Raw genomic sequence first — 46,116 nt, forward strand, 5'->3', positions numbered from 1 at the left:
TAGGAGATGAGGTCGGGCCCTGCCAGCAGGGGCTCTCCCCCGTGCAGGATGACCTCGACCTCGGCCAGCTCGTGGGCGAGCGCGTGCTCGGCGACGCGCCTCGCCGTGCAGTCGACGATCGCCTTCGACATGCGCCGCGGCTGGGCCTTCCAGGACTGGTCGGCCATCTCGTAGACGTAGCAGTGGCGGCAGGCCAGATCACACCTGCTGTGGATCTTCAGGATGAACTGCCGGAAAGCCGCCGGCCGCCACCCCGAGTCCAGCAATCCTCCGACATCGAGCGTCGCCGGGAACACGCTTCGGGGCGAGGGGATTATGGGATGCAGTTTCTCAGGCAAACGCGGCACACCTCTCTTGCGCCATTCCCTATCTGGCATGAGTTTGCCCCAATAGTCAAGTTTCAGCCCCGCGAATACCTACCCTTCCCCGACATGATCACTGGTTTTCCCCTCGGCCTGGAACGGCGACCGGCCATCATCTATCGTGTAAACATCTTTCGGGCGTCACATAACGTGGTCTCAGCAGGGGGCTGATCAGCGATGCACGAGTGGCCGTCAACTCTCGATATCGGAGGGCTGATGGCCGGTGGCTGGCGGCCGACTCCGTTCCGGCAGTTCATCCTGAAGATCCACAGCAGGTGCGATCTCGCCTGTAAATATTGCTACATGTACGAAATGGCCGACTCTTCGTGGCAGGCGCGACCGAAACAAATGTCTCGGGAGACCTTCGCCGCCACGGCCGCGAGAATCGCCCAGCACGCCCACCGCCACGACCTGGCCGACATAGAGCTCATCCTGCACGGGGGAGAGCCCCTGCTCGCCGGCCGCGAGGCGATCCGCGAGCTCGTCACGCTGGTCCGTTCGGCGGTCGGCCCCGCCACCAGGACCACGGTCGGCCTGCAGACGAACGCCACCCTGCTCGACCTCCCCTACCTCCGGCTCTTCGACGAGCTGGGCGTCCGGGTCGGGGTGAGTCTCGACGGCGACGAGACGATGCACGACCGCGGCCGCCGCCGCGCCAACGGCCAGGGGAGCCACGCCGACGTCCTGCGCGCCCTCCGCCTGCTGGGCTCGCCCGCCTTCAGGCACCTCTTCAGCGGGCTGCTGTGCACCATCGACCTCAGGAACGACCCGGTCGGGGCCTACGAGGCGCTCCTCGCCTTCGACCCGCCGGCCGTCGACTTCCTGCTCCCGCACGGCAACTGGTCGGCACCCCCTCCCGGCCGGACCCCCGGCGCCGAGGCGACACCGTACGCCGACTGGCTGATCCCGGTCTTCGACCGCTGGTACGCCGCGCCGCGGCGGCCCACCTGGATCCGGACGTTCAACGAGATCATCCACGTGCTGCTCGGCGGCTCGTCGTCGAGCGAGCAGATAGGCCTGTCCCCCGCGACGATGGTCGTCGTGGAGACCGACGGCGGCATCGAGCAGTCGGACGCCCTGAAGTCGGCCTACCGGGGAGCGCCGGAGACCGGGCTGCACGTGGCACGCGACTCCTTCGACGACGCCCTGCTCCTGCCCTCGATCGCCGCCCGCCAGATCGGCGAGCTGGCCCTCTCCCCGACCTGCCGGGCCTGCCCGGTCTCCCGGGTCTGCGGAGGAGGCCACTACGCCCACCGCTACCGCTCCGGCCACGGTTTCGCCAATCCCTCCGTCTACTCCCCCGACCTCCTCCGTCTCATCGGACACATCAAGGGAACGGTCGAAGCCGACCTTTCGGCCCGATCGAAACGGCAGAGAAAGGGCACGATGAACCTGCGTGAGCACCGGATCGCGGCCGGGACGTTCTCGGAACTCGCCGGCGGCGGCGGGGGCACCACCGCGGTCGCCGAACTCTCCGCCGCACAGCACAGCAAGCACGTCCTCCTCGTACGCGGGGTACTGGAGACCGCGCGGGCGAGCGGCCATCCCGACGCCGCCGCCACCCGCCGCGCCTACGACCTGCTCGCCACCGTCCAGCGCCGCCATCCCGGCGCCGTCGACGCCGTCCTTCGCCACCCGTCGGTGGGCGCCTGGGCGCGCCGGACGGTCAAGATGCTCGCCGCCGGCGACGGCGATGCGGCTCCGGGACAGCTGGCGGCGCTCGCCGCCGCCGCCGCGATCCGTTCGGGCACCGCCTGCGAGATCGACGTACCGGCGGTGGAGGGGGTGGTCACGTTGCCGTCACTGGGCCAGGCGATCCTGTCGCCGACCGTCTCGGCGGCCACGGTCGAGTGCGCCGCGGACGACACCGAGATCACGGCGGACGGGGTCATCGTCCGCATCCCCCGCGATCCCCGCCAGGACGCCCCGGGATGGAGGGGGCTGCGTTCGCTGTCGAGCGAGGCGGGCGGCATGTCGCTCCGCCTGGTCATCGACGACCTCGACCCCTACCGGATGCCGGGGACGGGCAACATCGGCGGGCGCCTCACCGAGGCCGAGGCCGCGCGGTGGCAGTCGACGCTGCACGAGGCCTGGGATCTGCTGGTGCGCCACCACCGGATCGTGGCCGAGGAGGTGGCCACGGCGATCACGGTCCTCACACCGCTGGTCGCGCCCGCCAGGGGCCAGTCGAGCTCGTCCTCGCGGGAGACCTTCGGCTGCGTGGCCCTGTCGACGCCGCCGGACGCGTCCTCGCTCGCGGTCACGTTGACGCACGAGACACAGCACGCGAAACTCTCGGCCCTGCTCGACCTGGTTCCCCTGACCCTTCCCGACGACGGCTCCCGCCACTACGCCCCCTGGCGCGAGGACCCCCGCCCCGTGCCGGGGCTGCTCCAGGGCGCGTACGCCTTCCTGGGCGTGGCCGGTTTCTGGATGCGCCAGCGCGCCCAGGAGTCGGGGCAGGCGGCCCTGCGCGCGCACACGGAGTTCTTCCAGTGGCGCGAGGCCTCGCGCCTCGTCACCGGCACCCTGCTCGGCAGCGGGCGGCTGACCCCCGCCGGAGAGAGTTTCACGGCCGGGATGGCGCGGCGCCTCGACGGCTGGTCGCGGGAGAGCGTGCCGGCCCGCGCCCGGGCCATGAGCCGTGAACGCTCGGACGACCACTACGCGCGCTGGCTCCGGCGCAACGGCTAGAGGGCGGGCGGGTCGAAGTCGAAGTCGAGCCGCTCCCCCCTCAGCGCCACCGTCGTGTCGGGATGCTCGTCGCCCAGCACCCTCCGGTAGCGCTCGAAGGTGTCGGCCTCCAGTGTCTCCGCCTCCGCCAAGGCACCCCGCGCCCGCAGGTCGACGACCAGGTTGTTCGCACAGGCGAGGGTGAGCGGGTGGTCGACGCCCAGCAGCTCCCGCAGCTGCGCCAGGGTCTCCTGGCCCAGCTGCCCGGCCTGGGAGGTGTCTCCCCTGGCGGCGAGGTCGCTGGCGAGGTTGATCGCGCAGGTGAGCGAGTAGTGGTGCTCGCGCCCCAGCGTGCGGTCGAAGCCCTCCAGGCATCTCAGGTCGAGCTCGGTCGCCTCCTCGACGTCCCCGTTGACCCGCAGCAGCAGGGCCAGATTCATGTCGCAGCCGAAGGTGAAGGGGTGCTCGTCCCCGTATCTTCCGGGGTAGCGGGCCGCGGTGTCGCGCAGCAGCTCCAGCGCCTCGTCGATCTCCCCTCTGGTGCGCTGCGCGTTGGCCAGGCACAGGGCGGCCGCGAGCGTGTCGGGGTGGTCGCGACCGAAGATGCGCTCCTCCAGCTCGAACGTCCGCTGGGCGATCTCGAACGCCTCGTCGATCAGCCCCGCCCTGCGCTTGGCGATGGACAGGTCCTTGGCCGCGCGCAGGGTCCTGGGGTGGTCGGCTCCGAGCTCCTGGACGCTGAAGTCGTAGGCGTCCTCGCCGATGTCGCAGGCCTCCGAGTATTCGCCCCTGAGCCGCACGATGCGGGCCAGGCCGTTCCACGAGGTGAGGATGGACTGCTGGCTCGACTTGGAATCGCCGGAGCGTTGCAGCGTGTAGGCGCTCTGCTGCAGCTCGCTCGCCTTCTGGTAGTCGCCGAGCAGCATGTAGTCGAGCGCGAGGTTGTTCATGGTCCGCAGCGTCCGGCGGTGTCTCGGGCCGAACACCAGCCGGTGCTGACGCAGCGACTCCTCGTCGTGTTTCAGGGCGGCTCCGAAGTCGCCCCGCATCCTCAGGTCGCCACCGTGGCTGTTGGTGAGCAGCAGGGTCTCCTCGTGGTCGGGCCCGAGGACCGTCCGCATGTGCGCCAGGGTCCTGCGGTTGAGCTCGAAGGAGGCTCGGTAGTCGCCGAGCTCGCGCAGGACGATCCCGAAGTGCCGCTGCGCGGAGAGCACGTGCTGGTCCTCGTCGCCGCTGTCGGCCCGCCAGGTCTTGATCAGGCGCTCGACGAGATCCGTGGCCGACTGGTAGCCCCCCGACGAGTAGAGGTAGCGCACGACGTCGAGGGCGAAGCGGCGGATGCGGGGATCCCGGCTGACCTGGACCTCCGCGGGTGCCACGTGGCTGAGCAGCTCCGCGTAGCGCGGCCACAGGAGGTTGTCGTCGGGGAGGCCCGGCACCGCCGCCGCCAGCAGCAGGTGCACCTCGTGGCGGAAGGAGGCGTGCTCCTCCTCGTTCAGCTCGTCACGCAGGAGCGCCTGGACCAGCCGGTGCACCTGGATGGTCCGGTTGTCGGAGTCGATCCTGGCGAGGGCGTAGCGCCCCAGCTCCTTGATGCCCTTGCTCAGCAGGATCGGGTTGTCGAGGAGCGGGCCGAGGCGCGACCCGGGCGAGAAGTCGTCGGGAAGCACCCCGAACACGTCGCGGGGGATGGGATCCGGCCCGAAGAAGGCGCAGCAGCGCAGGAGCTCCACGGCCTCGGGCAGCTTCGCCTTGAGCTGGGACACCGACAGCGACCAGGCCGCGGTCATGGACAGCGGGTAGTCGGGCGCCTTGTTGGCCCCGAGCAGCTGAGCCGTCTGCTCCCGCAGCAGCCGGAGATACTGCTCGACGGACATGCCGGTCTCCGTCTGCAGGGCACCGGCCTGCTCCAGGGCCAGCGGCAGGTCGCCGAGCTGGTCGGCCAGCCGGTTCCTGTCGTCGAGGCTGGTCGAGCTGGGCACCCGCTTGCTGAGGAACTCGATGCTCTCCGCCCGGGTGAAGACGTCGACGGGCAGGGTGTCGACCACGCTCTGCCAGGCGTGGTTCCGGGAGGTGATCAGGACGTGCCCGGGACCGCGCGGGACGATCCCGTTGATGTCCTCCGGCTGCTCGGCGTTGTCGAAGACGAGCAGCCAGCGGGAGTAGGGCTCGCCTCGGCGCAGCGCGTCCAGCACGGCCGCGGACGCGTCCTCCACGCCCATCGCTGAGGAGGAGGGCACCCCCAGGTGCGGGGCGAGCGCGGCCAGCGAGGAGCGCACCAGCATCGGCTGGTCGGCGGGAATCCACCAGACCAGGTCGTACTCGTGCCGGAAGCGGTAGGCGTACTCGATCGCGACATGGGTCTTGCCGACGCCGCCGAACCCGTGGAGGGCGTGCGGCACCACCGCGGTGACCTCGGAGGTGACCCCGGTGTGCAGCTTGTCGAGAAGATCTTCCCTGCCGGTGAAGTTCTTGTTCTGCTGGGGGACCTTGCCCCAGATCTGGGGCTGGCGTCCCGTTGCCCGGGAAGACCCCGACGACTGTGAAATGGGCACGCGACCGCCTCCACTCACCCGATTTGGGATCAGCCTAGACGCCCGGTCCTCGTAAGCGCATAAACGAAGGGGTCAGAGTCTTATGACTACGTCCCAAAGGACATCATTGTCACGCCCTAAAAGGATTATTATCCGTAAACCCTACCGCCCCGTCTTCCAAATTATCTTCCGAAGCGCTCATCTGACCATCGGAAGAGTGTAACGATGGGCCAGGGTGGGGACACAGGAAGAGCCGGGAACGCGGGGGTGCGAAGGAGTCCGCATGAGCGATGAAGCCGTCATAGCCGACGCCGATTTCAGCAAAGGCCTGATCGATCTCACGGAGATGAACCTGGCCGATCTTGACGCGATCGGCGATTCCGTGCTCGGCCTCGCGCTGCGGGAAATAGTCGAGGACGAGGACACCGGCCCGGTGGCCGGATTCGACTCGTTCATATCAAAACCTTTGTGACAACCCACCGATGTGCGACATTGGAGTGCGAGACTCACGCTCTTTGTCGACAAACATGGTGGAGCCGTGGACGACACCGACTGGGAACGTTTGATCGACCAGCTCGGCAGGGGTGACTGCGCCCCTTTCCTCGGAGCGGGTGCCTGCGCCGGCACCCTTCCCACCGGCACCGCCCTCAGCAACCAGTACGCCCTCCGCTACGGCTACCCGTTCTCCGACGCGGGCGACCTGGCCCGCGTGATGCAGTACGGCGAGGCCGTGCTGCGCGATCCGGTCGACCTCAAGGAGACCGTCTGCGGCCACCTGCGCTCGCACGGGCGGCCTCCCGCGAGTGATCCCGGCGAACCACACCGGCTGCTGGCCGGCTTCCCGGTGACGACGTTTCTCACGACGAACTACGACGACTTCCTGGCCGAGGCGTTGCGGGCGGAGGGCAAGGAGCCTCACGTCGCCCTCTCCCCCTGGTGGGACACCGACCCCACCGCGACCCCCCTCCTGCCGGAGCCGACGGTGCAGCGGCCCGTCGTCTACCATCTCCACGGAAGCTGGACGGAACCCGCGTCGCTGGTGCTGACCGAGGCCGACTATCTGACGTACCTTGTCAACATGGTGGACGCCGTCGCGACCGACGGGCGGCACCCGCTGCCGACCCCGATCCTGCGGGCGATGACCACCCGGCCGCTGCTCTTCATCGGCTACAGCCTGCAGGACTGGACGTTTCGGGTGCTGTTTCACGGCCTGGTGCGCAACACGCCCCGCAGCAACAAGCGGCGGCACGTGAGCGTGCAGCTCATGCCCGAGGTCAGCGGGTCGGCGGGCGATACCGAGAGCGCCGAGAGCGCCGAGAGCAAGGCCAGACGCTACATCACCCACTATCTCGACCGCTGGAACATCTCGATCTTCTTGGGGACCGCCTCGGAGTTCTGCGCGGAGCTCCGGCGGAGAATGGGACGGAAGCCATGACGACGGCGACTCGCGGCGGCGACGGGACCATCCGGCCGTACGTGGGACTGCGCCCCTACGACCGGAGCGAGCACGCGCTGTTCTTCGGGCGGGAGCGCGAGGCACGCGACATCGCCACGATCTGGCAGGCCACGGGCCTCACCGTGCTGTTCGGGGCCTCGGGGGTCGGCAAGACGTCCCTTCTCCACGCGGGCGTCCTGCCGCGTGTCGAGCCCGAGCGCGCCGACGTCCTGCCCATCGCCCGCGTGTCGCCGCGCGGCATCACCTCGCTGCGCCCGAAGGTGCCCGGTAACCCCTACGTGCTGGCGCTGCTGTCGGCCTGGGCGCCGGACCGGCCGCTGCCGGCGCTGGCCGGGCTGACGGTCTCGGACTTCCTGGCGGAACGCCCGGAGCGCACCGACAGGTACGGCGACCCGGTGCCCGTCCTGGTGGCCGTCGACCAGGCGGAGGAACTGTTCGGCGGCCCGCTCGACCGCGAGGAGGAACGCCACGGGCTCCTGCGCCAGCTCGCCAGGGCGGTGGAGGAGCACGACGGCCTCCACCTGCTGCTGTCGCTGCGCGAGGAGTATCTGGCCTCCGTCCTGCCGCACGAGCGCCCGCTGGGCCGGGGGTCGCGGGCGCGGTTCCAGCTGCTGCCGCTCACCCGGGCCGCGGCGCTCGACGCCACCACGAGGCCGCTTGAGCGCACCGGCCGGTTCTTCGCCCCCGGTGCCGCGGAACGGCTCGTCGACGACCTGCGCACCGTCCCGATCTCCAACGACGAGGGGCAGACGACCACGCTGACGCTGAACACGGTCGAACCGGTCCAGCTGCAGGTCGTCTGCTCCGCGCTGTGGGAGTCGCTGCCCTCCGGCCTCCGGGAGATCAGCGTGGAGCACGTGAACCTGCACGTGAACGTCGACCGCTTCCTGACCGGCTTCTGCGACCGGATGCTCACCCGCGTCTCGGCCGAGTCCGGTGTCACCTCGAGCGAGATCCGCTCCTGGTTGCGCAAGGCCTTCGTCACCGAGCACGGGACGCGCAACACCGTCTACGAGGGCCTCCACGAGACGGCCGGCATGCCGAACGCCGTCGCCAAGGCCCTGGAGGACTGTCATCTCCTGCGGGGCGAGCACCGGCTGGGGATCCGCTGGTACGAGTTGCAGCACGACCGTCTGATCGGCTCGGTGCGCCAGTCGCGGCACCCGGCGGCCTATCTCGACGACGCGAGGCTGGCCCTGGCCAGGCACGGCTGGGAGACGGCCCGCGGGCTCGCGGAGGAGGCGGTCCGCGCCTCGGGGACCGGCGAGACGTGGGTGCGCGCCGAGGCCCTGCTGATCCTGGGAGAGGTGGCGGCAGCGGCGGGAGGCGAGACGGAGAGCGCGCGGACCCGGTTCGAGGAGGCGGCCGACATGTTCGCGACGCTCCAGCGGTTCAACGGGGTGGCCTCCGCGCTGACCGGGGAGGGAAGGCTCTGGCTGTCGCGGGGACAGTACGACATGGCGGTCGAGCGGCTGCGCGCCGCGCTCTCCTGGGTTCCCAACGACCTGCCCGCGCACCTTGCGCTCGGGCAGGCCCTCTGGCACCTGGGACAGCCGCGCGCCGCGCTCGCCCTTCTCAACGGGGCCGTGGCGCTCGCGGACGAACCTCCCGCCGAGGCGCTCGCGCTGCGCGGCGAGATCCTGGCCGACCTCGGGAAGCCCGCCGAGGCCCTGCGCGACCTGGACCGCGTACGCCGCCACCAGAGGCCCGCCACGATCGCCGCCAGGGCGCTGGCCCTCGCCCTGGAGCAGCGGTTCGACGCCGCCCAGCAGGAGATCCTCGACGCGCTCGCCGACGAGTCCGACAGCGGTCCCGTCCTGGTGCGGGCCGCGCGCGTCCACGCCCTGCTGGGACGGGCCGCGACGTCGGAGGGGCTCGCCTCGCGGGCGCTCGGCGCGGTCACTCCTGGGCTTCCACCACATCTCCGGAGGCAGGCCGAGGAGCTCCTGCGGAAAACGGCGTGACGTCGTCCCGTCTCGCCGCCTCCCACATGTGGTCGAACTGGTTCACCCAGTAGGTGTACCAGCGCTCGTCACTGCCACGGGTCAGCTCCAGGTGCATGCGCGAGGAGGTCGACGCGTTGTGAAAACCGTGAATCTCCACGATGACGCGGCCCCTGGGAGTTTCCGGATCGACAAGCACGAGACTGAATCCGGGGCTGTAGGAAAGCAGGCGGTATTCGAACTCGCCCGCCGTTTTCCAGCCGCTCATCAGCCGGAGGCGTTCCATCGTGCTGTCCAGCGCGGAGGGAAGGCGCTGGACGGGAAACTCGACCGAATCGTCAAGCTGCTTCGCGGCCTGCCGGACCGCCGCCTTCTCCAGGGAGTCGAGAATGACGATCCTGACGTTTCCCTTCTCCCGCGCGAGCACCGTGTTGCGTATGAGCTCGCAGGTCTGCGCCGACAGCAGGTTGACCGCGGACGGCGCGAACACGCGCACGTCACGTGCTTGGGAGAGCAGCGAGGAGAGCGGCACCTCGTCGTACACGGAGCGGTCGTGGAGAAGACCGGTGGGCGATTCCGCGGACTCCGCGGGCAGGGTGAGCCGGTAGAGAAGCAACCCGACTCCGGAGAACAGGACGGCCCACCTGAGGTCGACGTCCAGCTTGTCGCCGAAGATTGAGAGAAAGGCGAAAGCGAAGACGACGGCTGTGAGAGCGTACGCGTCGATATGCTGCCGAGCCTTGAAATCCCTGCCGATTCTTTGTAGCCAACGCACACCGACCCCCAGCTCTTGGGCGCTGTCGAGAACAGCTATGCCCATTGTCCGGGGCGGGGATCTCGTGATGCTCGATGTCGTGAATTCCGGTCGGCCGGGCCCTTACGTTGGGGAAAGGCCCGGCATCCGTAATCCCGGTTACCGGCTGGACCGGTGGCGAGCTGGACCGGCGGCGGGACCGCTGGCCCGCTGGAGCGACGGCCGGGCTGGAGCGACGGCCCGCTAGACGGTGGCCGACTGGCGGCGGCGCTGCCAGAGGGTGTCGACGGCCAGGGCTCCGCCGCCGCTGAAGGCGACGGCCAGGGTGCCGGCGGCGAGGGCGAGGACGAACTCGTAGCCGCCCTCTCTCACCGAGAAGCCGTTGGCGAGATGCACGAAGACGATGGCGCCGAGCATGACGAGCGTGAGCAGGAAGCCGAACAGGGGCAGGGCCGCGCCCAGGATGAACGCGATGCCGCCGACGACCTCGATGACGGCGACCGCCGGTGCGGCGACGGCCGCGAGCGGGATCCCCGAAGCCTCGAAGGACGCGGTGGTCTGGGCCAATCCCATCGTCAGGAACTTCTGCGCGCCGTGAAACACGAAGATCACGCCGAGGGCGATTCGAGCCAGTAACAGGGCGTAAGACCGTGTTTGGTCAAGCATGTTGACTCCTCCTGTCATTCGAATTTGTACAAAATCATAACCGTTAGTTCAAATTTAAACAAGTAGTAGAATGTTCCGGTGAGCGACACGAGATGGCTCAGTGAGAGCGAGATGGCCGCGTGGATGGCCTATGTGGCCGCGACGCACCTCCTGGAGCGCCGTGTCGAGGACCAGCTGAAAGCCGACTCCGGCCTTACCCATGCCCAGTACGAGATCCTGGCGAAACTCTCCCAGCAGCCCGGGAGACAGATGCGGATGACCGAGCTGGCCAACCGGCTGATCGTCTCGAAGAGCGGTCTCACCTACCAGATCGGGCAGCTGGAGCGGATGGGACTCGTCACGCGGATGGCCTGCCCGTCGGACGAGCGAGGCGTGCTGGCCGTGCTCACCGACGAGGGCCTGCGCTGCCTGGAGCGGACCGCGCCGGGGCACGTGGCCGTGGTGCGCGCCTTCCTGATCGACCGGCTCACCTCCGAAGAGGTCGAGACCATGCGGCAGATCATGACGAAGGCCACCACGGCCATGGAGGCGGCACCGGCGGGCCCCCTCCGGCCGGGCAAAAGCCCAGGGTAACGCGCGGGACGGACCCGCAGGACAGGTTCTCCCTTTCGGCCACGGGGACGCGGGGAAGGCGGAAGAATCCGGTACGGCTCGCGCGGGGGGCATACCGCGCGAGCCGTACCGCATCATGGCCGCACCTCCGGGTCAGGCGGCGGTGCAGCTGACCGAGGAGGGCGCACCGTTGCTCCCCGACCAGTTGCCGGTGAACCCGAAGGACGCCGAGGCGCCCGGGGAGAGGCTGCCGTTGTGGGACACGTTCCGCACCGTGACACCCGCGCCGCTCTGGGTGTGCTGCCCGTTCCAGAGCTGGGTGATGCTCTGGTTACCGGGGAAGGACCAGCTCACCGTCCAGCCCGCGATGGCCGCGGCGCCGCTGCTCCTCACGGTCACCTCGGCCTGGAAGCCGCCCTGCCAGGAGCTGACCAGCTTGTAGGCGGCCGTGCAGGCCCTGCCGACGGTCGGCGTGACGGTCGGGGTGGGGGTGGGGGTCGGCGTCACGGTGGGGGTCGGGGTGGGCGTGGGATTCGGGGTGACGGGCGGGGCCGCCATGGCCAGGTCGTAGGCGCGCTGCGGGACGAACTGCCCGGCTCCGGCGATGCAGCCGTCGGCCTCGCCGGGCAGCTTGATCCAGAGGAAGGCGTCGATCATCGAGTCGCCGGTGGCGTTGGTGCTCGGCGTGCCGATCGCCCGGCCTGCCGGGTCACACCACTCGCTGCCCTGCGGGCCGTTGCCGTTGCGGCTGGTGTCGATCACCGCGCGGAGCCGGGAGACACCGGTGGCGGAGATGATGTTCTTGGCGTACGCGATCTCGGTGGAGCTCCACCGGTAGTTGGAGACGTTGAGGGAGATGCCGTCCGCGCTGTTCGCCACGTCCGCGGCCCTCAGGCGGGCCGCGGCCTCCGACGGCGACAGCCATCCCGAGTGCCCGATGTCGAAGTAGACCTTGGCCGAGGACGAGGCGGCCCTCAGCTTCTTGCCCGCGTACGCCATGGAGGCGTTGGTCTCCTGCTGCTGGGAGGAGTTCATGCAGTTGGTCATGATCGGGAGCACGTCGGGCTCCAGGATGATCGACGCCGGGCGTCCCTGGAGGCCGGCGGCCAGCTCGTCGATCCACTGCCGGTAGACCGTGTGGTTGGGCGCGCCGCCCGTGCTGGCGCCGCTGCAGTCGCGGTTGGGGGTGTTGTAGACGACGAGGATGGGGATCTTGCCCGCCCCCGCCGCCGCCCCGACGAACGCCGACACCTGGCCGCGTACGGCGGAGGTGTTGGTGGTGGTGAACCACCGGGCCTGTGGCACGGCGGCGATCCGGTCGCGGATGACCGGTGCCCTGGAGTCCCCGGGGTTGGCCGCGACCCACTTGGCGGCGCTGGTCTCCGGATCGACGTAGAACGGGGAGTCGGCGGCGGACGCGCCGGAGGCGACGGCGACTGCGGCACCTGACACGATCACCAGGGCCGCGCAGAGCGTGGCCAGGATCGATCTTCTTGGCATGGAACGGCTCCTTCGAGGGAGGCATGGGAGCGCTCCCACCATAGGTGGAGCGTCTCTCCCGCACGTAGCCTCCGCCCATGCCCTCTCACATCGCGACACGCTGACCTGTGCGAACACCGCCCACGCCCGATGAAAGTTTCAGCACTTCAGGCCCCGTTCCGTCGATCGGCGAGGCGGTGACGGCCGGGGGCCGGGGCGGGCACGGGCGCGTCTTCCACCCGTCCCCGCACACCCACACAGCCCGCCCCCGCCCGCCTCGCCCGTTCCCGCACACCCCGAACCCCCGCCCCCGCCGATCCCCACGCGTCCCCCACGAAATTTCTTCGGAAAGTCCTCTCGCGGGATGTCGAGAACGTACGTGCGACTCCGACCTCCCTGTGCAAGCCCAAGAAAACAACTGAAAGCGCCCGCCGGGACGACCCCAGAACGCCCGCCGGCGCCGACGATCACCCTTCGGAACACGCACCACGAGGAGCCCGCCATGCGGAAGATCATCCACTGGGTCCACACGTCGATCGACGGCCACATCGAGGGGCCGGAGGGTGAGTTCGACTGACCGGTCATGGGACCGGAGCTGTCCGCCTACTCCTTCGAGCTGAACAAGCGGGTCGACACCTTCCTCTACGGGCGCGTGGTGTGGGAGATGATGTCCGGCTACTGGCCGCACGTGGAGTCGATGTCGGACGACGAGCACGACCTCGCGTTCGCCCCCATCTGGCGGGAGACCCCCAAAATCGTCTTCTCCAGGACCCTGAGGCAGGCCGACCGGGACACCCGCGTGATCGGCGAGAACCTCGCCGAGGAGGTCACCGCGCTGAAGCGGCTACCCGGCAAGGATCTTCTGCTGTCAGGCGGTTCGAACCTCGCGGCCACTCTCACGGAACTCGGCCTGATCGACGAGTACCACATCGTCGTCCACCCGGTCGTCCTCGGCGGCGGCAAGCAACTGTTCCCGACGTCCAAGGACCGCATCGGCATGCGGCTCACCGAGACGCGGACCTTCGACTCCCGGACCGTGCTCCTTCACTACCGAAGCGCCGAACAGGGTGAGTGACGGCGGCGGCCCGGCCGAAGCCACCCCGCGGCTCGCGGTCCCCGGGGCTGCCGTCTTCCAGCCCGCACCCTGAAGGCCAGCGGTCCCCGAGCCTGCGGGCTTCCAGCCCATGACCATGACCTGGAAGCTCGCAGCCCTCCAGTCTTGCCATCCCCGGCCCATGACCTGAAAGCCCGCAGTCCCCGGGGCTGCCGTCTTTCCTGCCCATGGCCTGAGGACCTGCGGTCTGAAACCCTGGTCTCCTATGGCCCGGGCATCTGAGATCCCCCCTCACCCTCGCGGCGCCCCTGATCGGCCGCGCGCCGGATTCACTCCGCCTCCCGCGAGCTCCGCGGGCCCTGCGGGCCGGCTCCGGGCCCGGCGGTGCCCCGAACGACCACGACGGTGAGGGTTCCCACGGGAGTACGGGCCGCCCTCGACAGGGCGCGAGGCACGCTCACAAGGACGCGGGCGAAGGTGTGGACGTGGTTCGCGCGCGGGCTCCCCGCGCCCGGAGGGCAATGGCCGTCGGTGGACCGTTCACGCGTCGCCGACGTGCTTCTCGCGCTGGGCGTGTGGGCGGTGTACGTCGCCCTAGGCGTCCTCCAGGAAAGGTTCTCCACGCGAGGGCTGCCCGTCCTGATGTTCGTGTTCTTCACCATCTCGTCGGCGGCGTTGCTGTGGCGGCGGAGCAGGCCCGTCGCCGTCGTGGCCGTCACCGTGGTCTGCGACTGCGTGATCGTCGTGTCGACGGGCTGGCAGGGATACGGCCTGCAGGCGATGCTGGCCCTGTACGCGGCGGGCAGGCACGGCATGGCCCGGCGCGCCTGGATCGCGGCCGTGGCTGCCGGGTGATCCCTCCGGCCTCGTCTCCACGCTGGTACGGCACCTGCGCGCCCACCCCGATCCGGAGCTGCGGCTCTCGTCCCTCGCGCACCTGACGAACAACGTCCACCTGCCGATGATCGGCCGCGAGGCGAGCGCGGCCGTCGCCGCCTACCTGGACGGCGACCCGCTCCCGCTGCGCCGCCTCGTGCGGGTGATCGACGGAGCACCGAACCAGCCGCTGCGCGCGGCGGAACTGGCGGGCCTGCTCACCTACGTGTGCGCCGACACCACCTTCCCGTTCGAGCGCACCGCCCCGGCGGACGAGCGGCGGCGCCAGATGGACCGTTACTACGACAGGGAACGCCCGTTCCGGCCGTTCGCCGTCACCGACCTGACCGGACCGCCTCCGCAACGATCGATCCTCGGTATGCAGGACGTCTGCGCCGACTGGCCGGCTCCCCGCGTCAGCCCGCCCGTGCCACCGGGCGCGGAACACCCCCGGGTACCGGTCCTGGCCCTGGGAGGGGACTTCGACTCGACCACCCCGGCGGAGGCGGCCGCGGTGACCCGGCGCTTCCCGGACTCCACCTTCTCCCGGGTACGCTTCGCCGGCCACAATCTCACCACGGGCGCCCAGGTGAACGAGTGCGTCCGCCGCGCGATGCGCGCCTTCCTCAGCGACCCGGACGCCTTCGGCGGCAGGCCCCGCTGCGACGACGCGAACTACCGCGCACTCGGCTCCTTCCCCGAGACCGTGGCGCGGGTACCCGCGGCACGCGGCACCGGCCTGGCCGCGAGCGAACGACGAATCCTCGCGGCCGCCTTCGCCACCGTCGCCGACGCGACCGCCAGGCGCAACCCCCTCGGGTCCCCGCCCTGGCTGCCGGCCACGCAGGCGGGCTTGCGCGGCGGCCTGCTGACGTACGACGACAAGGCCGCCACCATCCGCCTGCGGGACGTCCGCTTCGTCGGCGACCTCACCGTGAGCGGTGAGGTCCACCTGGGCGGCGAGGCCACGGCCCGGCTGACCGTCGCCGGCGGCGACGGCGGGCCCCGCGCGCTGGAACTGGCGTGGAAGCCGTTCCTGGCCGAGGACGACACCGCCGTCTCCGGCACCTTCGCGGGAAGCGGCTTCACCGCGACGGTCCCCTCGCACTGACACCTCGGCCGGGCGTCCTCGTACGACCGCGAGACCCGCCGCGACCGGTACCCGCGGGACGGGAGGCAAGGGAGCCCCTTGCCTCCCACCGGCCGTCTCAGACGGCCGGATCACCCATCGGGATCGTCGCGGCCGCAGCGACCACCGCTACAGCACGCGTGGCCCGTGATCTCCTGACCGTCGGGGCCGGTGACGATCTCGAAGACGAACTCGGGTCCCTTGTCCTTGCGAGTGGTGTCATCGTTCACGATGTTTCTCCCTCCATGAGCGCCTGCCGGGGCAGGGCAAGGTGGCGACCCGATGCGGGCCGGTTTCCCCGCGGTCCGGCACACCGGGTGCGCCGGGTGCGGAGGATCGGTGGCGACGCCCACGAGCGCCGGTCCCCGGTCGCGGGGGCGGGGCCCCGGTCGCGGGGAGACGGGAGCCGGACGGGCGATCGTCCATCGTGACCGGCACCCCCCGGTTGAGGTGACCGCCTGCCGCGAATCCCGCGAAGGTGTGTGGACCCTCCCGGCGGGCGGCGCGTGAACGTCAGGATCGCGGCCACACCAGACCGGCCAGCGCCAGCTTGGCGAGCGTTTCCGCGGCGCGGGCGCGATCACCGCCCGCCTCGGCGATCACCTGGTCGGCGTCGCGGGTGCCGTCACAGCGGGCCAGCAGCGCCGCGGTGCCGTCGTCGATCCGGTAGACCCGTACGACGGGCGCCCGCCACAGACGCTGCAACAGCACCCGCGTCCGTACGGCGGGCAGCTCACCGATCGGCGGCCCCGCGGTGACGTCGTGGGTGTACGTCCCGACCCGGGCGGCGGCCGAGAGCCGGAGCGCTCCGGCCACCGGCCGGTCGCCGGAGCCCGCGGAGCCCGCCGCGGTGGCGGCGTCGCGGGCGGCCAGCGCCGCGTCCCGGTCGTGGACCAGCTTGGCGTGCGCCAGCTCGTAACGGGCGTAGGCGGCCAGCCGCGGTGGCGCGTGGACCGCCAGCCAGGCCGCCAGCCGTTCGGACTCCCATATCCCGAACGGCCGTCCCGCCGGCCGCGGGCGGCCCACGACGCCGCGGGCGAACTCCTCCCACAGGGCGCGGTGGGCACCGAGGAGCTCGGCGGCCGTGTCCGGCAGGCAGGTGGCGATCGCCGACCGCAGCTTGCCCATCACGCCGGTGCGCGTCACCCGGTAGCCGGCGGGCGCGGCACCGCTCAGCATGGCCAGTTCCGCGTCGCTCAGCTCGTACCGGCACTGCAGCCCGACGGGGTCCTCGCGCAGCAGCGCGGACTCCTTTTCGCAGGTCAGCATCGCCGCGAGGGCGTCCTGCACGCCCATCACGCACCTCCCGCGGGCTGTGCCGCCACTCGCCGACCGGCCGGACCCCCGGCGACTCGGGAGCGCAGCACGGTTCGCGCGCGGTCGACCTCGGCCAGCAGGTCGCCGAAGTCGTCGGGGAAGTTCTGGTCGCGTTCGACCAGCGTGGCGTTGACGCGCGTGCGCGACACCAGCTCCGCCAGCAGGTCCCACACCCGGGCCGGGATCGCAGCACCGTGACTGTCGAGGGACATCTGATCCCCGTCCCCGTCGACGCCGCCGGCCAGATGCACCTGGACGACCCGTTCGACCGGGATGGTGTCGAGGAACTCCAGCGGGTCGAAGCCGTGGTTGCGCGCGTTGATGTCGAGATTGGCCAGATCCAGCAGCAGGCCGCACTCGCAGTGCTCCATCACCTCGGTGATGAACTGCGCCTCGGTCAGCGGTGTGGCCATGTCCACGTAGTAGGTGATGTTCTCCAGCAGGAACGGCCTGCCGACCGCCTCCTGCACCCGCCGCGCCCTGCGCCCCAGCCGCCGGGCGACCTCCCGGGTCCGCGGCAGCGGCACCAGCAGCCCCACGTCGACCCTGTCGGTGCGGGTGAAGCACAGGTGGTCGCTGAACCACGGCGCGTCGATGTCCGCCACCAGTTCGGCCAGCGCCCGCACGTACGCCGCGTTCGGCTCCCGCTCCGAGCCGATGGACAGCTCCACCCCGTGCGGCACGATCGGGAACCGGCGGGCCAGCTCCCGCAGGCGCTCGCACTCGTCGGCCGGGGCGAACAGATAGCGCTCGGTGATGACTTCCAGCCAGTCGATCCGGTCGGCGTGCGCCTCGATCGCCTCGGCCAGCTCCACGCGATGTCCCAGGCCGGACCCCAGTACGGGCAACCCTGTCAGCATGCGGTTCTCCCATCACCTCACAGTGATGTTCACGAGCACTTCACGGCCGCTGTACCCCGCAACGTGCCCGACGGGATCCGCAGCCACGCCGGGCCGCCGCGTCAAACTTCCGCAAAGCGGCGGCTCGGCCGTACCGCGCACGTGGTGGCCTCGCCGGAGGCGAACGGCCGGAACCCGATCGGCGTCCACCGGACCTCGCGGGTGCCCTCACCGGCCTCTGAACGTGATCCGGTTCGACGGACGTCCGAGGTCAGGGGCCCATCCGGCGGAGTGCCCCTTCCGCGACCGTCGCCGGACCGGGCGTGCCGGTGGGCCCAACCGAATCCCCCATATCGGACGCAAGATCTTGATCATTTCTCCCCGGGACATCCCGCGAGCGTTATGATCTTGGTTCGGGTCGTCCCCGCTCATCGGCTGGGCCGATTCTCCATGCTGACGGGGGCGATGAAGCGCGCCCTGTGACCGGACGGGGATATCCGCCATGAGGCGCACACTGATCGCGTTGGGCGTCGGCCTGGGCCTGCTGGGCTCCACCGTCGTCTCCGTCCCGGCCCAGGCCGCGGGCTCGGTGAAGGTCCTCCTGGCCTCCACCGTGCCGGTCGCCCAGCAGGTCGCGGCGTTCTGGCTCGCCGACGATGCCGCCAACCTGAGGAACGCCACACCCTACGCCGTACGGACCGTGCTCCAGGGGGAGCGCCTGTCCACCCCCGTCGTCCCGGACGGCCCGCCCTTCCAGATCCCGCCGATACCGCTCGAGGAGGAGCGGCCGTCCTCGACCTCGGGCAAGGTGTTCTTCGTCGGCGCCGACGGTCAGCCGCACTGGTGTACGGGCACCTCCATGCAGTCGAAGTACCGCAACATCGTCGCCACGGCCGGTCACTGCGTGCGCGACACCCAACGCGAGGGCGCCACACTCGACAAGTGGGCCTTCGTCCCCGGCTACTCCGAGGGCACGACCCCGTGGGGGCTGTACGTCGGAAAGCTGGCCTTCGTCCATCACGACTTCGACGTGTACGCGGGCCACGACCGCGACTTCGCCTTCGTGAACGTGTACGGCGGCGTGGTCTCCTCCTCCACCGGCGTGCTGACCAACACCGGGAAGCTGGCGGAAAACGTCGGCGGGCAGGGCATCGCCTTCAACCAGGCGACGACCCCCTCGGCCGACGTCCTCGGCTACCCGGCCGGCCCCCACCCCGACGGAACCCGGCCCTACACGGGCCAGACCCTCGAATCGTCCACCGGCCCCACGTTCGCCGTGACGCTCCCCGACGCCCCCACCGGCCGGCTCATCGGGGTCGAGTCCCCGTTCACCGGTGAAGGCGCCATCGGCTCCTCCTGGCTGTACGACTACAGCGGCGACAGCCGCACCGGCCACCTCAACGGCATCACGATCGGCGTCTCCGACACCGACGGCGACAACCGCTACGACACCGGCGTCTCCCCGTACTTCGACAACGAGGTGAGAGCGGTCTACATGAGCGCCCTCAGCATGTGGACCGGGTCCATCGCACAGCCGGCCGCCGCCGTCGCCTCGCGGCCGGGCGGGACCGGCCTCTCAAGCCACCCGTGACAACGACAACGACGACCGCGTGAGCGGTGGGAGCCACCACGTTTGATCGCGGATGAGGCCGGGCCTCACCGCGGTCGACGGGCACCGGAGCCACCTTCGCCTCGCGGCCGGACGGAACCCGACCCTCACCGAAAGATCACCGGGCGATGGCCACATCACCAGACGGCCTTCGACGAGGACGGGACGTCAGCGGGTCAGAGGCCGGAAAGCCCCAGCTCGCGCGCGATCAGCATCCGCTGCACCTCGCTCGTGCCCTCGCCGATCTCCAGGATCTTGGCGTCGCGGTAGAAGCGGCCGACCGGGTACTCGTTCATGAACCCGTAGCCGCCGAAGATCTGGGTGGCGTCGCGGGCGTTGTCCATGGCGGCGTCGCCGGCGACGAGCTTGGCGATGGCGGCCTCCTTCTTGAACGGCTCGCCCGCGAGCATCTTCTCGGCCGCGTGGTGGTAGGCCAGGCGGGCGGTGTGGGTGCGGACCTCCATGTCGGCGATCTTGAACTGGATGGCCTGGTAGTGGCCGATGGGGTGGCCGAACGCCCGGCGCTCGCGGACGTAGCGCAGCGACTCGTCCACGCAGCCCTGGGCCAGGCCGGTGGACAGGGCGGCGATGGCGACGCGGCCCTCGTCGAGGGTCTGCAGGAACTGCGCGTAGCCGCGCCCGCGCTCGCCGAGCAGGTTCCCCGCCGGGACGCGGCAGCCGTCGAAGGAGAGCTCGCGGGTGTCGGAGCAGTTCCAGCCCACCTTGGAGTACTTCTTCGAGACGGTGAGGCCGGGGGTGCCGGACGGCACCAGGATCGTGGAGATCTCCTTCTTGCCCCCGGCCAGTTCGCCGGTGATCGCGGCCACGCCGATGACGCCGGTGATGTCGGTGCCGGAGTTGGTGATGAACGCCTTCGTACCGTTGATCACCCATTCGCCGCCGTCCAGCACGGCGGTGGTCCGCATGCCGCCGGGCACGTCGGAGCCGCCACCGGGCTCGGTGAGACCGAAGGCGCCGAGCATCTCGCCCGACGTCAGCCGGGGCAGCCACTCGGCGCGCTGCTCGGGCGTGCCGAACCGGTAGATCGGCATCGCGCCCAGCGACACCGCCGCCTCGACGGTGATCGACACGCTGGAGTCGACCCTGGCCAGCTCCTCCAGGGCCAGGCAGAGCGCGAAGTAGTCGCCGCCCATGCCGCCGTGCTCCTCGGGGATCGGCAGCCCGAACAGGCCCATCGCCCCCATCTGCCGCACGATGTCGTAGGGGAACTGCTCGCGCTCGTAGAGGTCCCCGATCACCGGGGCCACCACGTCGCGGGCGAACGCCTCGACGGTCTTGCGAAGCTCCTCGTACTCCTCGGTCAGCTTGGGCATGTCACTCCTCGACGTTCTCTGCGGTGGTGCGGGACGGGTTCTCGCCCAGGGCCTGGACGACCCGCGACGGGCTGGGGCGGCCGAGCCTCGCGGCCAGCCAGGTGCTGGTCTCCACCAGCGAGGGAAGGTCCAGCCCGGTCTCGACGCCGAGGCCGTGCAGCATCCAGACCAGGTCCTCGGTGGCGAGGTTGCCGGTGGCGCTCTCGGCGTACGGGCAGCCGCCGATGCCTCCGGTGGAGGCGTCGACGACGGTCACGCCCTCGCGCAGGGCGGTGAGGGTGTTGGCCAGGGCCTGGCCGTAGGTGTCGTGGAAGTGCACCGCGAGCCGGGAGGGGCCGCCGAAGGCCTCGATCAGCGCGGCGACGTGACCGGGGGTGCCGACCCCGACGGTGTCGCCGAGCGACAGCTCGAAGCAGCCCAGGTCGAGGAGCCTGCGCCCGACGGAGACGACCTGGCCGACCGGCGTCGGGCCCTCCCACGGGTCGCCGAAGCACATCGAGACGTACGCCCTGACCTTCAGGCCGTGATCCAGCGCCCGCGCGACGACCGGCTCGAACATCTCGAACTGCGACTCCAGCGTCCGGTTGAGGTTCTTGGCCGCGAAGGTCTCGGTGGCGCTGGCGAAGATCGCGATCTCCTCGACGCCGTGTTCGAGGGCGCGGTCGAGGCCGCGCTCGTTGGGGACGAGCACCGGGTAGCGCACGCCGGGCACCCGTTCCATGACCGCCAGCAGCTCCGAGGCGTCGGCCAGCTGGGGCACCCACCTGGGGTGCACGAAGCTGGTGGTCTCGATCACGCGGTGCCCCGCGGCGGCCAGCCGGGCGATGAACTCGGCCTTGACCTCGACGGGAATCACCGCGGCCTCGTTCTGCAGCCCGTCGCGCGGCCCGACCTCGTAGATCGTGACCCGCTCGGGCAGCCCCGCCGCCCCGACCCGCTGTGGCTCGCGCATCATGCCCCCCTCACCGGCTCGCGCCTCACGCTCCCCGCGACCCCCACGGCCGCCGGTGTCTCGACCTCGGCGACCCATCCGGCCGTGACCTCGCCGTCGCCGTGGGTCACGGCCCATCTGATGGCTCGCGTCGCGATCTCCCCGCGATCCCGTACGGCCCGCGCGACCGGCGTGGTGCCCGTCACGGCTCCTCCCCGCGGACCACGGCCAGCACGGCGTCCATGGCGACCGCCTGGCCCGCCCGGACCCGCAGCTCGGTGACGACCCCGCCGACCGGCGCGGTCACGGTGTGCTCCATCTTCATCGCCTCCACGATGAGCAGCGGCTGCCCTTCGGCGACCCGCTCCCCCTGCCCGGCCTTCACCACGAGGACGGTGCCCGGCATCGGGCTGCGGACCAGCCCGTCCCCCGGGCCGCCCGCGCCGGTCCGGTCACCGGGGTCGCCCAGGTGCCTGCGGGTGAGCGCCCAGGCGTCGCCGTCGCGGCCGAGCCAGACGGTGTCGCCGTCCCTGGCGAGGGCGTAGCGCCTCGCGGTCTCGCCGAGGGTGACGAGCAGGTCGTCGCCCTCGTCGGCCAGCCGCGCCCGCACGACTTCGGCGCCGGCCTTCGTGCCGGTGTCTGTGCCGGTGTCTGTGCCAGTGCCGGTGTCTGTGCCGGGGAGGTGGACCTCGGCGCCCGAGGCGGGCAGGCCGCGGACCCTGAGCTCGGAGACGCCGTCGCGGGTCTCCAGCCGGTAGACGGTCCAGGCCGCCTCGCCCAGCCGCCAGCCGTCGGGGACGTCCCACGGGTCGGCCGGCCCCGAGGGGACGTGCTCGCGGTGCAGGACCAGGGCGGCGGCGGCCAGGACGTCGGCGGGAACGCCGTCGCGGGAGACCAGCTCGCCGAGGTGGCGCTCGACGAGGCCGGTATCGAGGTCTCCGGCGAGCACGGCGGGATGGCCGATCAGTGCCCTCAGAAAGGCGATGTTGGTGGGCACCCCGAGCACGGCCGTGGCCGCGAGCGCGCCATCCAACCGCCGCAGGGCGGACGCCCTGTCGGGCCCCCAGGCGATGACCTTCGACAGCATCGGGTCGTAGTCGCTGCCGACCAGACCCCCGGCCATCAGGCCGGAGTCGACCCGCACCCCCGGCGGCTCGCGCAACGCGAGGACCCAGCCGCCGGTCGGCAGGAAGCCACGGGAGGGATCCTCTGCGTAGACGCGGGCCTCGACGGCGTGGCCGTCGAGGCGCACCTCGTCCTGGGTGAGCGGGAGGGGCTCGCCGGCGGCGACCCTGAGCTGGAGCTCGACCAGGTCCAGGCCGGTGACCAGCTCGGTGACGGGGTGCTCGACCTGCAGGCGGGTGTTCATCTCCATGAAGTAGTAGTCGCCGGTCGCGCCCTGGACGATGAACTCGACCGTCCCGGCGCCGGTGTAGCCGACGGACCTGGCGGCCTCGACCGCCGCCGCGCCCATGGCGGCCCTGGTCGCGGCGTCGAGGAGCGGGGACGGCGCCTCCTCGACGATCTTCTGGTGGCGGCGCTGGAGGCTGCACTCGCGCTCGCCCAGGTGGATGACGCCGCCGTACGCGTCGGCCATCACCTGGATCTCGATGTGCCGGGGGTTCTCCACGAACCGCTCGATCAGCAGGGTCGCGTCGCCGAACGCGGCGGCGGCCGTGCGGCGGGCGGAGGCCAAAGCCTCCGGCAGCTCCGCCGCGGAGCGCACGAGCACCATGCCCTTGCCCCCGCCGCCCGCCGAGGGCTTGATCAGCGCGGGGAAGCCGACCCGCGCGGCCGCCTCGGCCAGGTCGTCACCGGGCTCGGCGCCGCCGGGGACGACGGGCACGCCGGCCGCCGAGACGGTGGCCTTGGCGCGGATCTTGTCGCCCATGGCCTCCACGGCCTCCGGCGGCGGGCCGACGAAGACGAGCCCGGCCTCCGCGCAGCGCCGGGCGAAGGCCGCGTTCTCGGCGAGGAAGCCGTATCCGGGGTGCACCGCCTGGGCGCCGGTCGCCTCGGCGGCGGCGAGGATGCCGTCGGCGTCGAGGTAGCCGCCGGGAAGCCGCACCGCGACGTCGGCCTCGCGGACGTGCCGCGCCCCGGCGTCGGCGTCGCTGTGGACGGCGACGGAGCGGACGCCCAGCCTCCTGAGGGTGCGGGTGATCCGCAGGGCGATCTCACCCCGGTTGGCGACGAGGACGGTGTCGAACATCCGGCCTCGGCGAGGCGGCGACGCGTGCGGCGAGTGGTCTGAGGGGGTCGAGTGGGTCATGGGTGCGGTCACATCCGGAAGACGCCGTAGCCGACGGGTTCGAGGGGGGCGTTGGCCGAGGCGGACAGGGCCAGGCCCAGGACGGTACGGGTGTCGAGGGGGTCGATGACCCCGTCGTCCCAGAGGCGGGCGGTGGAGTAGTAGGGGTTGCCCTGCTCCTCGTACTGCGCGCGGATGGCGTCGGGGTCTGCGTCGCCCACGGTGGACAGGACGTTGGCGGCCTGCTCGCCGCCCATCACCGAGATGCGGGATCCCGGCCACATCCACAGGAACCGGGGCGAGTAGGCGCGCCCGGCCATCGCGTAGTTGCCGGCCCCGAACGAGCCGCCGACGACCACGGTGAACTTGGGCACCCGGGCGCAGGCGACGGCGGTGACCATCTTCGCGCCGTGCTTGGCGATGCCGCCCGCCTCGTACGCCCTGCCGACCATGAACCCGCTGATGTTCTGCAGGAACACCAGCGGGGTGTTGCGCCGGTCGCACAGCTCGATGAAGTGGGCGCCCTTGAGCGCCGACTCGCCGAACAGGATGCCGTTGTTGGCGACGATCCCGACGGGGTGGCCGTGGATGCGAGCGAAACCGGTGACGAGCGTGGAGCCGTACTCGGCCTTGAACTCGCCGAACCTGCTGCCGTCGACGATCCGGGCGATGATCTCGCGGACGTCGTACGGCGTGCGGGTGTCGGCGGGGACGATGCCGTACAGGTCGCGGGGGTCGTGCGCGGGCTCCTCCGAGGGGGCGCGCTCCCAGGGGGAGGGCGTGCGCGGCGCGAGGGTGGAGACGATGTCGCGGACGATCCGCAGCGCGTGGCGGTCGTCGTCGGCGAGGTGGTCGGTGACGCCGCTGACGCGGGCGTGCAGGTCGCCGCCGCCCAGCTCCTCGGCGGTGACCTCCTCGCCGGTGGCGGCCTTCACCAGCGGCGGGCCGCCGAGGAAGATCGTGCCCTGGTCGCGGACGATCACCGCCTCGTCGCTCATCGCCGGGACGTACGCGCCGCCCGCCGTGCAGGAGCCGAGGACCGCGGCGATCTGCGGGATGCCCCGCGCCGACATGGTCGCCTGGTTGTAGAAGATCCGGCCGAAGTGCTCGCGGTCGGGGAAGACCTCGTCCTGCCTGGGCAGGAACGCGCCCCCCGAGTCGACGAGGTAGACGCACGGCAGGTTGTTGTGGAGGGCGACCTCCTGGGCCCGCAGGTGCTTCTTGACGGTGATCGGGTAGTAGGTCCCGCCCTTGACCGTGGCGTCGTTGGCGACGACCACGCACTCGCGCCCGGAGACGCGGCCCACCCCGGTGATGATCCCGGCGGCGGGGGCCGCGTCACCGTACATCCCTCCCGCTGCAAGCTGGGAGAGCTCCAGGAAGCGCGAGCCGGGGTCGAGCAGGGAGTCGACGCGGTCGCGGGGCAGCAGCTTGCCCCGGGAGACGTGCCGGGCACGCGACCTCTCCGGGCCGCCCAGCCCCGCCACGGCGACGCGCTCCCTGAGATCGGCGACCAGGCGCTCGTTGACCTCGGCGTTGCGCTTGAAACCCTCGCCATCCGGGTCGCAGGCGCTCCGCAGCACCGGCCAGCCACTCATCCGAGCCTCCCCGTCCGGTATATCCGGCATATCCGGTATATCCAGCACGCCCGGTCCGTCTGGCCTCGTCGCCGCCGGTCACCGGTTGTCATTTCACCGCAGATGTTAGTCATTATTAACGTTACCGTCTACCATACGAGAGGTGACGACTGCTCAGCCTCCCACCCGCAACCGGGGCTCACGACGCGCGGAGATCCTGGACGCCGCGGCGGAGCTGTTCGCGGCACGCGGCTTCCACGGCGTCTCGATCGAGGACATCGGCGGCGCGGTCGGCACCTCGGGCCCGGCCCTCTACCGGCACTTCAGCGGCAAGGAGGCCCTGCTCACAGAGATGCTGCTGGACGTCAGCGAGCGCCTGCACACCTCGGGTGCACGGCGCGTGACCGAGGCCGCCGACGCGGAGCAGGCGCTGGACGCCCTGCTCGCCTGCCAGATCGAGTTCGCGCTCAGCCACCCGGCGCTGATCACCGTGCACGACAGGGAGCTCGGCAACGTCCCCGAGCCCGCGCGGCGGCGGATCCGCAGGCTGCAGCGGCTGTACGTCGAGGAGTGGGTCACCGTGCTGAGCGAGCTCTACCCGGGACGCCCCCAGGCCGGGCTGCGCGCCGCGACGCACGCCGTCTTCGGGCTGCTCAACTCCACCCCGCACAGCGCGGGCGAACTGCCGCCCGCGGCGATGGCCGAGTTGCTGCGCGGCATGGCCCGTGCGGCGCTGGCCGCCGCCCAACGTTAGGGATCGCTAACTTCTGGCGAAGAGTTCCCCGCGCGCGGACGGGCTCCACGCCTGCGAGGGGGTCACCATGACCGTGCACGGCGCCTCGCGCAGCATCACCTGGCAGACCGGGCCGATGGCCGGGTCCACCGGGTCGCGGTACTCCCGGTCGGCGAGCACCAGCAGGTCCGAGCGGTCGGCCGCGTGGCGGAGCACCTCGACGTGAGGCCGCGTCTCGATCATGGTCTCCACCTCGACCGGCGGATACTTCTCCTCCCACACCGCGACGTTGGTGTTGAAACGGATGGACGCCAACCTGATGTCGCCGGTGTCCTCGGAACAGAGGCAGATGATCAGCAACGCCGCCCTGCGCAGCCTCGCCTCCTCGAAGGCGACGCCCAGCTCCAGCGAGTCGAGGGTGGCGTCCTCCACCGCGATCGCCACGCGGCCGATACGCGGGTGGCCGGGCCGCCTGACGACGGCCACCGGGCAGTGGGCGTGCGCGGCGACCTCGACGGTCGAGCCGAGCCGCAGCTCGTCGGGACCGCCGATGCCCCGCGGACCGATCGCGATCAGCTCCGCGGTGTTCGACAGGCCCACCAGGGCGGCGGCCGGAGTCCCCTCCACCAGCTGCCCGCGCACCGATACCTTGGGCGCCAGCTCCTGCGCCATCGTCAGCCCGCTCTCAAGGACGCGCCTGCCCATCCGGCGTACGACCTCGGTGGTCTCGGGGGCGAGGGAGAGCCGGGGATAGGGCCACTGCCAGGCGTGGCAGACGAGCAGCGGAAGGAATCTCAGGCGGGCGTCCTCCACGGCCCATCGCAGGGCCAGCCGGCTCTCCGCCGAGCCGTCGTATCCGACGACCACCGGTCGTCCGTCGTCCTGTACCCGCATTGCGGCTCCTCTCCCGCGTCACTCCTTTCCATCCTTCTCCGATCCGCCCGTTAAAAAGGGCGCGCTTTCACAAGACTCATCTTGTTTTGCGGCTCGTATCGGCAAAGATGCCTTCTCCCGCCCGGGGGCGGCGGGAGGGCGCTCAGGAATCGGCCGGAGCCGGGAGGGGGTCCGCGCGGGCCGCACGGGCCCGCCGGAGTGGTACGGCGGCCGGTTACCGGAACGGTCGGCGACACGATCACCGGCACCGTTACCGGATCACCGGCACTGTTACCGGGTGACCGGCACCTTTACCGGATCACCGGCGCTGTTGCCGGGTTGACGGCACGTCATCGGCGCGAAGTGATCATGCGCATCGGCCGGTCACAGGCACGGACTGGCCACGGTCACGACACCGACCGGCGAGCAGACCGCTCCCGCCCAGGCGGCGACGGCCGACGCGACCACGAGCGGCGTACCCGGCGCGGCGAAGACCACCGGCCCCGGCGCGACCTGGACCGGAGGGACGACCGCGGGCGGGACGGCCGCGGGCGGCACGACGTCGACCGGCGGGGTGGTACCGGGCGGGATGGCGCCGGGCGGGGTGGTGCCCGGCGGGATGGCGCCGGGCGGAGTCGTGCCGGGCGGGGTGGTACCCGGCGGAATGGCGCCAGGCGGGGTGGTACCAGGCGGGGTGGCGCCGGGCGGAGTCGTGCCCGGCGGGGTGCTGCCGGGCGGGGTGCTGCCGGGCGGGGTGGTACCAGGCGGGGTGGCGCCGGGCGGCAGCGGGTTGTCGGGCGGCGGCGGGGTTCCGGGCACCGCGGCCTCGGTGGTCGGGGGGGTCCACTGCGCCGGAGGGGGCGGAGGCGGCGTCGCGACCGAGGGTGACAGTGCGGACACCGGCGCGGTGACGGACGGCGCCGCATCCGGGAACGGCACGGCGGCGTGCGCCGCGGCCGGCAGCATGGCGACCGCCCCCACCGCCCCGGTGAGAATCAGTTTTCCAAGCATGTGCGTCTCCACTGATGTGATGGACGTGAACTCCGAAGATGCTGGCAGCCGCCGTACCCGCCGATGGCAAAGACACTCTCCACGGGAAGTCCGCAGGAGGAACGGCTTGTGGCAACAGGAATGCGGGATACTCGCGGACCGGAACATGGGCCCCTGAAACGAATGCGCTCAGCCCGTTCGGGGCTTCCGCCTCTTCGGCTGGTTCGCCCCGGCTTGGGAGTTCCGGCTTGGGAGTTCCCGCCGGGAGTTCCCGCGGGAGTTCCGGCTGGGAGTGTCGGCTCATTGATCTGACGGGCTGGTAAAAACGGATCCGACAAGCCGTCACGAATACCTGTTAAACACGATCGGTCCGCCATCCGGTGCGCATCAAAGATGTCAAGGTTGAGGACGGCATCCGTCGATGGGGGACATAATCGGGCTGTGGCGCGCGACACTGTTGAGACCCATTTCACCGAGGCCGTGACCGCCCTTTCCCCGGGGGCGCCGCGCGATCCCGGCCTGCCCGTGCGGGAGGGCACCACCCTGACGGGGGCGCGCTGCCGCGAGCTGTTCGAGTTCCAGCTCGGCAGCAGGCTGCTCGACGTCACCGCCCGCTGGCTGCGCGAGCAGGGCCAGGGCTTCTACACGATCGGCTCGGCCGGACACGAGGGCAACGCCGCGGTCGCCGCCGCGTTGCGCGTCACCGACCCGGCCCTCCTGCACTACCGGTCCGGCGCCTTCTATCTGACCCGGTCGGCGATGGCGGGGCGGCTGCCCGAGGAGGGGCTGCGCGACGTGCTGCTCGGCCTGACCGCCTCGGTCGAGGAGCCGATCGCGGGCGGGCGGCACAAGGTCTTCGGCCACCCCGGCCTGGCGGTGATCCCGCAGACCTCCACGATCTCCAGCCACCTGCCCCGCGCGGTGGGTGTGGCCTTCGCCATCGAGCGCGCCCGCCAGCTCGGCCTGCCGGGGCCGTGGCCCGCCGACGCGATCGCGACGTGCAGCTTCGGCGACGCCTCAACGAACCACGCCAGCGCCCTGTCGGGCATCAACACGGCCGCCTACGGCTCCTACCAGAAGCTGCCGGTGCCGATCCTGTTCGTCTGCGAGGACAACGGCCTGGGCATCAGCGTGCGCACCCCCGACGGCTGGGTCAAGGCCGCCCGCCACCCGCTGATGAGATATTTCGAGGCCGACGGCTGTGACCTGGCCGACGTCCACGACATGGCGCTGGCCGCCGCCGACCATGTCCGCACGCACCGCGCCCCCGCCCTGCTGCGTATCGGCACCGTCCGGCTGATGGGCCACGCGGGCTCGGACGTGGAGCTGTCCTACCGGACCAAGCGGGAGATCGACGCCGACCTGGCGCGCGACCCGCTCGTGGCGACCGCCAGGCTGCTCGTCGAGGCCGGCCTGACCACCCCCGACGAGCTGCTGCTGCGGTACGAGACGACGCGCGAGCACCTGTTCAAGATGGCGATGGAGAGCTCGCGGCGGCCCCGGCTGGTCTCCGCCCTCGACATCATGGAGCCGCTGGCCCCGCGCACCCCCGTGGCTGTCGCCGCAGCCAGCACCGGGGTCTCGGCCCCGGACGCCAGGGCGAGGGCCTTCGCCGGCAGGCTCCCCGAGCAGGAGGGCCCGCTGACCTTCTCCCAGTCCGTCAACCGCACGCTGGCCGACTCCCTGGCCGCCCACCCCGACGTGCTGGTCTTCGGCGAGGACGTGGCGCGCAAGGGCGGCGTCTACGGCGTCACGCGCGGCCTGCAGAAGCGCTTCGGCCCCGGCCGGGTGTTCGACACCCATCTCGACGAACAGGCCGTGCTCGGCCTGGCGCTCGGTTCCGGGGTCTCCGGCCTGCTGCCGGTGCCCGAGATCCAGTATCTGGCGTACCTGCACAACGCCCTGGACCAGATCCGGGGCGAGGCGGCGACGCTCCAGTTCTTCTCCCAGGGGGCGTTTCGCAACCCGATGGTGGTGCGCGTCGCCTCCTACGCCTACCAGAAGGGCTTCGGCGGCCACTTCCACAACGACAACTCCGTCGCCGCGCTGCGCGACATCCCGGGCCTGGTCGTGGCCTCCCCCGCCCGGCCCGACGACGCCGCCTCGATGCTGCGCACCTGCCTGGCCGCTGCCCGCGTCGACGGCAGCGTCTGCGTCTTCCTTGAGCCCATCGCCCTGTACAACACCCGCGACATGTTCGAGGAGGGCGACAACGGCTGGCTCGCCCCGTACGCCCCCCCGGCCCGGTGGGCGGAGACGCACATCCCGATCGGGCGGGCCCGCAGTTACGGCGACGGCCGCGACCTGACCATCGTGACCTTCGGCAACGGCCTGCGGATGAGCCTGCGCGCCGCGGTGAGGCTCACCGCCGAGGGGCACGGCTGCCGGGTCCTGGACCTGCGCTGGCTCTCCCCCCTCCCGGTCGAGGATCTGATGCGGGCCGCCGAGCTGACCGGCAAGGTGCTGATCGCCGACGAGACCCGCCGCACCGGGGGCGTCTCGGAGAGCATCGTCGCCGAGCTGCTCGACGCGGGCTTCACCGGCAGGGTCGCGCGGGTGACCTCCTCCGACAGCTTCATCCCGCTGGGCGAGGCGGCCAGGCACGTGCTGCTGTCGGAGGACGAGATCGAGGCGGCCGCCCGCAAGCTGCTCGGCTGACCCGTCACCCCGTCCGGAATCCCGGAATCAGTCCCACCGCGACATCGGAACGTGTTCAATTGATCGCACGTCGTCACGGGCCGTGGCCCCGGCCCGCCGACGGTCCGACCCTCCGTTTCCCCCGAGCAGGAGGTAACATGCCCGACGTGGCGACCAGGAGCACCGGTCAGCGCGTGGTGGAGCTGGAGGCCTGGGCCTTCAGGACAGGCGCGGACCTGGCGGACATCAAGGAGACCCTGTACGACCTCCCCAAGATCATCCGCGAGGAGGTCATGACCTACACCGCGCCGATGTTCGAAGAGATCATGAACAGGATGGCCACCAAGGAGGATCTCCTCGCGCTCTCCACCAAGGTCGACGGCCTGGAAACCAAGGTGGACGGCCTCGATGCCAAGGTCGACGGCCTGGAGACCAAGGTGGACAACCTCGACGCCAAGGTCGACGGCCTTGAGGTGAAGATGGACACCCGGATGGAGTCCTTCGAAGACCGGATGAAGTCCATGGAAGGCCGGATGGAGTCCTTCGAAGGCCGTATGGACTCCATGGAGGGCAAGCTGGATCTGATTCTGGCCAAGCTCGGCTGAGTCCCGTCGGCGGGCCCCGGGGCCGGTGGTCCGGGGCTCACGGCCGGGGTACGGCCGGGGTTCGGGGGTGACGCGGTTCAGAGCCAGTCGCGGCGTTTGAACACCAGATAGAGGGTGAGGCAGACGCCCGCCATGAGCAGGACCGCGAAGGGATAGCCCCACTTCCAGTGAATCTCGGGCATCACGTCGAAGTTCATGCCGTAGATGGTGCCGACGAGCGTGGGGGCGAACAGGATCGCGGCCCAGGCGGAGATCCGCTTGACCTCCTCGTTCTGGGCGTTGCTCGCCTCGGTGAGGTTGGTCATGTGCTCGTTCTGAGCCTGGGCGACCATGGTGGAGTTGACCACGAGGATGTCGTGGAGCATCTGGCGGAAGCCGCCGACCCGCTCGGCGACGGTGATCGCATGGTCGGCCACATCCCGCAGGTATCTCTGCAGCTCCTGGTCCAGCCCGTATTTGGTGGCCCCCGCGATGAAACCCTCGATCATGCCCAGGAGCGGCTGGGTGGCCCGCTGGAACTCGATCACCTCGCGCGACAGCTCGTAGATGCGGCGGGAGACCCCGGGCTCGTTGCCGAAGACCTGGACCTCGATCTCGTCGATGTCGTTCTGCAGGCCGGCGACCACGGGGGCGTAGCCGTCCACGACCGCGTCGAGGATGGCGTAGAGCACCGCCTGCGGTCCCTGGCCGAGCAACTCGGGGTCGTGCTGCATGCGGCGGCGGACCTGGGACAGGTCGGGCGCCTCGCTGTGCCGTACGGTGATCACGAAGTTCTGGCCGACGAAGACGTGCAGCTCGCCGAAGTCGACCTCCTCGACGTCGTCGAGATAGCGGGCCGGGCGGAGCACCACGAACAGGGTGTCGCCGTAGCGGTCGGCCTTGGGCCGCTGGTGGGCGACGATGGCGTCCTCGACCGCCAGCTCGTGCAGGTCGAACTCCTCGGCGACGTTGAGGATGACGCCGTCCTCGGGCCGGTAGAAGCCGATCCAGGCCATGCTGTCCGGGGTGTTCTTCAGGCGTTCGAAGGCCTCGGGCAGCGACGCGGGGGTGGCGGCGCGGCGGCCGTTGACGTAGATCGCGTTGTCGATGACGCGCGAGCGGGGCGGGAGCGGCCGCCCGTCGCCCGCGGACCGGGGGTCCATCGACCGCTCGGGAGACTCCTGACCGGTGCCGGGACGCCCGCGCATCAGGCTCCGCAGGCCCCGCATTCGCCGGTCGGTCACGCGTCTCTCCTCATCGGGCGCTCATGAACTCCTGCAGGGACCGCATCGCGGTGGTGCGGATCTTCGCTCTGAGCATCGGGGTCCAGCCGAGGAAGATCCCGACAGGCCGCCCCATGGCCATCTTGGACCAGCGCCTGAGGTCGAAGTCGTCGTGGTGACGGATGATCAGGCCGTCCTCGAAGCGGAAGAGGGCGTCGACCTCGTTGACGACCTTCCTGCCCGTCTTGCCGAAGGTGTAACGGCCGGTCCAGTGGGCCGTGCCCTCGTGCGGGCGGGCGGTGATGTCACGGACGGCCACGTCGAGGTCGGTGCTGCGGCCCAGCAGCATCCGCCACATGCCCATGACCCTGTCGCGTCCTTCGAGGTCCTGGAAGACGGGGTCGCCGAAGCTGACGTCGGGGTGGTAGCAGAGCTCCATCGCGTCGGCGTCGCGCCGTGCGAAGGCTTCGTAGAACGTCTTGATGAGCTCGGCGTTCCGATCGTTCACGAGTTTCTCCCGGTCATCAATGTCCTGCCGACCGAGTGTAGTGCGCGGAAAGACCGAGAAAATTGTCCGCGTTGTTCCAGCACACCGCGCGAAGCCAGTCGTCGCCGAGCCCGAGCCGCTCGAGCGCGTGGAGCTGGTGGGCGTACGGGTGGGGGATGTTCGGGAAGTCGCTGCCGAGCAGGACCTTTCCGGCAAGACCGAGGTCGCGCAGGCGCGGCAGGAGACGTCCCGGAAACGGCATGCCGCGCTCGGCGAAGTCGGTGAAGGTCATCGTGGTGTCGAGCCACACGTTCGGGAAGGTCTCGGCCAGTTCGAAGAACTCGTCGTACTCCGGCATGCCGAGGTGCGCGACGATCATCGGCAGGGCCGGGTGGCGCTCCAGCACCCCGCCGATCGGCACCGGCCCCGTGCAGCGGCCGGGCAGCGGGATCGAGCTGGCGTGCACGACGACGGGCACGCCCCGCTCGGCCAGCAGCCCCCACACGTCGTCGATCTCCTTGAGCCGGGGGTCGAAGTCGCCGACCTGGAGGTGGACCTTGAAGATCCGCGCCCCTCGGCCGAGCGCGTCCCGGACGTAGCCGAGGACTCCAGGCTCGGGGTAGAAGGTGGCCGAGGGAAGACACCCGGGGGTACGGCCGGCGAAGTCGAGCGTCCAGTCGTTGAGGCTCTCGGCCATGGCCGGCCGGTGCGCGTAGGCCAGGGCGGAGAAGACCTTCACCCCGAGCGCCCGCAGCCTGGCGACCCGTTCCGCGGGAGGCAGCCGGTAGTTGATCGGCCACCCTTTCCCCATCAAGGGGCCACCGTGCTCGAAATGGTGCCAGACTCGGCGTTCCATCCGCTCTGGCAGGAAGTGGACGTGCACGTCCGCCAGACCGGGCAGGCCCAGCCCTCGCCACCAGGCGGGGACATCGGCGTCCATGAGTTCCGGAATCATGTTCGGCACGGTTCCGACTTTATCGCCAGCACACCGGCAGACGTGGGACGCTTTGCTCTCACGCCGCGAAGGAGAAACGAGCGTTGTCCGACCTCTGGGTGACCCTGACCACGACCCGTTCCGGGCCGCCCCTGTGGGTCGTGCTGCTGTCCGCCCTGGTCGCGCTGGGCGTGGTCTCGTGGTCCACTTCCTGGCAGCTGTCGCGAGGGCTGATCACCATCGCCCACGAGGGCGGGCACGCGCTGGTGGCGCTGCTCACCCGGCGCAAGCTGGAGGGCATCCGGCTGCACTCCGACACCTCGGGCGTGACCCTGACGAGGGGCAAGCCCCGGGGGTTCGGCATGATCCTGACCGCCGCCGCCGGATACGTCGCCCCGTCCCTGCTGGGACTGGGCGGGGCGTGGCTGACCGCCTCCGGCTACGTGGCGGTGCTGATCACGATGGTGATCGGGCTGCTGTTCTGCATGCTGCTGCTGATCCGCAACCTGTTCGGCGTGGTGAGCCTGCTGGCCACCGGGGGCGCGATCTTCGCCTTCACCTGGTACGCGGCGCCCGACATGGACGCGGTCCTGGCCTACCTGGCCGTGTGGTTCCTGCTGCTGGGCGGCATACGGCCGATCGTGGAGCTCCAGCGCAAGCGGCGCCGCCACCAGGCGCCCGACTCCGACGCCGACCAGCTCGCCAGGCTGACCTTCCTGCCGGGCGGGTTCTGGGTGTTCCTTTTCCTGGTGGTGGCGGGCGCGTGCCTGGTGGCCGGGGCCTACCTGCTGCTGCCTTCGGCGCTCGGGCTCATCTGAGAAAACCCCGGGGCCATCGCACCGAGCCCTGTCGCCGGGCCCCGGCCACGTCGGCGACGCCACCGTCATTTCCGGTCCCGCGACCGCCGCCGTCGGCGGCGGGAGGCGCCGCGACGAGATGCCGCGATTCGCGGACGGGGTATTAGGCAGGCTATATCACCATATTCCATGCTGATTTTACGACACCCTTACCCCTTCCACATCACACCGCGGAGCCGCACTTCTTGATTGACATTTATCGATTTTTTTGCGTTTATTAGCGGGAATATTATTTCTCCTGCGAGAGGCGCTCCATGCCCCACCCCGCTTACCTCGTCGTAACGGCAGGGGCGGGCATCCTGCTGACCTCGCTGGGCGCGACACTCGTCCTCGTCCTGCGGATCAGGCGGCTCCACGCCGAGCGGGAGAAGGCGCTCACCAGGGCGTACGAGGGGTTCGCCCGCGACATGCACGACATCGTGGGGCACTGGCTCTGGCTGGCGGCCATCAAGGGGGAGCTGGCCCACCGCAGGGCGAAAGGCGACGCGCGCCTGCGCGAGGATCTGGAAGAGGCGCTGCAGGCGGTGCGGCAGGCCGCGCACGCCGTGCGGAACGTGTCGCAGGCCTGCCGCCGGCTGTCGTTCTCCGGCGAGGCCGCGCGAGCCAGAACCCTGCTGGAGGGCTTCGGGGCCTACTGCTCGCTCCGGGTGGACGTGGACGACCTCCCCGAGCTCGTGAGCGCCACGCTGGGCACCGTGCTCCGCGAGGGTGTGACCAACATGCTGCGGCACAGCCGGGTGAAGCGGTGCGCGATCGAGCTGGTCGAGCACGACGGCCGGCTGCGCCTGACCGTGGTCAACGACGGGGCTCCCCGGCAGGAGACGCCCTCCACCGGCAAGGCGGCCGGCAACGGCGTGAACAATCTGGTCCACCGCGTGGGCGAGCTGGGCGGCACGGTGCGGGTGGCCGGCGGCACGGACGGGTGGTTCACCCTGATAGCCGAGGTTCCTGCTAATTTTTCCGAATAATCTTCACGTCCAACACGAAAGCGCAGGCAGCGCACACCTTCACGGTCGGCGCTGTGAGTTTCGCATATACGAGTGGTTGAGTTTGTAACTAGTGGTTTCTCGGGTTATCCGTAATTCTCTCTTCTGGAAGACAGCAGGGGAGAATGCCGTGGATGACCAGTATGAGCTTTATTGCCTGGCGGACCCGCTTTTTTATGACACCCTTGACGGCCGCCGAGGCGATCACCCCGATTTCGCACTCGCTGCCCGGGATGTCCCGGACGGCTGGCAACACCAGGCGACCGACACCTGGATGCACTACGCGCCGCTCGCCGGCCGCACCCCCGCCCAGGGTTGGAAGATCCACGTCTCCGCCCGCGCCGAGGACGCCGACCGCGCCATAGAGGCGGTCTGGGACTACTGCGTCCCCCGCGACATCGCGTTCAAGTTCCTGCGCAGCCTGCCGGTCATGACGATGCTGAACTCCAAGGCAGCCCCCCGCGGCGCCAGCGGGAAGCTCGTGACGATCTACCCGGTGGACGAGGCGCAGCTGGAGCTCACGCTCAAGGAGCTCGACGAGCTGCTCAGGGGCGTCGAGGGGCCGTACATCCTCAGCGACCTGCGCTACGGCCAGGGCCCGCTCTTCGTGCGGTACGGCGGCTTCGCCGGGCGGCGCTGCCTGGCCGGCAACGGCGAGCTGGTGCTGGCCATCGAGGACGGCGAGGGCCGGCTGGTCCCCGACGTGCGGGAACCCGCCTTCGGCGCGCCGCCCTGGGTGACGCTGCCCGCCTTCCTCGAACCCCACGTGGCCGCCCGCAACGCGATCACCACCGAGGGACTGCCGTACCGGGTCGAGAGCGTCATGCAGTTCTCCAACGGCGGCGGCGTCTACCTCGGAGAGGACCTGCGCACCGGGGAGCGGGTCGTGCTGAAGGAGGCCCGCCCGCACGCCGGCCTGGACGCCGCCGGCCGGGACGCGGTGGCGCGGCTGGCACACGAGCGCGACATGCTGGAGCGCCTGTCCGGGCTGGACGCGGTGCCCGCGCTGATCGACTACTTCACGCTCGGCGGGCACCACTTCCTGGTCGAGGAGTTCGTCGACGGCAACCCGCTCCAGCGGCAGCTCGTGCACAAATACCCGCTGACCAGGGCGACCTGCGACGACGAGGCCATCGCCGAGTACACCGCCTGGGTGCTCGACACGCTCCCCAAGGTGCGCCGGGCGGTGGAGTCCCTGCACGAGCGCGGGGTGGTCTTCGGCGACCTGCACCCGAACAACATCCTCGTGACGGCGGACGGCCGCCTGGCCCTGATCGACTACGAGGTGGCGACCCTCACCGAGGACCGCGGCCGCGCGGCGCTCGCCCACCCGGCGTTCGGCGCGCCGGCCGACCGGCAGGGCGTCGACGTCGACCTTTACGCCCTCGCCTGCCTCTGCCTCGGGCTGTTCGCCCCCCAGCTCACGATCATGCTGCCGCTCGACCGCGCCAAGGTGACCGACCTGGCCAGGCTCATCGGCGAGACCTTCCCCGTGCCGCGCGAGGTGCTCGACGAGGCGGTCCTGACCGTCACGGGCCCCGGCCCCGCGGCGGCCACACCGTACCCGAGGCCGGGACTCGACAGCTGGCCCCGGCTCAGGGAGGCGATGACCCGGGCCATCCTGGCGAGCGCCACCCCCGAGCGCGAAGACCGGCTCTTCCCCGGCGACGTCGCCCAGTTCCAGCCCGGCGGGGGCGTCAACCTCGCGTACGGCGCGGCGGGCGTCCTCTACGCGCTGGCCGAGACCGGGGCCGAACGCCATCCCGAGTACGAGGACTGGCTGCGCGCGAAGGCGCTGGCCCCTGACCCGGGGACGGGGATCGGGTTCTACGACGGCCTGCACGGCGTGGCCTACGTCCTCGACCTCCTCGGGCACCGCCAGGACGCGATCGACACCGCCGACCTGTGCCTGCGCCAGAAGTGGGAGTCGCTGGAGCTCGGGCTGTTCAGCGGCCTGGCCGGCATGGGCCTGAACCTTCTCCACCTGGGCGAGACCACCCGCGAGGGGGTGTTCACCGAGGTGGCCCTGCAGATCACCGGCATCTGCTCCGACAGGCTGGGCGGGCCCGAGGACGTACCTGAGGTCAGCGGCGGCAGCCACCCCCGGGCCGGGCTGATGTACGGCTCCTCCGGGCCCGCTCTTCTCTTCCTGCACGCCTACGAGCGCACCGGCGACGCGTCGCTGCTCGACAGGGCGGCCGTGGCGCTCCGGCAGGACCTGCGGCGCTGCGTCACCGGCGAGGACGGAACCCTCCAGGTCGACCAGGGCTGGCGCACGCTGCCCTACCTGGACGAGGGGTCGGTGGGCATCGCCCTGGTCCTCGCCCGCTACCTGGCCCACCGCGAGGACGAGGACTTCCGCACCGCGCTCGACGGCTGCCGGCGCGTCACCCGGGGACGCTACTTCGTGCAGTCCGGCCTGTTCACCGGCCGGAGCGGCATGATCGGCGCCCTGGGCTGGGGGCTGGCACCCGGGCGCGCGCCCCGCGCCGACCACACAGACCTGGCCGAGCAGCTGCGCGGGCTGGACTGGCACGCGCTGCCCCACGGCGGCGGGCTGGCCTTCCCCGGCAACCAGCTGCTCAGGCTCTCCATGGACTTCGCGACCGGTACGGCCGGAGTCCTGTTCGCGATGAGCGCCGCGCTGGACGACCGGCCGGTGTTCCTCCCCTTCATCGAGCCGCCCGGCGGCACGAACGCCCCGTCAGGGGTGTCCGCGCACGGATCCGCTGGGCGGTTTGGCCCCCACGGCACATCGAAATCGAAGGAGGTGTAACGACATGGTTCTTCTCGACCTGCAGTCCCTTGAGGCCCCCACCGGCGGCCACGGCGGCGGCGGTGGCAGCACCCTCACGGTCCTGGGCTGCAATTCCGGCAGGCCCAGCAACCTGAGCGTCGTCCTCTGCCACTAGGCACCCGCGTTCCCGATATCGGTTCGGTTCCCACCAGAAGTGAGGCAATCCCATGGTCCTTCTCGACCTGCAGTCCCTGGAGACCCCCAACGGCGGCGGCCACGGCGGCGGCGGCGGCGGTAGCACGCTGACGGTCCTGGGCTGCCAGTCCGGCAAGCCCAGCAACCTGAGCCTCCTGCTCTGCCACTAGTGAGACCCGTGCCCGGGACGGCCAACGACGGCGGCCGTCCCGGGCACTCCCGTCCCCGGGAGAGTCCGGGAAACCTCGGGAGCCCCCGGGAGACCCCGAGAGATCAAGGAAGTCCGTGAAATCGAGGAAGCCGGGGAACGGGGAAGTGCCGGAAGTTCGAGAAGCGCGGGAAGTTCGGGAAGGGGCCGACGTGCGGGCAGCGGACCGGCTGGTGGCCGACACCGTACGGCGTAGCGGACCCTGGCTGGCCGTCCTCGCGGTCACCTCTGTCCTGGGCGCGTTCGCACAGCTCGCGCTCCCGCTCGTACTGGGCAGGACGGTCGACGAGCTCGTGGCCAGCACGGCCGGCGGCACCGGCGCGATGACCTGGCTCGGCGCCTGCACCGCCGCCGTGGTCCTGACCGTGCTCTGCGACACCCTCGGCGTCTGGGCCTCGGGATCGAGCGGCGCGCGGTCCTCGGCCTGGCTCAGGAACCGGGTGGTACGGAACGTGCTCGGCGTCGGGCCGGTGATCACCCGCCGGTTCCCCGAGGGAGACCTGGTCACCCGGATGGGCCTGAACACCGAGGAGATCGGGCGCGCCCCCGAGTCGATCGTCACCGGGGCCGCGCTGGTCATCCCCACCGCGGGCGGCGTCGTGGCCCTCACCTTCATCGACCCCCTGCTGACCGTGACGCTGGTCGCGGGGCTGGTCCTCATCGCACTCGTCCTGCGGGCCTTCCTCACCGTGAGCACCTCGATAGCGGGCGACTACCAGGCGGCGCAGAGCGACATCGCCGCCCGCCTGGTGGACGCCCTCGCCGGGGCCCGTACGATCGCCGCGGCCGGCACCGCCGACCAGGAGCGGGCGCGAGTGCTTACCGCCCTGCCCCGGCTGCGCGGGCACGCCATGGACATGTGGCGGGCCAACGCGCGGGCCGGCGTGCAGGCGGGAGCGGTGGTCCCGCTGCTGGAGGTGGCCGTGCTCGGGGTGGGCGGGCTGCGTCTGGCCGCCGGGGACCTCACCGCCGGAGAGCTGTACGCCGCCGCCCGCTACGTCGTGCTCGGCGCCGGTCTCGGCTCGGCGCTGGGTTATGTCAGCCGCCTGGCCAGGGCGCGGGCCGCCGCGGCCAGGGTGGAGGAGCTGGTCTCCGAGAGCCCGCGAGCCTACGGTACGCGCCCGCTGCCCGCCGGTCCCGGCACGCTCGAGTTTCGCGGCGTCGACGCGGACGGCCTGCGCGACGTCGATCTCGTCATCCCCGGCGGGCAGGCGGTGGCCGTGGTCGGCCGCTCGGGCGCGGGCAAGTCCCTGCTCGCCGCGGTCGCCGGACGGCTGGTGGATCCGCGCCACGGCACGGTCCTCCTCGACGGCGTCCCGCTGCCCGACCTCTCCCGCGAGGCGTTGCGCCATGCCGTCGGGTACGCCTTCGAACGCCCGGCGCTGCTCGGCGACACCGTCGGCGCCGCCGTCGCCCTGGGCCTCGACGCTCCCGCCGTCGCCTCCGGCACCGGCCGCCACGGCGCCTCCGGCCGCGGCCGTCGCGGCACCCGTACCGGTCCTCGTGCCGGCACGGGGTCCGGCACCGGGTCCGGCACCGGGTCCGGTCACCACGACGGCGACGGCCGGGTGGGTGGGTGGAGTGAGTTCGTGCGGGCGGCGGCGCGGGCGGCCCGCGCCGACACCTTCGTCAGGCGGCTTCCCCTGGGGTACGACACCCCGCTGGAGGAGGCGCCCATGTCCGGCGGGGAGCGGCAGCGGCTCGGCCTGGCCCGCGCCTTCGCGCAGGGATGGCGGTTGCTCATCCTGGACGACGCCACCTCCAGCCTGGACACCGTCACCGAACGCCAGGTCGCCCGCGCGCTCTCCAGGGAACTGGGTGACCGTACGCGCCTGATCGTGACCCACAGGGTGGCGACCGCGGCGGCGGCCGACCGGGTCGTCTGGCTGGACGACGGCCGGGTGCGCGCGTGCGGCGGTCACCGCGCGCTCTGGGCCGACCCCGCCTACCGCGCCGTCTTCCAAGCGGACACGTCTTTCCAGGCGGGTCCGTCTCTCCGGACCGACGTGTCCTCTCGGGCGGGCACGTCTTCTCGGGCAGGCACGTCTTCACAGACGGGCACGTCTTTCCAAGCGGGCACGTCGTGAACCCCCCGGACGGGCACGCCGTCAACAGACCCCTCAGGCGGGCGCTCAGGAGGGACCCGTACCAGCTGTTCAGGCTCGCGGGCTGGTCCATCGCGGAGACGGCGCCCTCGCTGGTCATCGGCCTGGCCATCGCGCGGGCGATCGACGACGGCTTCGGCGCGGGACGTCCCGCGACCGGGTTCGCCTGGCTGGCCCTGCTCGGCGGCGCGTGGCTGCTGGCCGCGGTCGGCGCGCGGCAGGTGGTGATGGCCGTCGCCTCGGTCGTGGAGCCGTTCCGCGAGGAGTTGCTCGCGCACGTCGTCGACGACGCGCTGCGCCACTCGGTCATGTCCGGGCGAGGGCCGGGGGCGGGGGCGGTGGCCCGCTCCAACCTCCAGGTCGAGCTGGCCCGCGACGCCTTCGCCTCGGTCATCACGGTGGTCAGGTCGTTCGCGTTCACCGTGGTGAGCGTCGTCCTCGGGCTGGCGACGCTCGTGCCCGAGGTGCTCGCGCTGGTGCTGCCCCCCTTCGTCGCGGGCCTTGTCATCTTCCTGCTGTCGCTGCGCGCTCTGGCCAGGCGGCAGCGGGACTTCATCCTGGCCGACGAGCACACCGCCGGGTCGCTGGCCGCCATGGTGGGCGGGCTGCGCGACATCACCGCCTGCCGGGCCGAGGAGCGGGTGGCGGACGACGTCGGCCTGCGGGTGGCGGAGCAGGCCCGCGCGGCCCGGTCGCTGGCGCGGGTGACCGCGCTGCGTACGCTGTCGCTGGCGGTGGGCGGCTGGCTGCCGGTCCTGCTGGTACTGGCCGGGACCCCCTGGCTGATAGGTGAGGGCGCGGGTGCCGGGGTGATCCTGGGCGCCCTGGCCTACGTCACGCAGTCGCTGACGCCCGCGCTCGGCAACCTCGTGGAGGGGCTGGGCATCAACGGGGTCCGGCTGCGGGTCGCGCTGGGCCGGCTCCTGCGCGACGGCGACCCGCCCGTGCGGGCGCGCGGTCGGCTCACCGCGCGGGACGGGAACGGGGGTGCCGAGCTGCGCGGCGTGACGTTCGCGTACGGCCCGCACGCCGAACCGGTGATCAACGACCTGGACCTGGTGGTCCCCGAGGGGGACCACATCGCCGTCGTGGGCCCCAGCGGCATCGGCAAGTCCACGCTCGCCGCGCTGCTGACCGGTGTGCTCCCGCCCGGGTCGGGCCAGGTCCTGGTGTGCGGGGTGCCCGCCGACCGGCTCGACCCCGCCGACCGGGTACTGATCCCGCAGGAGGCGTACGTCTTCCGCGGCTCCCTGCTGGAGAACCTGACCTACCTGGCCGAGGCCTCGCGGGAGGCGGTGGACGACGCCGTGGCCGCGGTCGGCCTGACGGACCTGGTGACGCGGCTGGGCGACTACTCCGCCGAGGTCCACTCGGGGCTGCTGTCGCCCGCCGAACGGCAGCTGGTCGCCCTGGCCCGCGCCTACCTCGCCCCGGCCCGGCTGGTGATCCTCGACGAGGCGACGTGCCACCTGGACCCGGCGGCCGAGGCCCGCGCCGAGGAGGCGTTCGCCCGCCGGGGCGGCACGCTCCTCGTCATCGCCCACCGGCTGACCTCCGCCCTGCGGGCCCGGCGGATCCTCGTCATGGACGGCACCAGCGTCCGGCTGGGCACGCACGAGGAGATGCTCGCCGCCTCCCCGTTGTACGCGGACCTGGCCGGACAGTGGAACCCGTCGAGCGCACAGGAACTGGTGCCTTGATCTCCTCGCCGTTTTCGCCGTCCTCGCCGTGTCTCCCGCCCGGGGCCGAAGCCCGGGGTCCTCACACCGGAGGAATCCGATGATCTACCCTCCCGCCGAGCGGCGACCGGTCGTCGACCACCTTCACGGCCACGCGGTGCCCGACCCGTACCGGTGGCTGGAGGATCCGGACAGCCCCGAGACGCGGGACTGGACGGCCGCCCAGAAGAAGCTCTGGCGCGAACACGTCGGTACGCTGCCCGGCCGCCACCGGTGGCACTCGCGGGTGGCCGCGCTGACCGGGGCCGGGACGGTCGGCACGCCGATGTGGCGCGGCGGGAGCAGGTTCTTCCTGCGCCGCACGGCCCCGCAGGAGCACGCGGTCCTCTACCGCACCGGTCCCGACGGGGTGGAGGAGGCGCTGATCGATCCGATGGAGCTCGACCCGAGCGGGCTGACCACGCTCGACCGCTGGCAGCCCGACCTGGACGGCAGGCTGGTGGCGTACCAGCTGTCCAGGAGCGGGGACGAGCGGTCGGAACTGCGGGTCATGGACGTCGCCACCCGCCGGGTGGTCGACGGCCCGATCGACCGCTGCAGGTACGCGCCCGTGGCGTGGCTGCCCGACGGGAAGGCGTTCTTCTACGTCCGCTCCCGCCAGGTCCGCCTGCACCGGCTCGGCACCCCCGCCGAGGACGACGCCGTGATCATGGGTGAGGAGCGCTCGTACGGTCTGGGGATCAGCTACAACGGGCGCTGGCTGACGGTCTCGGCGATGGCGGACGGCGGCAACGACCTCTGGCTGGCCGACCTGTCGTCCTCCTCCCCCGAGCGCCCCGACCTGCGGGTGATCCAGCGAGGGGTGGGCGCGGTGACGGCGCCCGCCGTCGGCCGCGACGGGCGCCTGTACCTGCTCACCACCCTGGACGCGCCCCGGGGACGGCTGTGCGTGGCCGACCCGGCGCGGCCGGGCCCCGAGCACTGGGTCGACCTGGTCGAGGAGGATCCGGAGGCGGTGATCGGCGAGTTCGCGATCGCCGGGCAGGTGCTCCTCGTCGGCTGGACCCGGCACGCGGTCAGCGAGATCAGCGTCCACGACCTGGCGACCGGCGGGCGGCGCGGGCTGGTACCGCTGCCCGGACTCGGCTCCGCCGGGGGGATGACCACCCGTCCCGAGGGCGGCCACGAGGTCTGGTTCACCTACACCGACAGCGTCACGCCCCTGGGAGTGCACCACTACGACACGCGCACCGGACGGACGTCGCTGTGGAGCGCCGCGCCCGGCGCCGTGGAGGTGCCCGAGCTGGAAGCCCGCCAGGTGGTCTGCGTCTCCGCGGACGGCACCCCGGTGCGGATGGTCGTGCTGGCCCGCCCCGGCTCGGGCCCCAGGCCCACGATCCTGTACGGCTACGGCGGGTTCGGGCTCTCGCTCACGCCGTCGTACTCCAGCTACATCCTGCCCTGGGTCGAGGCGGGCGGGGTCTTCGCCCTCGCCCAGCTGCGCGGCGGCGGCGAGGAGGGCGCGGCCTGGCACCGCGACGGCATGCTGGAGCGCAAGCAGAACGTCTTCGACGACTTCACGGCGGCGGCCGGGAAACTCGTCTCGGACGGCTGGACCACCCCCGCGCAGCTGGGCGCGTGCGGCGAGTCGAACGGCGGGCTGCTGGTGGGCGCCGCGCTGACGCAGCACCCCGAGCTGTTCGCCGCCGCCGTCTGCTCGGCGCCGTTGCTCGACATGGTCAGGTACGAGCGCTCGGGACTGGGCCCCGCGTGGCGTTCCGAGTACGGTTCGGCCGACGACCCCGAGCAGCTGGGCTGGCTGCTGGGCTACTCCCCCTACCACCGGGTCACCGACGGCGTCGACTACCCGGCCACGCTGCTGACCACGTTCGGCGGCGACTCCCGCGTCGACCCCATGCACGCGCGCAAGATGTGCGCGGCGCTGCAGGCGGCGACGTCGGGCTCGCGGCCGATCCTGCTGCGCCACGAGGGCGACGTCGGCCACGGCTCCCGCTCGACGGGCCGCGCCGTCGGCCTGGCGGCCGACATGCTCGCCTTCCTGGCCGCCCATACCGGCCTGAAGGCCGGTACGTGAAGGTCAGGCCGGGAGGCGTCCGGTCCGGTCGACATGGGGACGAGGCCACCGGACCGGCCGGCTGTCACCGGAGTTCATAGACCAGTGACGTTTCCCTGGGACCGTCCCGGTCCCGGACATGGACCCACAGGCGGGTGGTGCCGGGTGCCGGGGCGAGGTCCAGAATGCGGGCGGACGGCCCGCTTCGCGGAAGAACGGACCTGGTCCACGTGCCGTCGCGCAGGTTGAGCAGGTAGGGCCTCCCCTCGGCGGGGTTCGCGGCGATCCACACACCGCCCACGGGGTCGGCGCGCACGGCGGTCAGCGCCGTCCGGTGGCCCACGTTCACTTTCACCTGGTTCCACGCCGTGCCGTTCCAGTGAAGGACGACCGGGCGAGCACCGTCCGCCCAGCCGGGGCCGACCGCCCACACGTCGTTCCTCGCCCTCGCCGCCAGGCCGCTCAGCCGGGCGAGGAAGGGACGACCGTGGCAGGCGGGCCGGACCAGAGCCGGCGTGCACGGTAGCGGGACCGCCTTCCAGCGCCTGCCGTCCCAGTGCAGTGTCCTGGGCAGGCTCCCGTGATCCACCACCCACACGTCGTCGGGACCGGCCACCGCCACCGAGGTCAGGTCCGTCGCCTCCGGGAGCGTTCGCCATCGCAGGGCCGTACCGTCCCGGTGGACCACGGCCGGGGGAGGGCCCTCGGGGTCGCCTCCCTGTACGAGCCAGGCGTCGTTCCGGCCGGCGACGGCGAAGGTGCTGGTCCAGCCCAGATGGCGAGGGCGGTGATGCGTCCAGCGGCCGTCGGCGAACTGCCAGAGGTGCTCGGTCGAGTCATCCCCTTCACCCGGCACGTGGTTGATCGCCAGCACCACGTCACCGGACGCCGAGGCGCCGACGTCGAGGTACCCGGCCTTTCCCAGTTGTACCGGCAGGCTGTCGACCGGACTCCAGGAGGTCGCGTTCCAGTGCAGCAACCGCGTGGCGGACCGCCTCCTGTCGGTCACGAACAGCCATGCCCGGTCTCCCCCTGCCGGAACGACTCGTTGCGTGACGTCGCCGGCGGCGGCCTCGGTCGCGTACCTCAGATGCCAGTGAGAGTCCTGCCCGCCGATCCGCCGTACGTCGGCCGGACCGGCGGGCGCCGGGACCAGGGGTGCCCCGTCTCCCACCAGCAGGGCTGTGACCAGCAAGGACAGGAACGCCAGCCGCCACCCGGATCCGTCGCTCATGCCTCACATCCTCGTGCGACAGCCGTCTCCGTGCGGCCTCACCCGGAAAGATCGCGGAGTGTCACCGGAGTACCCGCCGGCCAGGCGGTGCTCCGGCCATGAACGTCCACCCGGTCGGGGCACCCGGGATCGACCGAGCGGTTCAGTCCCGGGCCCGGCCGCCGGCGGAGCAATGCTTGAGACCTGTGGATCGGCCGGGAAGGGGTGTACCTTCCCGATGATCATGTGATCTCAAGCATGACCG

39 protein-coding genes (1 of these 39 only partly in view) are annotated in these 46,116 nt (G+C 71.4%); 20 read left to right on the top strand and 19 right to left on the bottom strand.

The features are described 5' to 3' along the window. On the bottom strand, positions 1–338 hold the 5' portion of the coding sequence (locus tag ACSDR0_RS27840) for an FxsB family cyclophane-forming radical SAM/SPASM peptide maturase (protein ID WP_435291841.1). Its footprint begins 901 nt before the window's first position; 338 of the gene's 1,239 nt are visible here — the first part of the coding sequence; the start codon lies at positions 336–338; its stop codon lies beyond the left edge, outside the window. Positions 339–578: 240 nt separating this feature from the next. On the opposite strand from ACSDR0_RS27840, the gene ACSDR0_RS27845 reads away from it, so the two are divergent. Continuing rightward, entirely contained in the window at positions 579–3,056 is a 2,478-nt protein-coding gene (locus tag ACSDR0_RS27845; RefSeq protein ID WP_435291842.1) for an FxsB family cyclophane-forming radical SAM/SPASM peptide maturase, read from the top strand. On the opposite strand, the gene fxsT is transcribed toward ACSDR0_RS27845, so the two are convergent. Continuing rightward, positions 3,053–5,590, bottom strand: a complete 2,538-nt coding sequence (gene fxsT / locus ACSDR0_RS27850; RefSeq protein WP_435291843.1) for an FxSxx-COOH system tetratricopeptide repeat protein — start codon at positions 5,588–5,590, stop codon at positions 3,053–3,055. The genes ACSDR0_RS27845 and fxsT overlap by 4 nt on opposite strands. Before the next feature lie 262 nt (positions 5,591–5,852). Here fxsT and fxsA point away from each other — a divergent pair, with 262 nt between their 5' ends. The 3 genes from fxsA to ACSDR0_RS27865 all read left to right on the top strand — a co-directional run bounded on the left by fxsA (position 5,853) and on the right by ACSDR0_RS27865 (position 8,989). Further along, positions 5,853–6,041, top strand: a complete 189-nt coding sequence (fxsA, locus tag ACSDR0_RS27855) for an FxSxx-COOH cyclophane-containing RiPP peptide (RefSeq protein ID WP_435291844.1) — start codon at positions 5,853–5,855, stop codon at positions 6,039–6,041. A gap of 66 nt (positions 6,042–6,107) precedes the next feature. Further along, complete coding sequence (locus ACSDR0_RS27860; protein WP_435291845.1) at positions 6,108–7,004, top strand: SIR2 family NAD-dependent protein deacylase; 897 nt, start codon at positions 6,108–6,110, stop codon at positions 7,002–7,004. After that, positions 7,001–8,989 (top strand): tetratricopeptide repeat protein, encoded by a 1,989-nt coding sequence (locus ACSDR0_RS27865; RefSeq protein ID WP_435291846.1) that lies wholly within the window; start codon positions 7,001–7,003, stop codon positions 8,987–8,989. The genes ACSDR0_RS27860 and ACSDR0_RS27865 overlap by 4 nt, the downstream gene beginning before the upstream one ends. On the opposite strand, the gene ACSDR0_RS27870 is transcribed toward ACSDR0_RS27865, so the two are convergent. Both ACSDR0_RS27870 and ACSDR0_RS27875 read right to left on the bottom strand, forming a co-directional pair. Then, positions 8,925–9,788, bottom strand: coding sequence for a hypothetical protein (locus ACSDR0_RS27870; protein ID WP_435291847.1), 864 nt, complete (start codon positions 9,786–9,788; stop codon positions 8,925–8,927). The genes ACSDR0_RS27865 and ACSDR0_RS27870 overlap by 65 nt on opposite strands. 177 nt (positions 9,789–9,965) lie before the next feature. After that, entirely contained in the window at positions 9,966–10,388 is a 423-nt protein-coding gene (locus tag ACSDR0_RS27875) for a DoxX family protein (RefSeq protein WP_435291848.1), read from the bottom strand. A 78-nt stretch (positions 10,389–10,466) separates the two neighbouring features. On the opposite strand from ACSDR0_RS27875, the gene ACSDR0_RS27880 reads away from it, so the two are divergent. Further along, entirely contained in the window at positions 10,467–10,961 is a 495-nt protein-coding gene (locus ACSDR0_RS27880; protein WP_435291849.1) for a MarR family winged helix-turn-helix transcriptional regulator, read from the top strand. Between the two features lie 132 nt (positions 10,962–11,093). Here ACSDR0_RS27880 and ACSDR0_RS27885 read toward each other — a convergent pair whose 3' ends face one another. Beyond that, positions 11,094–12,440, bottom strand: coding sequence for a glycoside hydrolase family 6 protein (locus ACSDR0_RS27885; RefSeq protein ID WP_435291850.1), 1,347 nt, complete (start codon positions 12,438–12,440; stop codon positions 11,094–11,096). A gap of 562 nt (positions 12,441–13,002) precedes the next feature. Here ACSDR0_RS27885 and ACSDR0_RS27890 point away from each other — a divergent pair. From ACSDR0_RS27890 to ACSDR0_RS27900, 3 genes are all read left to right on the top strand, one after another. Continuing rightward, the gene (locus ACSDR0_RS27890) at positions 13,003–13,494 is read left to right on the top strand and encodes a dihydrofolate reductase family protein (protein ID WP_435291851.1); all 492 of its coding nucleotides are present in this window, start codon (positions 13,003–13,005) and stop codon (positions 13,492–13,494) included. Positions 13,495–14,004: 510 nt separating this feature from the next. Continuing rightward, positions 14,005–14,328 carry a hypothetical protein gene (locus ACSDR0_RS27895; protein WP_435291852.1) on the top strand — a complete coding sequence of 108 codons (324 nt, stop codon included), beginning with the start codon at positions 14,005–14,007 and terminating at the stop codon, positions 14,326–14,328. Between the two features lie 106 nt (positions 14,329–14,434). Continuing rightward, positions 14,435–15,460: an alpha/beta hydrolase gene (locus tag ACSDR0_RS27900; RefSeq protein WP_435291853.1), complete on the top strand. Its 1,026-nt coding sequence runs from the start codon at positions 14,435–14,437 to the stop codon at positions 15,458–15,460. A 110-nt stretch (positions 15,461–15,570) separates the two neighbouring features. On the opposite strand, the gene ACSDR0_RS27905 is transcribed toward ACSDR0_RS27900, so the two are convergent. The 3 genes from ACSDR0_RS27905 to ACSDR0_RS27915 all read right to left on the bottom strand — a co-directional run bounded on the left by ACSDR0_RS27905 (position 15,571) and on the right by ACSDR0_RS27915 (position 17,655). Beyond that, positions 15,571–15,708 carry a hypothetical protein gene (locus tag ACSDR0_RS27905; RefSeq protein ID WP_435291854.1) on the bottom strand — a complete coding sequence of 46 codons (138 nt, stop codon included), beginning with the start codon at positions 15,706–15,708 and terminating at the stop codon, positions 15,571–15,573. A gap of 283 nt (positions 15,709–15,991) precedes the next feature. Continuing rightward, positions 15,992–16,774 (bottom strand): hypothetical protein, encoded by a 783-nt coding sequence (locus ACSDR0_RS27910; RefSeq protein WP_435291855.1) that lies wholly within the window; start codon positions 16,772–16,774, stop codon positions 15,992–15,994. Continuing rightward, complete coding sequence (locus ACSDR0_RS27915; protein WP_435291856.1) at positions 16,774–17,655, bottom strand: DUF692 domain-containing protein; 882 nt, start codon at positions 17,653–17,655, stop codon at positions 16,774–16,776. The genes ACSDR0_RS27910 and ACSDR0_RS27915 overlap by 1 nt, the downstream gene beginning before the upstream one ends. Positions 17,656–18,136: 481 nt before the next feature. Between ACSDR0_RS27915 and ACSDR0_RS27920 the strand changes: the two genes are divergently transcribed. Next, positions 18,137–19,225, top strand: a complete 1,089-nt coding sequence (locus ACSDR0_RS27920; protein WP_435291857.1) for a trypsin-like serine peptidase — start codon at positions 18,137–18,139, stop codon at positions 19,223–19,225. Between the two features lie 194 nt (positions 19,226–19,419). On the opposite strand, the gene ACSDR0_RS27925 is transcribed toward ACSDR0_RS27920, so the two are convergent. The 5 genes from ACSDR0_RS27925 to ACSDR0_RS27945 all read right to left on the bottom strand — a co-directional run bounded on the left by ACSDR0_RS27925 (position 19,420) and on the right by ACSDR0_RS27945 (position 25,357). Further along, on the bottom strand, positions 19,420–20,577 hold the full coding sequence (locus tag ACSDR0_RS27925; RefSeq protein WP_435291858.1) for an acyl-CoA dehydrogenase family protein: 1,158 nt from the start codon (positions 20,575–20,577) through the stop codon (positions 19,420–19,422). A 1-nt stretch (position 20,578) separates the two neighbouring features. Beyond that, positions 20,579–21,532, bottom strand: a complete 954-nt coding sequence (locus ACSDR0_RS27930) for a hydroxymethylglutaryl-CoA lyase (RefSeq protein ID WP_435291859.1) — start codon at positions 21,530–21,532, stop codon at positions 20,579–20,581. After that, the gene (locus tag ACSDR0_RS27935; protein ID WP_435291860.1) at positions 21,529–21,714 is read right to left on the bottom strand and encodes a hypothetical protein; all 186 of its coding nucleotides are present in this window, start codon (positions 21,712–21,714) and stop codon (positions 21,529–21,531) included. The genes ACSDR0_RS27930 and ACSDR0_RS27935 overlap by 4 nt, the downstream gene beginning before the upstream one ends. Beyond that, entirely contained in the window at positions 21,711–23,720 is a 2,010-nt protein-coding gene (locus ACSDR0_RS27940; RefSeq protein WP_435291861.1) for an acetyl/propionyl/methylcrotonyl-CoA carboxylase subunit alpha, read from the bottom strand. Before ACSDR0_RS27940 ends, ACSDR0_RS27935 begins: the two co-directional genes overlap by 4 nt. Positions 23,721–23,788: 68 nt before the next feature. Beyond that, positions 23,789–25,357 (bottom strand): carboxyl transferase domain-containing protein, encoded by a 1,569-nt coding sequence (locus ACSDR0_RS27945; protein WP_435291862.1) that lies wholly within the window; start codon positions 25,355–25,357, stop codon positions 23,789–23,791. Positions 25,358–25,490: 133 nt separating this feature from the next. On the opposite strand from ACSDR0_RS27945, the gene ACSDR0_RS27950 reads away from it, so the two are divergent. Next, positions 25,491–26,090: an SACE_7040 family transcriptional regulator gene (locus ACSDR0_RS27950; protein ID WP_435291880.1), complete on the top strand. Its 600-nt coding sequence runs from the start codon at positions 25,491–25,493 to the stop codon at positions 26,088–26,090. Between the two features lie 6 nt (positions 26,091–26,096). Here ACSDR0_RS27950 and ACSDR0_RS27955 read toward each other — a convergent pair whose 3' ends face one another. Next, positions 26,097–26,963: a universal stress protein gene (locus ACSDR0_RS27955; RefSeq protein WP_435291863.1), complete on the bottom strand. Its 867-nt coding sequence runs from the start codon at positions 26,961–26,963 to the stop codon at positions 26,097–26,099. A gap of 363 nt (positions 26,964–27,326) precedes the next feature. Then, complete coding sequence (locus ACSDR0_RS27960) at positions 27,327–27,953, bottom strand: hypothetical protein (RefSeq protein WP_435291864.1); 627 nt, start codon at positions 27,951–27,953, stop codon at positions 27,327–27,329. Between the two features lie 420 nt (positions 27,954–28,373). On the opposite strand from ACSDR0_RS27960, the gene ACSDR0_RS27965 reads away from it, so the two are divergent. Next, positions 28,374–30,590 carry a thiamine pyrophosphate-dependent enzyme gene (locus ACSDR0_RS27965; RefSeq protein WP_435291865.1) on the top strand — a complete coding sequence of 739 codons (2,217 nt, stop codon included), beginning with the start codon at positions 28,374–28,376 and terminating at the stop codon, positions 30,588–30,590. 137 nt (positions 30,591–30,727) lie between these two features. After that, the gene (locus ACSDR0_RS27970; protein ID WP_435291866.1) at positions 30,728–31,174 is read left to right on the top strand and encodes a hypothetical protein; all 447 of its coding nucleotides are present in this window, start codon (positions 30,728–30,730) and stop codon (positions 31,172–31,174) included. 77 nt (positions 31,175–31,251) lie between these two features. On the opposite strand, the gene ACSDR0_RS27975 is transcribed toward ACSDR0_RS27970, so the two are convergent. Genes ACSDR0_RS27975 through ACSDR0_RS27985 form a run of 3 tightly spaced genes read right to left on the bottom strand, consistent with a single transcriptional unit; the run spans position 31,252 to position 33,818 of the window. After that, positions 31,252–32,397, bottom strand: coding sequence for a magnesium and cobalt transport protein CorA (locus ACSDR0_RS27975; protein ID WP_435291867.1), 1,146 nt, complete (start codon positions 32,395–32,397; stop codon positions 31,252–31,254). A 10-nt stretch (positions 32,398–32,407) separates the two neighbouring features. Then, positions 32,408–32,884, bottom strand: a complete 477-nt coding sequence (locus ACSDR0_RS27980) for a nuclear transport factor 2 family protein (protein ID WP_435291868.1) — start codon at positions 32,882–32,884, stop codon at positions 32,408–32,410. 16 nt (positions 32,885–32,900) lie between these two features. Next, on the bottom strand, positions 32,901–33,818 hold the full coding sequence (locus ACSDR0_RS27985; RefSeq protein ID WP_435291881.1) for an amidohydrolase family protein: 918 nt from the start codon (positions 33,816–33,818) through the stop codon (positions 32,901–32,903). Between the two features lie 83 nt (positions 33,819–33,901). Here ACSDR0_RS27985 and ACSDR0_RS27990 point away from each other — a divergent pair, with 83 nt between their 5' ends. From ACSDR0_RS27990 to ACSDR0_RS28025, 8 genes are all read left to right on the top strand, one after another. Next, a complete protein-coding gene (locus tag ACSDR0_RS27990; protein ID WP_435291869.1) occupies positions 33,902–34,615 on the top strand; it encodes a M50 family metallopeptidase in 714 nt (237 codons plus the stop codon). A gap of 293 nt (positions 34,616–34,908) precedes the next feature. Further along, entirely contained in the window at positions 34,909–35,622 is a 714-nt protein-coding gene (locus ACSDR0_RS27995; RefSeq protein WP_435291870.1) for a sensor histidine kinase, read from the top strand. Positions 35,623–35,770: 148 nt separating this feature from the next. Continuing rightward, the gene (gene lanKC / locus ACSDR0_RS28000; protein WP_435291871.1) at positions 35,771–38,416 is read left to right on the top strand and encodes a class III lanthionine synthetase LanKC; all 2,646 of its coding nucleotides are present in this window, start codon (positions 35,771–35,773) and stop codon (positions 38,414–38,416) included. 4 nt (positions 38,417–38,420) lie between these two features. Further along, the gene (locus tag ACSDR0_RS28005) at positions 38,421–38,552 is read left to right on the top strand and encodes a SapB/AmfS family lanthipeptide (RefSeq protein ID WP_435291872.1); all 132 of its coding nucleotides are present in this window, start codon (positions 38,421–38,423) and stop codon (positions 38,550–38,552) included. 52 nt (positions 38,553–38,604) lie between these two features. Further along, complete coding sequence (locus ACSDR0_RS28010; protein ID WP_435291873.1) at positions 38,605–38,742, top strand: SapB/AmfS family lanthipeptide; 138 nt, start codon at positions 38,605–38,607, stop codon at positions 38,740–38,742. A 190-nt stretch (positions 38,743–38,932) separates the two neighbouring features. Further along, entirely contained in the window at positions 38,933–40,867 is a 1,935-nt protein-coding gene (locus tag ACSDR0_RS28015; protein ID WP_435291874.1) for an ABC transporter ATP-binding protein, read from the top strand. Beyond that, entirely contained in the window at positions 40,864–42,585 is a 1,722-nt protein-coding gene (locus tag ACSDR0_RS28020; RefSeq protein ID WP_435291875.1) for an ATP-binding cassette domain-containing protein, read from the top strand. Before ACSDR0_RS28015 ends, ACSDR0_RS28020 begins: the two co-directional genes overlap by 4 nt. A gap of 79 nt (positions 42,586–42,664) precedes the next feature. Then, complete coding sequence (locus tag ACSDR0_RS28025; RefSeq protein ID WP_435291876.1) at positions 42,665–44,659, top strand: prolyl oligopeptidase family serine peptidase; 1,995 nt, start codon at positions 42,665–42,667, stop codon at positions 44,657–44,659. Between the two features lie 64 nt (positions 44,660–44,723). Here the strand turns inward: ACSDR0_RS28025 and ACSDR0_RS28030 are convergent, their stop codons facing one another. Further along, positions 44,724–45,872 carry a hypothetical protein gene (locus tag ACSDR0_RS28030; protein ID WP_435291877.1) on the bottom strand — a complete coding sequence of 383 codons (1,149 nt, stop codon included), beginning with the start codon at positions 45,870–45,872 and terminating at the stop codon, positions 44,724–44,726. Positions 45,873–46,116 lie beyond the last annotated feature (244 nt).

The organism is Streptosporangium sp. G11, assembly GCF_051192615.1.
Lineage (GTDB): Bacteria > Actinomycetota > Actinomycetes > Streptosporangiales > Streptosporangiaceae > Streptosporangium.

Bases quoted from the DNA above. Each gene is read 5' to 3' on its own strand.
- ACSDR0_RS28025 (WP_435291876.1), top strand. From the start codon at position 42,665: ATGATCTACCCTCCCGCCGAGCGGCGACCGGTCGTCGACCACCTTCAC.
- ACSDR0_RS27940 (WP_435291861.1), bottom strand. From the start codon at position 23,720: ATGTTCGACACCGTCCTCGTCGCCAACCGGGGTGAGATCGCCCTGCGG.
- ACSDR0_RS27870 (WP_435291847.1), bottom strand. From the start codon at position 9,788: ATGGGCATAGCTGTTCTCGACAGCGCCCAAGAGCTGGGGGTCGGTGTG.
- ACSDR0_RS27960 (WP_435291864.1), bottom strand. From the start codon at position 27,953: ATGCTTGGAAAACTGATTCTCACCGGGGCGGTGGGGGCGGTCGCCATG.
- ACSDR0_RS27890 (WP_435291851.1), top strand. From the start codon at position 13,003: ATGGGACCGGAGCTGTCCGCCTACTCCTTCGAGCTGAACAAGCGGGTC.
- ACSDR0_RS27845 (WP_435291842.1), top strand. From the start codon at position 579: ATGGCCGGTGGCTGGCGGCCGACTCCGTTCCGGCAGTTCATCCTGAAG.
- ACSDR0_RS27885 (WP_435291850.1), bottom strand. From the start codon at position 12,440: ATGCCAAGAAGATCGATCCTGGCCACGCTCTGCGCGGCCCTGGTGATC.
- ACSDR0_RS28010 (WP_435291873.1), top strand. From the start codon at position 38,605: ATGGTCCTTCTCGACCTGCAGTCCCTGGAGACCCCCAACGGCGGCGGC.
- ACSDR0_RS27875 (WP_435291848.1), bottom strand. From the start codon at position 10,388: ATGCTTGACCAAACACGGTCTTACGCCCTGTTACTGGCTCGAATCGCC.
- ACSDR0_RS27910 (WP_435291855.1), bottom strand. From the start codon at position 16,774: ATGGGCGTGCAGGACGCCCTCGCGGCGATGCTGACCTGCGAAAAGGAG.
- ACSDR0_RS27915 (WP_435291856.1), bottom strand. From the start codon at position 17,655: ATGCTGACAGGGTTGCCCGTACTGGGGTCCGGCCTGGGACATCGCGTG.
- ACSDR0_RS27945 (WP_435291862.1), bottom strand. From the start codon at position 25,357: ATGAGTGGCTGGCCGGTGCTGCGGAGCGCCTGCGACCCGGATGGCGAG.
- ACSDR0_RS28030 (WP_435291877.1), bottom strand. From the start codon at position 45,872: ATGAGCGACGGATCCGGGTGGCGGCTGGCGTTCCTGTCCTTGCTGGTC.
- ACSDR0_RS27955 (WP_435291863.1), bottom strand. From the start codon at position 26,963: ATGCGGGTACAGGACGACGGACGACCGGTGGTCGTCGGATACGACGGC.
- ACSDR0_RS27925 (WP_435291858.1), bottom strand. From the start codon at position 20,577: ATGCCCAAGCTGACCGAGGAGTACGAGGAGCTTCGCAAGACCGTCGAG.
- ACSDR0_RS28005 (WP_435291872.1), top strand. From the start codon at position 38,421: ATGGTTCTTCTCGACCTGCAGTCCCTTGAGGCCCCCACCGGCGGCCAC.
- ACSDR0_RS27970 (WP_435291866.1), top strand. From the start codon at position 30,728: ATGCCCGACGTGGCGACCAGGAGCACCGGTCAGCGCGTGGTGGAGCTG.
- fxsA (WP_435291844.1), top strand. From the start codon at position 5,853: ATGAGCGATGAAGCCGTCATAGCCGACGCCGATTTCAGCAAAGGCCTG.
- ACSDR0_RS27930 (WP_435291859.1), bottom strand. From the start codon at position 21,532: ATGATGCGCGAGCCACAGCGGGTCGGGGCGGCGGGGCTGCCCGAGCGG.
- ACSDR0_RS27985 (WP_435291881.1), bottom strand. From the start codon at position 33,818: ATGATTCCGGAACTCATGGACGCCGATGTCCCCGCCTGGTGGCGAGGG.
- ACSDR0_RS27900 (WP_435291853.1), top strand. From the start codon at position 14,435: ATGATCGGCCGCGAGGCGAGCGCGGCCGTCGCCGCCTACCTGGACGGC.
- ACSDR0_RS27995 (WP_435291870.1), top strand. From the start codon at position 34,909: ATGCCCCACCCCGCTTACCTCGTCGTAACGGCAGGGGCGGGCATCCTG.
- ACSDR0_RS27865 (WP_435291846.1), top strand. From the start codon at position 7,001: ATGACGACGGCGACTCGCGGCGGCGACGGGACCATCCGGCCGTACGTG.
- ACSDR0_RS27920 (WP_435291857.1), top strand. From the start codon at position 18,137: ATGAGGCGCACACTGATCGCGTTGGGCGTCGGCCTGGGCCTGCTGGGC.